The 43,108-nt window shown below is 69.4% G+C and carries 26 protein-coding genes and 2 tRNA genes; 10 read left to right on the top strand and 18 right to left on the bottom strand.

The annotated features are described in order from the left end of the window. Positions 1 to 48 precede the first annotated feature (48 nt). Both HG543_RS17165 and HG543_RS17160 read left to right on the top strand, forming a co-directional pair. Positions 49 to 1,089, top strand: coding sequence for a hypothetical protein (locus HG543_RS17165; RefSeq protein ID WP_169345862.1), 1,041 nt, complete (start codon positions 49 to 51; stop codon positions 1,087 to 1,089). Positions 1,090 to 1,200: 111 nt separating this feature from the next. Then, positions 1,201 to 2,238 carry a hypothetical protein gene (locus HG543_RS17160; protein ID WP_169345861.1) on the top strand — a complete coding sequence of 346 codons (1,038 nt, stop codon included), beginning with the start codon at positions 1,201 to 1,203 and terminating at the stop codon, positions 2,236 to 2,238. 65 nt (positions 2,239 to 2,303) lie between these two features. Here HG543_RS17160 and HG543_RS17155 read toward each other — a convergent pair whose 3' ends face one another. After that, positions 2,304 to 3,995, bottom strand: a complete 1,692-nt coding sequence (locus HG543_RS17155; RefSeq protein ID WP_169345860.1) for a long-chain fatty acid--CoA ligase — start codon at positions 3,993 to 3,995, stop codon at positions 2,304 to 2,306. A 206-nt stretch (positions 3,996 to 4,201) separates the two neighbouring features. Beyond that, positions 4,202 to 4,699: a hypothetical protein gene (locus HG543_RS17150; RefSeq protein WP_169345859.1), complete on the bottom strand. Its 498-nt coding sequence runs from the start codon at positions 4,697 to 4,699 to the stop codon at positions 4,202 to 4,204. 173 nt (positions 4,700 to 4,872) lie between these two features. Between HG543_RS17150 and HG543_RS17145 the strand changes: the two genes are divergently transcribed. Further along, a complete protein-coding gene (locus HG543_RS17145) occupies positions 4,873 to 5,094 on the top strand; it encodes a hypothetical protein (protein ID WP_169345858.1) in 222 nt (73 codons plus the stop codon). Positions 5,095 to 5,178: 84 nt separating this feature from the next. Here HG543_RS17145 and HG543_RS17140 read toward each other — a convergent pair whose 3' ends face one another. Then, a complete protein-coding gene (locus HG543_RS17140) occupies positions 5,179 to 5,808 on the bottom strand; it encodes a hypothetical protein (protein ID WP_169345857.1) in 630 nt (209 codons plus the stop codon). Positions 5,809 to 5,936: 128 nt separating this feature from the next. Here HG543_RS17140 and HG543_RS17135 point away from each other — a divergent pair, with 128 nt between their 5' ends. After that, positions 5,937 to 6,653, top strand: a complete 717-nt coding sequence (locus tag HG543_RS17135; protein ID WP_169345856.1) for an expansin EXLX1 family cellulose-binding protein — start codon at positions 5,937 to 5,939, stop codon at positions 6,651 to 6,653. 58 nt (positions 6,654 to 6,711) lie between these two features. Here HG543_RS17135 and HG543_RS17130 read toward each other — a convergent pair whose 3' ends face one another. From HG543_RS17130 to HG543_RS17120, 3 genes are all read right to left on the bottom strand, one after another. Further along, a complete protein-coding gene (locus HG543_RS17130; RefSeq protein ID WP_169345855.1) occupies positions 6,712 to 12,231 on the bottom strand; it encodes a DNA repair ATPase in 5,520 nt (1,839 codons plus the stop codon). A 145-nt stretch (positions 12,232 to 12,376) separates the two neighbouring features. Further along, positions 12,377 to 14,542 (bottom strand): hypothetical protein, encoded by a 2,166-nt coding sequence (locus tag HG543_RS17125; protein ID WP_169345854.1) that lies wholly within the window; start codon positions 14,540 to 14,542, stop codon positions 12,377 to 12,379. A 107-nt stretch (positions 14,543 to 14,649) separates the two neighbouring features. After that, positions 14,650 to 15,471, bottom strand: coding sequence for a hypothetical protein (locus HG543_RS17120; RefSeq protein WP_169345853.1), 822 nt, complete (start codon positions 15,469 to 15,471; stop codon positions 14,650 to 14,652). 181 nt (positions 15,472 to 15,652) lie between these two features. Here HG543_RS17120 and HG543_RS17115 point away from each other — a divergent pair, with 181 nt between their 5' ends. Further along, positions 15,653 to 16,756, top strand: coding sequence for a DNA topoisomerase IB (locus tag HG543_RS17115; RefSeq protein ID WP_169345852.1), 1,104 nt, complete (start codon positions 15,653 to 15,655; stop codon positions 16,754 to 16,756). A gap of 48 nt (positions 16,757 to 16,804) precedes the next feature. On the opposite strand, the gene HG543_RS17110 is transcribed toward HG543_RS17115, so the two are convergent. Next, a complete protein-coding gene (locus HG543_RS17110) occupies positions 16,805 to 17,782 on the bottom strand; it encodes a methyltransferase (RefSeq protein ID WP_169345865.1) in 978 nt (325 codons plus the stop codon). Between the two features lie 162 nt (positions 17,783 to 17,944). On the opposite strand from HG543_RS17110, the gene HG543_RS17105 reads away from it, so the two are divergent. The 3 genes from HG543_RS17105 (at position 17,945) to HG543_RS17095 (ending at position 21,575) form a co-directional block, all read left to right on the top strand. Continuing rightward, entirely contained in the window at positions 17,945 to 18,670 is a 726-nt protein-coding gene (locus HG543_RS17105) for a 2OG-Fe(II) oxygenase (RefSeq protein ID WP_169345851.1), read from the top strand. Between the two features lie 123 nt (positions 18,671 to 18,793). Beyond that, entirely contained in the window at positions 18,794 to 21,079 is a 2,286-nt protein-coding gene (locus HG543_RS17100; protein WP_169345850.1) for a zinc-dependent metalloprotease, read from the top strand. A 118-nt stretch (positions 21,080 to 21,197) separates the two neighbouring features. Further along, positions 21,198 to 21,575 carry a DUF1330 domain-containing protein gene (locus HG543_RS17095; RefSeq protein WP_169345849.1) on the top strand — a complete coding sequence of 126 codons (378 nt, stop codon included), beginning with the start codon at positions 21,198 to 21,200 and terminating at the stop codon, positions 21,573 to 21,575. 13 nt (positions 21,576 to 21,588) lie between these two features. Here the strand turns inward: HG543_RS17095 and HG543_RS17090 are convergent, their stop codons facing one another. Then, a complete protein-coding gene (locus tag HG543_RS17090; RefSeq protein WP_169345848.1) occupies positions 21,589 to 23,277 on the bottom strand; it encodes an amidase in 1,689 nt (562 codons plus the stop codon). Between the two features lie 106 nt (positions 23,278 to 23,383). Here HG543_RS17090 and HG543_RS17085 point away from each other — a divergent pair, with 106 nt between their 5' ends. Further along, complete coding sequence (locus HG543_RS17085) at positions 23,384 to 24,442, top strand: patatin-like phospholipase family protein (RefSeq protein ID WP_169345847.1); 1,059 nt, start codon at positions 23,384 to 23,386, stop codon at positions 24,440 to 24,442. Between the two features lie 60 nt (positions 24,443 to 24,502). Here HG543_RS17085 and HG543_RS17080 read toward each other — a convergent pair whose 3' ends face one another. The 10 genes from HG543_RS17080 to murJ all read right to left on the bottom strand — a co-directional run bounded on the left by HG543_RS17080 (position 24,503) and on the right by murJ (position 42,705). Continuing rightward, entirely contained in the window at positions 24,503 to 25,414 is a 912-nt protein-coding gene (locus HG543_RS17080) for a hypothetical protein (protein WP_169345846.1), read from the bottom strand. Further along, on the bottom strand, positions 25,411 to 29,970 hold the full coding sequence (locus tag HG543_RS17075) for a PKD domain-containing protein (protein ID WP_169345845.1): 4,560 nt from the start codon (positions 29,968 to 29,970) through the stop codon (positions 25,411 to 25,413). Before HG543_RS17075 ends, HG543_RS17080 begins: the two co-directional genes overlap by 4 nt. Next, a complete protein-coding gene (locus HG543_RS17070) occupies positions 29,874 to 30,497 on the bottom strand; it encodes a hypothetical protein (protein WP_169345844.1) in 624 nt (207 codons plus the stop codon). Before HG543_RS17070 ends, HG543_RS17075 begins: the two co-directional genes overlap by 97 nt. After that, complete coding sequence (locus tag HG543_RS17065; protein WP_169345843.1) at positions 30,494 to 31,654, bottom strand: peptidylprolyl isomerase; 1,161 nt, start codon at positions 31,652 to 31,654, stop codon at positions 30,494 to 30,496. Before HG543_RS17065 ends, HG543_RS17070 begins: the two co-directional genes overlap by 4 nt. 233 nt (positions 31,655 to 31,887) lie before the next feature. Then, positions 31,888 to 32,757: a M55 family metallopeptidase gene (locus HG543_RS17060; RefSeq protein ID WP_169345842.1), complete on the bottom strand. Its 870-nt coding sequence runs from the start codon at positions 32,755 to 32,757 to the stop codon at positions 31,888 to 31,890. A gap of 136 nt (positions 32,758 to 32,893) precedes the next feature. Then, the gene (locus HG543_RS17055) at positions 32,894 to 37,936 is read right to left on the bottom strand and encodes a myxosortase-dependent M36 family metallopeptidase (protein WP_343073381.1); all 5,043 of its coding nucleotides are present in this window, start codon (positions 37,934 to 37,936) and stop codon (positions 32,894 to 32,896) included. A 499-nt stretch (positions 37,937 to 38,435) separates the two neighbouring features. Next, a tRNA-Met gene (locus HG543_RS17050) sits at positions 38,436 to 38,509 on the bottom strand. Between the two features lie 76 nt (positions 38,510 to 38,585). Beyond that, positions 38,586 to 38,659: transfer RNA gene (locus HG543_RS17045), tRNA-Met, on the bottom strand. A gap of 104 nt (positions 38,660 to 38,763) precedes the next feature. After that, positions 38,764 to 40,734: a S1 RNA-binding domain-containing protein gene (locus HG543_RS17040; protein ID WP_169345841.1), complete on the bottom strand. Its 1,971-nt coding sequence runs from the start codon at positions 40,732 to 40,734 to the stop codon at positions 38,764 to 38,766. Between the two features lie 282 nt (positions 40,735 to 41,016). After that, positions 41,017 to 42,705 (bottom strand): murein biosynthesis integral membrane protein MurJ, encoded by a 1,689-nt coding sequence (gene murJ, locus HG543_RS17035; protein ID WP_171819038.1) that lies wholly within the window; start codon positions 42,703 to 42,705, stop codon positions 41,017 to 41,019. Positions 42,706 to 42,810: 105 nt separating this feature from the next. Here murJ and encB point away from each other — a divergent pair. Then, positions 42,811 to 43,108 (top strand): encapsulin nanocompartment ferritin-likeEncB family encapsulin nanocompartment ferritin-like cargo protein cargo protein (gene encB / locus HG543_RS17030; RefSeq protein ID WP_281404417.1); only part of this gene is annotated, 298 nt, incomplete at its 3' end.

Here is a 43,108-nt window from a genome sequence, read left to right as displayed (position 1 = left end):
CCCCCCCAGGGCTCCCGCCCCCTTCGGCTTCGGAATAGGCTTCCTGCCATGCTCACCCGATGGTTCTGGTTCATCACCCTGGCGGTCGCCTGCGCGTGGCCCTCCGCGGCCCAGGCGTGCAGCTGCAAACAGACTCCCGGAGACCTTGCCACCCAGCTGCGCACGGCCCAGGGAAGCGCCGTCGCCATCTACCGGGCACGTGTCACGGACGTGGATTGGGGAATTCCCACGGGCGAGGCCACCGTCGAGGTGCTGGAGGTCTTCAAGGGCCCGGTCAAGCCAGGAGAAGAGCTCGACCTGCCCGCGGGAGGCGGAGGTGACTGCACCGTCGCCTTCAAGGAAGGGACGGAGTACCTCATCTACGCGCACGGCAAGGACGCGACCTCGGTCGGGATGTGCTCCCGCACACGCTCCGTGGACACCGGGACGGACTCCGAGCTGGTCTGGCTCCGCACGGGGAAGCTGCCGCCCCTGCCGGTGGCGCTCCAACGGGAAGCCATCTCGTGTGAGTCCTGCGACATCCACGACGTGGGAGGACGGCTGGTCGTGCCCCCGGGCAAGGCACCGGGAAGCTTCATCGGGCAGAAGGACGCCGCGGACGCGATGGAGGCCGGCCGCCCCTTCTTCACGTACGCGCACGATGACCGGATGAAGCGCGACGTGATGGTGGGCATGACCTTCGACGGCAGGCCCTTCGAGCTGACCCTGACGTCCGCCCCCTCCCCCGCCTCCGCGTGCACGCAGCGGGTCCAGCTCCGTTGGTGCAAGCGCCTGGATGTCTCGATTCCCCTCCTGGGCGGGGCCCCGACCTTCGAGTGCATCGAACCGGGTGCGTCCTCCGTGCAATGCGACGCGTCCACGAGCCGGAAGTCCTCATACGGCCGCCTGGAAGATCTTCCCACGCAGCCGTGCAGATGGCGCACGTCCGAGCTGGCCTGGTGCGAGCTGGCGCCCGAGGGCCGGGCCCTGCCGGACGGCGCCCCCACGTCCCCCGTGTTGATGTGCCGCCCCAGGTCGGCGAACGGCAGCGGCGGGTTCCACGTCTGCCAGGTCGAGACGAAGCCCGGGCCCACGGACAAGGCCCCATAGTCCGCCACCCGCGCCCCCGCGAGGCGTGCTCCGGGCCCCCGCCGTTCGGAGCAATCCAATCGCGCCACCGAGGCTCACCCGCCCGTTCCGCACCGGAATAGGCTGCTCGCCATGCTCACTCGATGGCGCTGGTTCATCGCCGTGGCGGCCGCCTGCGCCCTGCCCTCCGCGGCCCAGGCGTGCAGTTGCGAAAGGCCTTCCGGCGACCTTCACACCCAGCTGCGCACGGCACGCGAGAACGCCGTCGCCATCTACCGGGCACGGGTCACTGCCGTGGACCCGGCCGCGTTCGATGGCAAGGCCGCCGTGGAGGTACTGGAGGTCTTCAAGGGCCCGGTCAAGCCAGGAGAGCGGCTCGACCTGCCCTCGGGAGGTCGCGGTGCTTGCACCATCGCCTTCAAGGCCGGGAAGGAGTACCTCATGTATGCCCAGGGCAAGGACGCGACCTCCGTCAGCCTGTGCTCACGCACCCACTCCGTGACCCCCGGGACGGAGTCCGAGCTGGCCTGGCTCCGCACGGGGAAGCTGCCGCCCCTGCCGGTGGCGCTCCAACGGGAAGCCGTCTCGTGCGAGCCCTGCGACATCGACCTGGTGGGGGGACGACTGATCGTGGCTCCGGACGAGTCACCGAGCAGCTGGCTCTGGCCGCCGCAAGCCGCGGAAGCGATGAAGGAGGGCCGCCCCTTCTTCACGCGCGCGCACGTGGACTCGGAGCACTCCCTCATCGTGGGCATGTCATTCGACGGCAAGCCGTTCGAGCTGACCCAGACGCACGAGTACGCCGCCCCTTCCGCGTGCACGCGGCGGATCCATCTGCGGTGGTGCAAGCGCCTGGACGTGACGACCCCAGCCGGGAGCCCGCACCCGGTCTTCAAGTGCATCGAGCCGGGTGAGTCCTCCTTGCAATGCGACGAGTCCAAGGGTCGGGAGTCCTCATGGAGGCCCCCGGAATCCATCCCCGCAGACGCTTGCCTCTGGCGCACGTCCGACACGGCCCTGTGCACGCTGGAGCCCAGGATGCGGCTCCTGCCGGCCGGTGCCCGCGCGTCCCCCGTGTTGAAGTGCCGGCCCCAGGACCTGGACAGGCGGGACCGGAACCACTTCTGCCAGGTCGAGACGAAGCCCGGACCCACGGACAAGGCTCCATAGTCCGCCACCCGCGCTCAAGCGAGGCGTGCTCCGACACCCTACCCTTCGGAGCACGCCCGTGGCGGCTACTGCTTCGCCAGCTCCCGGTCCTGCAGCGCCTTCCACATCACCTTGCCGGTGGCCGTCTTCGGCAGCGTCTCCACGAACTCCACCACCCGGGGGACCTTGTAGGCGGCCATGTTGTCCTGCGCCCACTGGATGATGTCCTCACCGGACGCTGCGGAGCCGGGCTTCTTCACGATGACGGCCTTGACCGTCTCGCCGCGGTACGCGTCCTTCGACGCGATGACGCAGCACTCCTGCACGGCCGGGTGCCGGTACATCATCGCCTCCACCTCGGCGGGCCAGACCTTGAAGCCGCTGGCGTTGATCATCCGCTTCAGCCGGTCCGTGAAGAAGAAGAACCCCTCCGCGTCCATGTAGCCCAGGTCTCCCGAGCGGAAGAAGCGCTTGCCGTCCAGCATGGCGAAGGCCTCCTCCGTCTTCCGCTCGTCGTTCCAGTAGCCCTTGAAGACCTGCGGCCCGTGGATCCAGATCTCCCCCACCTCACCCTGGGGCACCTCCTTGAAGGTGATGGGGTCGACGATGCGCGAGTCGACGTTGAGGTACGGGATGCCGAGACATTGTTGCTTCATGTGCTGGCGCGGGTTGATGTGCGTGGCCGCCATCGTCTCGGACAGGCCATAGCCTTCCATGTACTGCTGGCCGGTGAGGTCGAGCAGCTTCTGCGCGATGGCCGCCGGCATGGCCGCGCCGCCACCCGACACGAGCTTGATGCCGGAGAGGTCGTACTCCCCCAGGCGCGGGTTCGATAGGAAGTCGATCATCATGGTCGGAATCACCGTCCACGACGTCACCTTGTAGCGGGTGATGAGCTGGCCGGCCACGTCACGGTCCCACCGCGGCAGCATGACCACCGCGCCGCCGCTGAAGACCATGGCGTTCATCACCGACTGCATGCCCGTTACGTGGAAGACGGGCAGCACCGCGAGCGCGACGTGGTCGGGAACGACCACGCCCGTCCAGGTGGGCGAGGCCACCGCGTTGAACATCACCGAGCGGTGCGTGTGCACGCAGCCCTTGGGCTTGCCGGTGGTGCCGGACGTATAGGGCATGCACGCGAGGTCCTCCGGGCCGACCTGGTGCTCGCGCGGCGCGCGCTTCGCCGCGAGCGCCTCCTTCCAGGGCACCACCCCCGGCGCCGCGGGCACGGCGTAGGGAGCGCGCACGAAGTCGGGCACGTTCAGCTCGGTGGGCTCGATGAGGTAGTCGGAGTAGGCCGCCGCCACCACCTTCGTGAGGCAGGTCTCGCCAATCAGGGGGGCGACGCGGGAGAAGATCTCCTGCGAGACGAAGGCGACCTTCGCGCCGCTGTCCTCGACGTAGTGCCGCAGCTCCTCGGTCAGCAGCATGGGGTTGACCGGGACGACCATCGCGTCGGCGCGGAGGATGGCGTAGTAGGCGATGAGGAACTGCGGGCTGTTCTGCATGTCCAGCAGCACGCGGTCCCCGCGATGCACGCCGCACTCCTTCTGGAGATAGCCCGCGAGCGCGAGCACCTCCTCGTGCACCCGCGCGTAGCTCAGCACCGTGTCGTAGAAGACGACCGCGGGCCGATCCGGATAGCGCAGCGCCGACACCTGCAGATTCACGTAGAGGCTGGTGTCGGGAATGGAGAGGGAATACGGCAGGCCCTCCGGCCAATGGGCGTGGTGGGCCGTGTTCTTCGCCTGCGTCTCTGGAATTGGAGCCTTCATCGGACGGAGCGTCCTCCTCTGGAGGGGGGGCAGAGTCGCTGTGGGTCGATGAACGCCTTGTCTGGGATTGAGTGTCCGGTGCCCTTTCAGGGCGAGTCAAGGGTGGACCGCGAGCCCGACCCACCCTTCATTGCCTTGTCAAATGACTCACCGCAGCAAGGACCGCCGTCGTTCCGCAGTGCGAAAGAAGGGTCCCTGCGGGCGCCTCAGCGCAGGAACACGTCGACGTAGTCCGTCACGCCTTCACAGGGGTTGTCCATCTCCTTCATGCGCCAGTAGCGGCGCTTGCCGGTGATGCGGAAGGTGAAGCGGCCCTCGCGCAGACAGGCCTTGCCGTCGTTGATGTGGTTCACCTGCGTCACCACCCTGCCCACCAGGACGAAGGTCTTCTCGTCCACGGACTCGACCATTCCCTCCACGATGAGGTGGTCGCCATTGGGGGCGCGCTGCTCGCCCTGGAGCATCAGCACGCCGTCCTCCTCGGTGACCGTCGCCTTGCCCGGCTTCGTCTTGTCGAAGGTCAGCCACTGCAGCGTCAGGGGGTGCTCACCGAGGAGCTGCTGGCGGCCCTTGGGGCTCTTCACCTGCGTCTTCGTCGATGCGGCCGGGGACTCGTCTCCGGCCCAGGCCGGTGAGGCGAGGAACAGCGTGAGCAGCAGGGTCAGCACGGCCCGGGCGGAGCTGAAATCAGGAACAGGAGTCATGCTCCCGAGTCTACGCCGACCCGCCTGAGCATGAGACACGAATGGTGGAGTGGCCTCGAGCGGTAGCCCAAGAACAGAACCCCTCGATGAGCTTTCGGCTCTCCGTGGATGCCCGGGAAAACGCTATCCTGAAGCGCCTTTCGATTCGAAACGGCGCTTGTCAGGAGGCACGCATGCGGATGCGGTGGGTCATCGGAAGCACGTTGCTGCTTGCAGGATGGCTGACGGGTTGCGGCGGCGGGGAAGTCCCCGGGACTGAAGACACGCTCGGCGAAATCGAGCAGCAGGTCTGGTATTGCAACCTGGACATTCCCGAGCTGAGCCAGTGCCCGGAGGGCTATTACTGCTATCAGCCCAGCCATGAGTGTAGGCGCATGGCGCTCCCGGCGGACTGACGCTGGCTGAAGCGCGGGAGCGCGGGACACGGCGGCCCCCCGTCTCACGAGGGGCCGCCGGTTCAACACACTCCAGCCCGTCTCTCAGTACGCCACGACGGTGCGCGGCGTGGTGCTGGTGAAGAAGTTCGGGTAGGTGGCGATGTAGTTGCTGTTGCTGGTGCTGCCGGGGACGATGATCGTCTCACCGCTGATGGCGCCGTACTTCGTGCCCTGGACCTTCAGGGTGGTGCCATCCGCCTCGATGGTCAGGTTGCCCGAGTAGATGCTGCCCGAGCCGAACCGCCCCGCGGCGAGGCCCTCGTTGCGGACGAAGGTCATCGTCGCCGGGTCCACGTGCTGGAGGCCGAGCACGGAGCCCGAGCTCCCGCTGGGGGAGCTCTTGTAGGTGAAGCTGACCGCCACGCCCAGGTCATTGGCCGCCAGGGAGATGCTGGGGGTGTAGTTGTAGGACGTGCCCAGCAGCAGGCTCGCCTGGGGCCACGCGCAGGTGTCCGACGCCGCCCGGTTCAGCCGGATGTCATGGGTCGGCGGCAGCACCCCCGGCCGCTGGAAGGAGAAGATGTTGAAGGTGCAGCCCTGGGACGTGCCCTGGGTCAGCGCCGCCTCCTGCGTGGCCGTCTCGGCGCCCGGCTCCTGCTGGGGCTCCTGGCCTCCGCACGCGGCGAGGGTGGCGGCGGCGCAAAGATAGACAGCACGCTTGAGCATCTGCATACGCATACAGCTCCTGTTTGGGTTTGTGAAACGCGAGCAATGTAACAACCATGAGAGGGATTGCAGCAAGAATCTGTTCCCTTTCGTACGAATTCGCGGCGCCGTTCTGGGTGTATGATGGGGGTCGTATGCACCCACTTCGCTCGCAGTCCCGATTCCTCGTTCTCCCCGTGGCCGTCGCGTTCCTCGCCTGCGGCGGTTGTAGTGATGACGCGTCCGACGGTAAGCCGGACGCCAGCGGCGGCGGCACGCCGCTGGGCGCGGAGCAGCGGGGCATCGCCACCTATTACGACGCCAACGGCTCCGGAAACTGCAGCTACGAGCCGAACGGCGACCTGATGGTGGCCGCCATGAACACGCCCCAGTACAACGGCAGCGCCGCGTGCGGCATGTGCGTGGACGTCAAGGGCCCCAAGGGCAACGTCCGCGTGCGCATCGTGGACCGCTGCCCCGAGTGCGAGTCCGGCCACCTGGACCTGAGCCGCGAGGCCTTCGCGAAGATCGCCGAGATGAGGGACGGCCGCGTCAGCATCACCTGGACGCCCGTGTCCTGCGACGTCGCCGGCAACCTCCAGTACCACTTCAAGGACGGCAGCAACCCGTGGTGGACCGCCATCCAGGTCCGCAACAGCCGGCTGCCCATCCAGAAGCTGGAGTGGCGGCGCGGCACCGGCGGCTGGAACAACATCCGCCGCGAGGACTACAACTACTTCGTCAACGACCAGGGCATGGGCGAGGGCACCTTCCAGCTCCGCGTCACCGCGTCCGACGGGCAGACGGTGGAGGACACCGTCCAGCGCGTGCTCGACAACGCCTCCGCCAACGGCGCCACCCAGTTCCGCTGAAACCACGGTGCGGTGCGGGCCTCCGGGACGTCACCGGAGGCCCCGCCCACCCGGGGTGCTACCGCCGCAGCATGGAGCGCAGCAGCTCCAGGGCCTCCGTCACGTTCTGCCAGACCTGCAGTGACTTGACGCCCTCCCCTTCCCCCTGGATGGCGCGCCGCGAGGCCCGCTCCAGGGGAAGCAGCACGCCCTCCACCAGCTCTATCTGCCGGCTCAGCTCCGCCGGAGACGGCCCGGAGATGGCCGTGCGCTGCAGCGCCTCCGCCGGCACGCTGGCCGACACGTTCACCGGCCGCTCCGCCAGCGTGGCAATCGCCCGCGACAGCTGCTCCATGTAGGGCCCGAAGTCCGGCGCGGGCGCCGCCACGGGCGCGGCCACCTGCTGCGCGGCCTGAACCGCCACCCGCTCCGTCAGCGCCTTGAGCAGCTGCGCCAGGTGCTTGAGGTACGGCGTCAGGTCCGTGGCCGCCGAGGAGGCCGCGGGCTGAACGACGGGCGGCGGCGCGGCCTTCACCTCGCGGCCCACCTTGGCCACCTCCAGCACGGCCTCGCGCAGGGACTCCAGGTGGGGCACCACCTCCGCCGCCGGGTCCGTGCCCTTGTCGGCGCCGCTGGCCACCTGGGTCGCCGCCTGCACCACCGCGTCCCGCACCGCGCCGAGCTGCTCCTCGATGCCGCTGAGCTGGCCGGTGACGCGCGCCACGGGGTCGTCCTCCTTGCCCCCCATGCGCTTCACCCGCGCGAAGCCCTGCTTGATCTCCTCCCAGCGCTTCGCCTTCTCCGGCGTCAGCCGGCCGCGCATCTCCGCCAGCTTCAGCAGGTTCTGCTCCGCCGCCGTGGTGAGCGTCTGCGACTCGCCCTGGTAGTGGTCGTCGATGAGCCGCTCCAGCTCGTCGTCCGTCATCGCCGAGACGATCTTCTCGGACAGCTTGTTCATGTTGCGGTAGCTGCCCTGCAGCTTGAACGCCGGCTCCGAGCGGAACCGCTCGTCCTGCGCCGCCGAGGCGATGTACTGGAGGTTCACCTTCAGCAGCACCGACTGCGTCCGGAACATGCGCTGGAGCACCGCGATGATTTCCTGCAGCTCCGCCGCCGCATAGCCGTACTTCAGCTCGCCCGCGGGCACCTCCTCGCCCTGCGACATGCGGATGAGGCGGTGCGTGTCGCCCGGATCTCGCGTGGCCAGGGGCGCCGTCACCAGGTTGGAGGTCAGCGCGTTCTCGATGTAGCTGAGCGAGAACAGGTGCTCCTTCCCGTCGAGGATGTCACCCAGGTTATAGGTGTCCGCGCGGTTGGCGAGCATGTCCGGGATGCGGAAGCGCTCGCCCGTCTCGGTGTACGGGTTGCCCGCCATGACGACGCAGAACTTCTTGCCGCGCAAATCGTACGTGCGCGTGCGGCCGTTCCACACGCCCTCGATGCGGCGCTGGCCGTCGCACAGCGAGATGAACTTCTGGAGCAGCTCCGGGTCGGTGTGCTGGATGTCGTCGAGGTAGAGCATCACGTTGTTGCCCATCTCGAAGGACAGGTTGATGCGCTCCACCTCCTGGCGGGCCGTGGCGTTGGGGGCCTCGGCCGGGTCCAGCGACTTCACGGCGTGCCCCAGCGCGGGGCCGTTCACCTTGACGAAGGTGAGGCCCAGGCGGCTGGCCACGTACTCCATCAGCGTCGTCTTGCCGTAGCCCGGCGGCGACATGAGCAGCAGCATGCCCATGCGGTCCGTGCGCTTGCCCTCGCCCGCCGCGCCGAGCTGCTTGGCCAGGTTGGCGCCGATGAGCGGCAGGTACACCTCGTCGATGAGCCGGTTGCGCACGAACGAGCTGAGCACCTTGGGCGTCAGCTCCTCCAGCCGCAGCTTGCGGCGCTCGCGGTCCAGCAGGTCGCGCAGCAGCGCGCGGTAGGCCTGGTACTGCGGCACGCGCAGCTGCCGGAACTCGCCCGTGCGGGAGAGGAACTCGTCCAGGCGCAGCGCCAGCTTCCGGTCCTGGATACGCGGGTGGGAGCCCAGCAGGTTCGTCACCTCGGTGGCCGTCAGCGCACCGGCGGGCTCGCGGTCCAGCTTGCGCTCGGTGAGCAGCAGCGCCGCCGTCTCCAGCGCCACGTGCGCCCACGCGCCGGGGCCCTCCTCGCGCTTCGTCAGGTATGCGTCCACCCACGCGCGCGCAATCCCCAGCCGCGAGGCCAGGTCCTTCTCCAGCCCGCGCAGGTCGTCCTCGAAGGCCGAGCGCGTCCCCTGCCGGTCCAGCTGCCCGAAGAAGAGGTCCTTGAGCGCCAGGGCCTCGCCGCTGGTGGTGAAGCGCGGCCGCTCCGCGCCCAGCTCCTCCACGAGGTAGCGGCCCGCCTGCCGCGCTTCCGCGGGCGAGTGCGCCACCCCGTGCGAGGTGAGGAACGCGGCCACGCGCTCGCCCAGCTCGGTGCCCAGCTCGGCCATGCCGTCCACGGACGAGAAGGTGGCGCGCAGCCGGGTGAGGCTGCGCGCGCGGCGGTGGTACAGGGCCCGGCCGGCCTCGTCCGCGTCGAAGGCCCAGTACAGCGCCGCCCAGGCGCGGGGCACCGGGGCGAAGCGCAGCAGGCCCGCGCCCTGGTGCAGCCCCAGCAGCTTCTCCAGCAGGGCCGCCGCGTCCGCGTCGTGCACGCCGCGCTCGTAGCCCTCGTCGAAGCGGTCCGCCGCGTACCGACGCACCTGCTCCAGCAGCGTGCCGCCCACGACGGCCTCGTGCAGCGCCGTCAGCGACAGGCCGCCCTTGCCGTCCTCCGCGTCCGCGAGGATGCAGGCGGCCAGGTACTCGGAGCGGTACATGTCGCGCGACTCGGAGACGAGGTGCTGCTCCCAGAAGTCCCGGTACTTCAGCAGCTCCGGGTCCTGCACCTTCTGCGCGTAGTCCGTGCCGGTGAGCTGGAGGTACAGCTCGCCGTCGCGCGGCACCAGCGTCAGCTCCAGCGGCTGTGTGTTGACGTTGAAGCGGTACGCGCCCAGCTTGATGAGCGCGTCGCCGTCCGCGAACAGGTCCTGCCTGTCGCGCAGCGCGCGCAGCGCGTCCTGCTTCGCCGACTTCACGCGCGAGAGCACCTCGTCCGCGCGCACGCTGTCCTGCAGCTCCATCAGCTGGTCGGCGAGCTGCCGCAGCTTCTGGATCATCGCGTCGGACGCGAAGTAGCCGTTCAGCTCGTCGTCCGTCTTGAAGGACTTCGCCCGGCGCTGCACGCCCTGGAGGATGCGCTCCGCCGCGCTGAACAGGCCCTGCGCGCGGCGCTGGCGCTCGTCCACCAGCGACTGCTTGCGGGCGCCGAAGGCCTCCAGCAGCTCCTCGCGCTTCGTCGTTATCTGCCCGAGGAACTCGTCGAACTCGCCGAAGCGGCCCTCCAGCTCCTCCAGCAGCACCGTGAGGCGCGAGAGCGCCTCGTCACAGCGCTCCGGCGAGTCCGCCTGCGTCAGCGCGCTCTCGATGCTCTGCCCCAGCAGCTTGAACTGGGCGCCGAACTCCGCGCGCTTCTCGCGGCCGGACAGCTCCTTGCGCTTCGCCCCGAGGCTGGCGCGCACCCGGTTGAGGCGGCTGAACAGCTCGGAGATGCCCTCCAGGATGCGGGCGCGGGCCAGCGGGTCGCCCACCTGGAGTCCGCCCACCACCTCACCGAGGACCTCCAGGCCGTGGGCTGTCTTGTCGATGTCCTCGCCCAGCGGCGCCAGCTCCGCCGTGGTCTGAATGGGCTCCAGCTTCGCCAGCAGCTCGTCCAGGCGCGTGGCCAGCGGCTGGAGCGCCTCGCCCTTCTGGAGGAAGTCCACGCAGGCCGCGCTGGCCTTGTCGGACGCCTCCACCACCGCGGCCTCCAGGGCGTCCACCCGCCCCAGGTCCATGTAGCGGATGTCCTTGAGCGTAATCAGGTGGCCGCGCTGCTTGCGCAGGTCCGCCAGCGCCTGCATGAAGGCTTCCGCGCTGGTGAGCTGCTCGGGCTGCACGCGCAGCAGCAGCTCCTCCTGCGTCTTCACCGCGTCGGCCAGCGACTCGGTGGCGCGCTTCTGCAGCGTGAGGACCTTCTCGAACTCGTCGATGATGAGCTCGGAGGTGCGGCGCAGCAGCTCGATGGGCTCCTGCAGGCCCGTCTCCGCGTTGCCCAGCCAGTAGTACGCGTCCAGCGCGCGGGTGGCCGCGGCCACCAGGTCCTCGTAGGTGCGGCGCGTGGGCTTGTCAGACTTCGCGAGGCGCTGGAGCGTCAGCGCGTCGGAGATGCCGCGCACCAGCTCCGCGTTGCCCACCTTGCCCAGGTAGCCCGGGGCCGGAGGCGTGGCCGCCGCGTGCTCCGCGGAGACGAAGGGCGTCTGCCACACCTGCATGGGGTGCACGCGGGTGGGCTCGTTGGACGTGGAGCGGAAGATGACCAGCCGCCCGTCTCCAAAAAGGCTCATGCCATGCGCGACGAGGGGGTTCTGCACCTCCTTGCGCACCAGGTTGTACGGGAAGAGCACGTAGGAGCCCTCGTCCCGGCGGTGGAAGACGTACAGCACGTCCTCCCCGTTGGGCGAGCGGATGGCCCGCTTGAACTCCATGCCCTCGCTGGCGGCGGCGCCGTCGAAGACCTTGAAGTCCCCCGTCTGGAGGTAATAGCCGCCGGGGAAGACGATGCCCTGGTCCTCCGGCAGCCGCACGCAGGCCTGGCCGATGGCGTCGATGCGCACCACGTGCTGCGTGCGCGAGTTGAAGACGAGGTAGCGGTAGGTCTTCTCGCGGAAGGGCAGCACCCGCAGCAGGATGAGCGTGCCCACCTGGGCCCAGGCGAACTCCGCGTCGTCGAGCGACTGGTCCGGGTCGTCCACCGGCTCGCTGTAGATGCCCATGCCGGAGGAGGTGTTGTCCTCCACCTTGATGGTGAGGTCGCCCTTCACCGTCTCCACGAAGACCTGGTCCAGCACGTTGACGTGCGGGTGCTGGCCGGTGACGTAGTTGTCGCGCGTGGCCACCGTCCACTCGAAGTCGTGGGACGGCGGGAAGACGTGGTCTCGCTCGCCCTGGTTGTCCAGGTACGTGGCGTGGCCCTGCACGTCCACGCTGAAGCGGAAGACCTTGATGTCGCGCAGCGACTGGCCCGTCTGGAAGATGGCCAGCAGGCGCGAGTCCAGCCTGCGAATCTGCAGGAGCTTCGCGTCCTTGTAGTACTTGTACAGCTCACCGAAGTCCTTCACGAAGCGCGGATCCGCGAGGAACCCGCCGGCCTCGGTGTTGGGCACGGTGGAGAAGTCGAAGCCCTCCTCCGTCTTCACGAAGCGGTGCAGCGAGAAGACGTCGGACACCGACGTCTCCTTCTTCAGCCCGATGAAGACGTTGTAGCCGAAGAGGAGGTACTCCCCGACGGCGGAGATGTCGCGCGGGACGCAGTTGTGCTCGGTGCGCACCCGCTCGTTGCCGATGACGGTGAGCTCCGTGCCACCGAAGAGCGCCTTGCGGCGCGTGTTGAGGTCCGTCGCCTTCGCGCCCAGCGCGTCCGCCTGCGCGAGCAGCCGCGTCCGGATGACCTCGTAGCTGCCGCCTTCCAGCGCCGCCTCGCCCGCGGGCGCCGCGCCCTTGCCACCGTCAGTTGCCATGGATGTTCACCGGAAGAAGCGTAGACCCCCGCCCCGGCCCTTCTCGCGAAGGGCGGAGTCACCCCCTGGGGGACTGACGGGGCGAGGGTCGTCGTACCTGCCCGCCGCCACCGCCGTCTGGCGCGGTGGCGGCCACTTCAGCCCGCTAGCCCTGCTTCTCGACCGTGGGCCGGCTCTCGTCGCCCACCAGCGCCTTGAGGTTGGCGGCGGACGAGGCGACCGGGCTGGACGCCATCTTGTGCAGCAGCGCGGCCACGGCCAGGTTCTGCGCGTCGCCGCTCAGGCCCGGCTTGGAGAGGATCTCCTTCAGGTCCGCCGGCAGGTCCTTCTCGCCGTTGAGGTAGCCGCCCAGCGCCTTCTTGAGGACCTCGCCATGGTCCATGGCGCCGTCCACCGCGTTGCCGAACGACACCGCCTTGACGAAGCGCTCGAAGAACTGGCCGTCGCCGCCGACAATCTGGAACTTCGCGTTGGCGAAGGCCTTGGCCAGCACCTCGGCCTGGGCCGCCGCGATGTCCTTGCGCACGCGGATGGCCTCGAGCTCCACGTCGCGCTCCTTCTGGAGGCGCAGGCGGAACTCCTCGTGCTCGCGGCCGACGCCGTCCATGAGCTTCATGGAGGCGGCCTTCTCGGCGAGACCGCGGGCCTCTGCGAGCAGCTTCTCCTGGATGGCCGCGGCCTCGGCGAGCTGCTTCTCCTTGGTGGCGATGGCCTCGGCCTCGCCGCGCTTCTGGATGGCGATGGCCTCGGCCTCCTGGATGCGGGCGCGGGCCAGGCCCTTCTCCTGCTCACCGGCGGCCTCCGCCAGCAGCTTCTCGCGGACGACGTTGGCCTGGGCGTGGCCCTGCTTCTCGATGGCGCCAGCCTCGGCCTCCTTCACGCGCACCTGCGCCATGCCGAGCTTCTCGGTGGCCTGCGCGTCCGCCTCCTTCACGCGCACCTCGGCCAGGCCTTCCGCGGCGGACTCGGCCTGGATGCCCTCGGACAGGCGGACCTTCGCCTTGGCCGTCTTGTCGGCGGCCTCCAGCTCGGCCTCGGCCAGGGTGAGCTTCTCCTTGGCGGTGAACTTGGCCACCTCGTTGCTGGCCTCGGCCGCCTTGATGTCCTTGACGAGCTTCTCCTGCGCCTGGGCCTCGGCGGTGATGAGCAGCGCGTCCTTCTTGCGCGTGGCCTCGGCCTTCACGCGCAGGTCCTTGATGCGCTCCTCCTCCTCGGCCACCGTCTTCTCCACGGCGATGCGGGCGCGCACCACGTCGGCGATGGCCTTCTTCTCGGCCTCCAGCGCCTTCTCCTTGTTGATGCGCTGCAGCTCCGTCTCGCGCTCGCGGTTGATGGCCTCCAGGGCGCGGTCCTTCTCCACGCGCTCGGTCTCCACGCCCACCACGCGCTCGCGGTTCTTCTGGGCCACCTCGACCTGGCGGGACTTGTTCTGCTCGTTGATGAGGATCTCCTCCTCGGCCTTGATGCGCGCCAGCTGGGCCTTGGCGTACTCCTCCTGCTTCACGCGCTCGGCCTCGGCCGTCTCACGCGCCTGGATGGTCTCGATTTCGCGCTTCTGCTTGGCGGCGGCCTCCTCGCGCTGGCGCTCGAGGGCATAGATGGCCTCATCCGCCTCGACGTTGCGCTTGGTGACGGCCATGCGCTCGTCCTGGCGCAGCTCGTTGGTGAAGACGTTCTGCTTCGTCGTCAGCTCGGTGATCTTCCGGATGCCCTCGGCATCGAGGATGTTGTCCTTGTCGAGCATCTCGACCGGGGTCTGCTCCAGGAAGTCGATGGCGCAGTCCTCGAGCATGTAGCCGTTGAGGTCGCGGCCGATGACGCGGACGACCTCGTCCTTGATGTCCTCACGCCGGGTGTAGAGCTCGACGAAGTCGAAGCTCTTGCCCACCGTCTTGAGGGCCTCGGAGAACTTGGCCTCGAAGAGGTTCTCCAGGGTGGTCTGGTCGGAGGCGCGGGCGCAGCCGATGGACTGGGCCACCTTGAGCACGTCCTCGCGCGTCTTGTTCACGCGCACGAAGAAGGTGACCTTGATGTCCGCGCGGATGTTGTCCTTGCAGATGAGGCCTTCCTTGCCGCGGCGGTCGATTTCGACCGTCTTCAGGGCGATGTCCATCACCTCGGCGCGGTTGATGATGGGGAACACCACCGCGCCGGTGAAGGTGACGAGCGGCTCGGTCTTCAGCGTGTTGACGATGAGGACCTTGCCCTGGTCCACCTGCCGATAGAGCCGGACGATGGTGAGCAAGATACCGCCCAGAAGGACGATGCCGGCGGCACCGGCGGCGAGTGCAGTGATTGAATCCATGGCCATTCCTGAAGAGTGAAACAGCGGGCCTTGTATCAGGCGCCGGAGGGTCCCCCGCGAAAGCTCCCCCAGCGTCGAATGATGAGCCGCCCCCCTCGAGCGACCCAGTTACATCAGCCTTGGGACCTCACACGCGCGAGCGCCGCGGCCTTGACCGGATCCCGGAGCTGCTCCAGCTCCTCCGGCACCAGCCAGTCGACCGGCTCCACCTCGTAGACGTCGCGCGTGGAGTCATAGGAAAGAATGAGCGCGGGCTCGCCCCGCTTGAGCCCGTTGGACTTGGAGCAGACGACGTTCAGGATGACGCCCGCGCCGCCGTCCTCGAAGGTGGCGTGGCCGTTCTCGTCCGTCACGCTGCCGCTGGAGATGGTGCACACCCGGCCCATGAGCGAGTCGCGGCCCGGCGCCTTCTTCGCCACGAAGACGGGGCGCAGCGGCCGGACGGCGACGCCCGCGGACACGGTGCCCACCATGAAGCACAGAAGGCCCAGCACGGTGCTGATGAGCCACGAGGGCAGCATCTGCCCCAGCGCGGCGTGCACCGGCTGCGCACTCCACACCGACAGGAACCAGGAGATGAAGGAGACGAGGCTCACCGACACCGTGAGCGGGATGCCGGCGAAGCCCAGCGCGGACAGGATGCCACCGTCCACGTGCGCGTCGTGGTCATGCGCGCCCAGCGCCTTGCCGCCACCCTCCACCGCGCCGCCCAGGGCCTTGCCACCACCCTCGATGGCCCCGCCCAGCGCCTTGCCGCCGCCCTCGATGGCCCCGCCCAGCGCCTTGCCTCCGGCCTCGAAATCGAGGTTGCCGTCGAGCAGGTCGATGCCCACCGCGCCGACAATCACGAAGAGCCAGTAGGTCAGCACCACGCCCAGCGCGATGGTGAAGATGGCCGTCGGGAAGGCCAGGATGGCGGTGAGGAAGGAGTCCATGCGGCGTTGGTTGGCACTCTAAACGACTCGTATTCCCGCTGAAAACGCGGTCAGGCGCTTTTCCGCCTCTCTCCCGAGCAGGCGATCAGCCGACGCCTGCGTTGTCGACAGGCCCGATGCTGCGCACAACAGGGGGAGCCCCCTCGCATGGCGCGCCGGGGGTCCACCTTGACCCGGACCGATGATGATGCATGCCGAGCCAGCCACCCAGACGGAGCCCCGCCCGAGGGCACGGCGGGCGAATGGCGGGACGCAGCTGGAAAGGCTCCAGCAGACGGGCATCCGGCGGCGGGGCTCGGCGAAGCGGGGCTTCCGCTACGTGCGGGCGGACGGGCGGGCGGTGTCGAAGGCGGACCGCGAGCGCATCGACGCGATGAGGCTTCCGCCGGCCTGGACGGACGTGGCCATCTCCCCCAGCCCCAGCGCTCGGCTCCAGGCGGTGGGTCGGGACGCGGCGGGACGCTGGCAGTACCGCTACCACGAGACGCACACGCGCAAGCGCGGGGAGCAGAAGTTCCAGCGCATCGTCGACTTCGCGCGGGCGCTGCCACGCATGCGGCGGCGGGTGAACGCGGACCTGCGCAAGCCGGGGCTGGGCCGGGACAAGGTGCTGGCCGCCATGCTGCGCATCCTCGGCAGCTGCTTCATCCGCCCCGGCAGCCAGCAGTACGCGGAAGAGAATGGGAGCTTCGGCCTGGCCACCCTGCGGCGCCGCCACGTGCGCGTGGTGGGCGACACCCTCACCTTCGACTTCCCGGGCAAGAGCGGCAAGCAGCAGTACCGCGAGCTGAAGGACCGGCGGGTCGCCACCATTGTCCGTCAGCTCATGAAGGTTCCCGGGCGGGACGTCTTCAAGTTCGTGCTGGATGACGGCGCGGTGGTGGACGTGCGGCGCCGCCACCTCAACGAGTACATCCAGGAAGTCATGGGCCCGCAGTTCAGCGCGAAGGACTTCCGCACCTGGGCGGGCACGCTCATCTGCGCCTGCGCGCTGGCCCGGGCGCGCGAGCGCGTGAAGCACGAGCTGGGTGACGAGACGCCGAAGCCCACGGCCATCAAGAAGACGATGGTGGCCGCGGTGAAGGAGGCCGCCGAGCACCTGGGCAACACGCCCGCGGTGGCGAGGTCCTCGTACATCTACCCGTCCGTGCTCGCCATGTTCGAGCGCGGCAAGGTGGTGGAGCGCTACTTCCACTCCGTGGACGAGCTGGCCCGTGCCACGGGCGAGGGCCTCCACTGCTCCGAGAAGGCCCTGCTCAACATGCTGGACGAGACGAAGCACTGACCCGGGCGCGCCCGGGGGAACGCACACCCGGGTCGGTGCTCGTGCGCGTCAGGCCAGGACGACTTCGACGACGCTCGGCGGCATGGACGTGGGGTGGATGCGGGCCACCTTCAGCCCCGCCTTCGCCACCAGCGCCGAGTACTCCTCCTCGGTGCGCTCCTGCCCGCCCACGAGGACGAGCATGGCCATGTCATAGAGGTTGCCGAAGTGCATGGTGTTGTCGCCGGGCAGCACCGTCTCCACGATGAGCAGCCGCGAGTTCGGGTGCATGGCCTCGCGGATGTTGGAGAGGATGCGCAGGCTCTTCTCGTCATCCCAGTCGTGGAGGATCTGCGACAGGATGTAGATGTCCTGGCCCTTCGGAATCGAGGCGAAGAAGTCGCCGTCGACGACGTCACAGCGCTCCTTCAGGCCCATCGAGGCGAGCCGCGCGCGCGCCTCCGCCGCCACGTGGGCCATCTCGAAGATGGCGCCCTGGGCGAGCGGGTGGGACTTGAGGATATGGGAGATGAGCGTGCCGGTGCCGCCGCCCACGTCCATGATGCGCTTGGCCCAGGAGAAGTCATACGCGTTCACCACCGCCGGCGCGTTGAGCGTCTGGTACGCGGCCATGCTCCCGTTGAAGATGGCGGCGTCCTCGGGGTGCGCGGCCAGGTAGCCGAAGAACGTGTCGCCCATGAACTTCTCGACGGACGGCGCTCCCGTCTTGAGAGACGACTTGAGGTCGCCCCAGGCCTGCCACGACAGCATGTGGCCATGCGCCATCAGCGAGCCGTAGACCGAGCCGGGGTTGTCCTTGCGGAGCATGGCTCCCAGGTCGGTGAGCCCCCAGCGCTGCGAGCCCTCGTCCTTCACCATCACCCCGAGTCCGCTCAGCAGGCGTAGCATCCTGCGGAGCGAAGGCGCGTGCGTGTCGGTCGCCTTCGCCAGCTCCTCCACTGTCTTCGGCACGTCGCCGATGATGTCGGCGAGGCCGAGCTCGGCCATGGTTTGAAGGCACCGGGAAACCCAGAAGCCGTAAACCATCTGGGTCATGATGAGTGCTGCGGGAGGAGGCGCGTTGGAGGGTCGGTGTTGCTGGGTCATGAGGACCTTCTCAGGGGCTGAAGGAACGGCATCGCTGAAACCTAGAAGGTAGACTGTAAAACCGCCATGGGTCAGTTGGACCATTGACCGCTTTATCGACCGGTGCGTACGTACATAACACAGGGTGAAATCCTACCCACATGGGAGCTCCACGCGCTGAGTGAAGCCCTCCTGGGCTCGCGGTTCGTGGCGCGCAGCCCGCTGATGGGCACGTTCCGCGCCAGCCGGGGTTTCGCCTTCATCTTCACGCACGAGGGCCGCGCCACGCTGGAGGCCCGCTTCCCGTTCCTCTCCGGCTACCTGGAGCGGGTGCTGGACCCGGACAGCGCGCGTGGGCTGCTGCCCTGGCGGGAGCGCTGGTGGCGCCGCGGAAGGAAGCGTCCGGTCCCCAACGCCTTCTACCTGAACCTGTTGCTGCTGGACGCGGGCACGGGCGTGGGCCGCCACATCGACGCGACGCTGCAGGGCCCCAGCGGCGTGCCCGGCGCCACGCCCGAGTACGTGAGCGTCCTGTACCTGCGGGTGCCCGAGCGCGCGAAAGGCGGCGAATTGCGCCTGCTCCAATCGAACGTGCCCGTGGGCGAGGTCCGCCCCCGCGAAGGGTTGCTGGTCCACTTCCGCGGCGACCTCCAGCACGAGGTGCACCCCTTCACGGGAGGTGAGGAGGGCGCGCAGCGCGCGAGCCTCGTCTGCGAGCAGTACGTCTTCCCTCCCGACGCGCTCGCGCGAATCCCCACGTTCCGCATCCAGTCCAAGGCCGGCTTCGCCGCCTATCTGGACGCACAACGCGAGCGGCCCGACACTGGGTCCGCAGGTGGGGTGGAGTAGCAACCAAATTACTATAGTTCAGAAAAACAGTATGGGAAGCAACTTCCATCGTTCACCCGCGACGACTCAAGAGCGGCCTCCCCATTTCGGGAAGTCACCGCTCTTCATCGACACGGAGGAACCATGAGGTGGCAATCCCCGCTGCGGCGCTCGTTCATTGGCGCCGTCTCCACCGCGGTCGCCCTGAGTGTGGGCGGCTGCGGTCCCGCCGACGCTCCGGCGCCCCAGCCCCAGACGCAGGAGCCGCTGCAGGTCGAGCTGAATGACGCCTTCGTCGCGGTCCCCCGCACCGTCAGCGCCGAGCAGCAGGCACAGCTGAAGCAGAAGCTGGACGGCGTGGTGTCCAACACCGGCGAGAGCTTCTACCTGGCCATCCGCAAGAGCGAGCTGAACCAGCGCTGGTTCCTGTCCGCGTACCTGAAGCAGCTGTTCCCCGGCGCGGTGTTCTACGGCGCGGCCAGCTCGCTGGGCACGCGGGTGGTGTCCTTCAAGGAGCAGAACGGCAAGCTGTTCGTCTTCGACGTGGACGACCGGAAGACGACGAGCGACATCTTCGACCCGCAGGTGCTGGTGGAGGCGTGGCCCATCGTCAACGACTACGGCCCCTTCAACAACCTGCGCGGCTCGAACAGCTACATCCTGGTGGACCCGACGGCGGGCCTGAACCGCTTCGCGATGGTGGGCGAGGCGTTCGGCCAGGGCGGCGTGCGCTTCGAGGTGGAGCTGAACTTCGCGCAGCGCTTCCGCAAGATCTCCGACGGCATCACCTTCGAGCAGGTCTTCACGGGCTACGCGGACGTGCCGGACCCGGACGCGCCGGACTACCTGGAGAACAACCTGCTGCGCAACTCGGGCACGCTGGGCGTGGCCCTGCGCCGCTACCAGGAGGGCACGGGCTACACGCCCACGCCGCTGCCCCCGCGCGAGCACTTCTTCCGCAGCGAGCCGCGCCTCATCCCCAACACGGGGCTGGTGGAGCAGACGGCCGCGAAGTGGAACATCCGCCCGGGCATGAAGCCCATCAAGTGGCACATCACCGACACCGTGAACGCGGTGCAGGCCGACCCGCGCTTCAAGGACTACGACGTGGTGGGCGCGGTGAAGAAGGGCGTGGAGAACTGGAACGAGGCCTTCGGCTTCAAGGTCTTCGAGGCCACGGTGGGCGACACGGTGGGCTTCGCGGATGACGACAAGAACGTCATCATCTTCGACCCGGACGCCTCCGCGGGCTTCGCCTTCGCCGACTGGCGGACCAACCCCAACACGGGCGAGATTCGCGGCGCCAGCGTCTACGTCAACGCGCTGTGGCTGGAGTTCGCCGACGGCGAGTTCAGCGACGACGCGGCGGCGGCCATCAAGGCGAAGCTGAAGGACGCGCGCAAGCCCATGCGCATGGCGTGGAGCGGCTTCGAGAGCGAGCACCTGTGCGAGCTGGCCCTGCCCCCGCAGCGTGACGACGCCGACGCGCGCCACGCGAAGCTGGCCAAGGCCTCCTCCGCGGCGCCGACCGGGCCTCTGACGAAGAAGCAGAAGGTGGAGCAGTACCTGACGCACGTCATCGTGCACGAGGTCGGCCACACGCTGGGCCTGCGCCACAACTTCGCGGGCTCGCTGGTGTTCGACGGCGCGCCGGACTCGCCGCGCTCCAGCTCGGTGATGGAGTACGTGTATGACCCGGACGCCATCTACCTGGACAAGCCGGCCTCGTACGACGTGAAGGCGGTGCGCTACCTCTACGGGCTGTCCTCGCAGCTGCCCGACGAGCTGTTCTGCACGGACCCGGACACGGCCGTGGAGCCGTACTGCAACCGGTATGACCGGTACTCGGACCCGCTGGGCTTCTTCTACGGCCCCACGCACCAGCTCGTGCTGGAGCTGCTGCTGTACGAGGTGCTCCCCTTCCCCGCCCTGGAGTCGGCGTTCGACTACTACGCGAACGCGACGCTCCAGTGGGTGCGCGCGGGCGTGCCGGTGGACCAGGAGTGGGCGTATGACATCGCCATGGCCCAGGTGCGGCCGCCGCTGGTGGTGCCGCCCGACGCCGGCCCCGGTTATGGCGCGGTGGCGGATGACCTGGCCCGCCGAATCCTGTCGCGGCTGTACCTGGACCCGGACAGCCTGCGCGAGGCCTTCACCGCCACGCCGGGCGAGGACAGCGCCGTCAACCAGGCGGTGCTCGCGGACATCCACGGCATCCTGCTCAACGTGGACGGCATCCGGAGCTTCAAGTCCCGCCGCACCATGGTGGACATCCTGAAGTCCATGCAGAGCCTGTCCGCGTACCTCACGCTGCGCGACGCGAGGACCAGCCTCGCCGGCAGCCTGGGCTCGCTGAGCGGCGTGGAGCGCGCGCAGGCGGAGGACCTCCTCGCCCGCGTCGACGCGGCCCTGTCGCCGTACTACCAGTAGTCAGCTGAAGCACGGTGTCCGCGGGCGTCCCCTCGCGAACACCGGCTTCCCCGGGGCCGGAGTTCGGCCACAATGCCTCCCGCCCCCCTGCCGGGGCGCCCCATTCCAGGGAGGCACCGTGGCCGTCGACCCGAAGAGCTCCGACTTCCAGCAGTTCGTTCAGGAGGACCCGGGGGGACCCGTGGTGATGCTGAACCTGCTGCGCTTCAAGGAGGGGGGCCGGGCGTCCTACGAGGCGTACTCGAAGGCCGTCGTGCCCTTCCTCGAGAAGGTCGGCGGCCAGCTCATCTACGCGGGCGATGGCTCCACCGCGCTGGTGGCCGAGCCCGGGCAGGCCTGGGACGCCGTGCTGGTGGTGCGCTATCCGAGCCGCGCCGCGTTCCTCCAGATGGTGCAGGACCCGGAGTACCTGCGCGTCTCCAAGCTGCGCACGGCCGCGCTCCAGGAGGCCGTGCTCCAGGCCACCGTCCCCTGGGGCAGGCCTCCGAAGTCCTGAGCCGCGGCGGGCCTCAGGTCCGGCTCTTCAGCCCCAGGTCCGCCGTGGGAGCGAACGTCGGCGGGCGGCGGTGGCGGGATGCCTGCTCGTACGCGTAGGCCAGCTTGAGCAGGGTCGGCTCGCTCCAGGCCCGGCCGATGAAGGACATGCCCACCGGCAGCCCGTGCACGTAGCCCGCGGGCACGGTGAGGGTGGCGTACCCGGAGACGGCGGCCGGCGTGGAGCTGCTGCCCAGCCAGTGGTCGCCGTTGACCAGGTCGATGAGGCCCGGAGGCGCCTGCGTGGGGGCGACGAGCGCGTCCAGCTTGTGCTTCGCCATCACCGCGTCCAGGCCCTGCTCGCGCGACAGCTTGCGGCAGTCCTGCAGCGCCTTCTTGTACTTCTTGTCCGTCAGCGGCCCCTTCTCCCGGGCCATGTGGAACAGCTCCTGGCCGAAGTACGGCAGCTCCGTGGAGCGGTGCTCCTCGTTGTACTTGATGAGCTCGGCGAGCGTGCGCGGGTGGTTCCCCTCCCCCAGCCCCGCGAGGTACGCCTCCAGGTCCGCCTTGAACTCGTACAGCAGCACCTCGAACTCGGGCTCGTCGAGCTTCGCCGCCGTGGGGATGGGGGCGTCGATGATGGTGGCGCCGCGCGACTTCATCAGCTCGATGGCCTGCTCCACCAGCGCGTCCGTGGCGGCGTGGTAGCCGAAGAAGCGCTCACGCGGCACGCCGATGCGCGCGCCCTTGAGCCCTTCCGGGTCCAGGAACTTCGTGTAGTCCGCGTGCGCCTTGCCCTGGCTGGCGGCCGTCGCCGCGTCCGAGGGGTCGACACCCGCGAGCACGGACAGCAGCGCGGCGGCATCCGCCACGGTGCGCGTCATGGGGCCGGCGGTGTCCTGGCTGTGGGAGATGGGGATGATGCCGGAGCGGCTCACCAGGCCCACCGTCGGCTTGAGGCCGACGAGCGAGCTGGCCGCGGAGGGCGAGACGATGGAGCCGTCCGTCTCCGTGCCCACGGCCACCGCGCAGAAGTTGGCGGCGGCGGCGGCCCCGGAGCCCGAGCTGGAGCCCGACGGCGTCCTGTCGAGCGCGTACGGGTTGCGGCACTGGCCCCCGCGCCCGCTCCAGCCGCTGGCCGAGCGAGTGGAGCGGAAGTTGGCCCACTCGCTGAGGTTCGTCTTGCCGATGATGACCGCGCCCGCCGCGCGCAGGCGCTCGACGATGAAGGCGTCCCGCTTGGGCACCGCGCCCACCAGCGCCAGGGAGCCGGCGGTGGTCTGCATGCGGTCCGCGGTGGCGATGTTGTCCTTGATGAGCACGGGGACGCCGTGCAGCGGCCCGCGAGGCCCCTTCTCCTTGCGCTCGCGGTCCATGGCCGCGGCGATGTTGAGCGCCTCCGGGTTCACCTCGATGACGGACAGCAGCGGGAGGTCACCCTTGCGGTCCAGCTCCTGGATGCGCGCGAGGTAGCGCTCCGCGAGGCCGTGCGAGGTGAACTTGCCGGACTTCATCGCGGCCTGGAGCTCGGTGACGGTGGCCTCCTCCAGCTCGAACGGCCGGAGGGGAGCGGGCGCGACATTCACCTTGCCGGGCGCGGCGGCGCTTGGGGTCTGCGCGGGGGCGTCCAACGAGACGAGGGCCGTGGCCGCGGCCGTTCCGCCGATGAAGGCGCGACGGCTCAGGCCGGGAGAGGGGCTGCCGGGAGGGTTGGGCTTCTTCATGGGATGGCGCGCACTACAACGCGGGGCGTGGACTGTCGCAAGCCGAGCGCGCGGGGACAGACAGGCGCCACGAGGACGCACCACGCCTGCTAGCTTGCCCGGCGCGATGGCATCGAATCTCTCCCTCCTGGCCGGACCTGACGCGCTGCGGCTGCTGCGCGAGCGGGGTCTGCGTGGCGATGACGTGGACGTGGTTCCCGGGGCCTCCGGGGGCCCGAAGTGGCTGGTGCTGGCGGGGCTCGACCGGGCCCTCTTCGCCGGGCTCTTCCAGGGCCGGACGCGGCCGCTGCACCTGATTGGCTCTTCCATCGGGAGCTGGCGCATGGCGTGCGTGGCGCAGGCGGACCCGGTGGCGGCGCTGCGTCGCTTCGAGGCGGCCTACATCGACCAGCGCTACCCGGCGAAGCCGCCCCCATCCCTGGTGAGCGAGACGAGCGCGCGCATCCTGGACGCGCTCCTCGGGGAGAATGGCGAGGAGCAGATCCTCCACCATCCGTGGGCGCGGCTGCACGTCGTCACCGCGCTGTGCCGCGGGCCGGTGGGCGTGGAGCACCCGCACGTGCAGATGCTGGGGCTGGCGCTGTGCGCCGTGAGCAACCTGGTGAGCCGGCGGACGCTGGGGATTCACATGCAGCGCGTCGTCTTCCACACGGCCGGCGATACCAGCCCGTTCTCGGGGCTGAGGGATTTGCCCTCCGTGCACCTGCCGCTGACGAAGGAGAACCTGCGGCCGGCGCTGCTGGCCTCGGGCTCCATTCCGCTGGTGCTCAGCGGCGTGCGGATTCCGGGCGCGCGGCCCGGGGTGTACCGGGACGGAGGCGTGCTCGACTACCACCTGGACCTGGACTTCGGCCCGGGCGAAGGGCTGGTGCTGTACCCGCACTTCTACCCGTACGTGGTGCCCGGCTGGTTCGACAAGTCGCTGCCGTGGCGCAGGGCCCGGCCGGCGAACTTCCGCAGGGCCCTGCTGATTGCCCCCTCCGCGGAGCTGGTGGCGCGGCTGCCCGGCGGGAAGATTCCGGACCGCGTGGACTTCGAGCGGATGTCGGACTCGGAGCGCATCCGCGCGTGGAACCAGGTCGTCGCGGAGAGCGAGCGCATGGGCGATGAGCTGCTGGAGCTCATCGCCAAGGGGCGCATCGCGGAGCACGTGCGGCCGCTCTGAAGCGGGAGTGGGCCGCCGGGCGGTCAGCGCCTGGACGCGGTGGTCCAGGCGCTCGGTCTCCTATTCGCTCTCGGCCGGCGGAGGATCCTTCGGGTCACACGCGATTCCCGGGCACATCTTGTCCCTGGAGCAGGAACCGTCGCAGCACCGGTAGGGCGTGATGACCGGGCATGGCGCGTTGTTGCAGTAGATGCTCCCACCACACCCGTCAGGAACCATCGCGTCAGAGGTGTTGGGATAGTCCGCGCAGGTCTTGGGCGTGCAGCACATGTTCTCGCTGGTGCACACCTTGGGCTGTGGGCAGGAACCACAGGTAAGCGGCCCCAGGCGGGTGTTCAGCATGACACCGCACTCCTTGCCGAACTCCTGGCGGCACTGCTCGCTGCTGAGCGTCTGCGGCTGCACCGCGAACTCGAGCTCACGGACGGTCTGCACCTGGCGAGAGGGCGCGCTCGGGGACGGGCGTGAGAAGGACGACCAGTAGCCCGTGGCCAGCGCCTGCTGGCGCTCGCGCTCCATGCCCGCGGCATCGAGGCGTGTGGCGACCACGCCCTTCGGGCTGATCCACAACGTGACCTCCGTCCCCGTCGGAGTTGACGTCAACGAGGTGTCCGGCGAGGTCGCCGGTGGCAGCGGCGCAAGCACCTTCGCCTCCCCCATGTTCGCCAGGGGGTGGACGATGATTTTCGCGACGGTCGACCCGAGAACGAAGGACGGCGACGGGCCTGACGTCGGCGCGAACTCCATGGAGTTCAGGCCGACCACATGGACGAGCACTCCATCGTAGACGACCTGTTTCTGTCCGTTGGTGACGACCTCGAAGCCGGCGCTCACATGCACCTTCTCCACGCTGGCGACGGTGATGACGCTTTGCTTCCGGGTCGTCGTCTTCGTTGGAGTCGCGGCGGGCGCCTGGCTGTCCTTCGAGCTGCAGCCGGCGAGGAGAAGCGCAATCAAAAGCAATCTGGTCATTGGAATTCGACCTCCACATCATCGACCGCGAAGTCACCGGAGGGGGCCTCTCCCGGCTCGCCTAACCGCATCCGAACCCTGGCGATATTGCCGATATCCACCCCAGCCACGTCGAACGCACCGACAGGGAACCGGTACGTTTGGAACGCGGCGGACGTGGTGTCGATGGGCGACGCCAGGGGGTTCGTCCTGCCGTCGATGGGGCTCAGTTGGAAATTCTTGTACACGACGGCTGGGAACACCTCGGACACGGGCTCCGCCAGATGGGAGGAGACGGCCTGCCGGCGGCCCGAGGCGTCCTCCACCTCCAGTTGGAAGCTGCTGGTTGTCGAGCCACCCAACGCCGGGCGCTGCGCGACGCGCAGGTTGATGGAGTGGGCCCAGCGCAGGTTCCGCCCCGTGGGCGCCAGGTCCTGGTCGTAGCTGGCGACGCCACCCCACGAGAACACGACGCCCCGGGTGTCATTGAAGAAGCGCTCGGCGGGATCGAGCAGGAGGGGCTCGTTCACGCCGGTCACCGAGAACGCAACGGGCTGGCCGGAGCTGGACACCCCCAAGTCCGTGGAGCTGTTGAAGGACTCGTAGTCGTCGATGGTCTGCAACGTCGCCCCCACGCGGAGCTGTGACTGGGAATAGAGCCGCAGCGTCGCCGACACCCCGAGCGGGCGGAGATGCGATGGAGGCTCGAGGAAGTATTCGAGCGCCCCGCGATCCGCGCCATCGACAGCCGACAGGAAGGCCGTGAGATAGGCGGTCGCCACGGCCCGCTGATCGGCGGCGGAGACGAGCTGTGCCGCGGGATTGACCGGAACCGGCACGCTCATCTTGCCAGCCGTGAACAGGTTGCACGGTCCGGTGCGGCCCACGCAGCTGAGCTGCTCGGAGGCATCGCTGTATCCCCAGCTCGTGTTGAAGGCGTTGTGGTTGCCGCCAATGAGCCGCAGTGCAAAGCGATTCGCCTTGGAGCGGTCGTAGTGTCGGAACGGAGCCACGTCCGCACGGGCTCCGTGCACGTCACCGTCCGCGCTCCCGTAGAGCAGCAGGAAGGGCACGGTGGTTTCCTCGTACTTGAAGGAATCGAGCGCCGAGGTCACGGGAGCAATGCTGACAATCCCCTTTATGCCCGCGGAGCGGAGTCCCGGAATCGTCGTTGCACCGGAAGGAACGATTCCCGCCGCGGTTGCAATCCCCTCCAAGTGCTTGAGCTGGGCCAGCATCACGTGCACCGCCTCGCCTCCGCGGGAGTGGCCGACGAGGTAGATGCGGTTCGTGTCAATCCGGCCGCTCAGGCTCCCGGTCCCCAGCGTCCCTGCGCGGGACACCAGGTGCTCGATGTTCTTCAGCGTCACCCACGAGCGCACGAGGATGCCGGGGTCGGCAACGTCCGGGTAGGGAGTCCCGGCGCCGGACATCTCGTCCAGGTCGACGCTCAGTGTCACGTAACCACGAGACGCAAGGTGGTCCTGGAGATAGGCGTACCCACGGTAGTTCTCGTCGGAGGTCACCGACGCGCTGACACGCTTGAGGGGCAACGGCCCCAGGTGCAGGGGGGTATGATTGCCATGCACGAAGACGACCAGGGGGCGGCTGACGCTCATGTCGCCCGGGTGCGCGACGCGGCCGCGGAGCCGGAAGCCATGCCCACCGGGGGCGTTGAGGCCGTCCCAGCCGTGCGGAACGGTGACAGTCGAGGGACCGGGCGCGGTGCCGTACTCGAAGGTCTGCACCGCGAACGGGCCGCCCGTGGCGTAGGAGCCCTTGACGATGACCGCGGGGCCGCCCCGCGGGCTGACGAGCACGTCACCCGGGTCGAGCCTATCGTCGGGGACAAACGCTCCAGAGCCACGCGAGAAGCTGCCGAAATCGTACACGAGGTCGTACTCCCCGGGCGCCAGGGTGGAGGACAGCGGGGTGATGTCCACCCCTCCAGCACCCGTTCCGAGGCCAACCATGCGCACCCCGCCGCCGACATCGACAAGAGCGGGGTTGGCCGCCCACTGGGCATGCGTGCGGTGTGCCACCACGTAGACGCGTGCCATCGCGCCGCGCCGCTCGGTGTGCGTGCGCGAGTCGAACACGGCATTCACCGGGGTGCCCGTGTTGAAGGTCAACGCCGGGCGGAAGTACGGGGGAGCCGCCGGAGCGTCCACACCGGCCGTGGCCGCCGGACGGGCCACTTGGTAACGCACGGTGTCCTCGGCCAGCGTCCTGCCGCCCACGACATACGCGAGCTTCACGAGGGCATCGCCCGTGGGCCCGTTGCCGTACGCCAGCAGGCGCACGCCGTTGCCGGCGGTGGTGCCATCCACGCTCCAGCTGCGGGGACGCGATACCGGCGTGGCGGTGGTCGTGTCCTCGAACAGCTCGATGGACGCGGCGGTCCCCCGCGGGTCCACGGTGGGGTCAGCCACGGAGAGCGACACCGTCCCTCCGGCCTCGGCCGGGCTGAGCCGCAGCCGCACCGGCACCATGCGCAGCCGTGCCGACGCGAAGTTGCCCGACGTCACGGCCACCGAGGTCGGAGCCCCCTCGACGTGCACCCAGCCTGGGGTGCCCGGCTGCGAGGGCGCGGCGATGACGGGGTCCAGCACCATGGAGTAGACGTAGAAGCGGTAGGCGGGGGTCGAGGCAATCGTCACCCCGTTGCGGACGCAGTCCACGTTGAGCGAGTAGGCGCCAGCCGCGGCGGCGCCCGTCCCATTGCTGTGCCTGCCGTTCCAGGTCACCACCTGGCGCGTGGCGCTGGTCCCAGGCACCGTCCCGCTGTTGACAATGGTTCCCGAGGCCGACGTCACCCGCCAGCGAACCTCGTCCACGGCCCTGAACGTGCCGCTCACGTCCACATGGAAGGTGGCCTGGGCGCCGGGCGTGTGCGCCACCGCCTCACGCCGCAGGTGGGTGTCACTCGAGGACGCCACGGTCGCGGACGCGGACTCCACGTTGATGACACGCGGCCACGCCCGAGACGCAACCAGGCTGCCGTTCCGGTCGAAGAGGCTCAGCACAAGGTCATAGCTGCCGGAGCCACGGACGCCGCCGTTCGAGCGCCCGTTCCACGAGGTGAGGAGCACCTGGCCGCGCCCGCTCTGCTGCACGAACGCGACGTCCTGCAGATAGAAGACGCTCGTGGTGCCAGCCGGGAGGATGCCCATCCGCACGAAGCCCCCCTCGGCCACGGCCGGGAGGTCGTACAGCGTCGAGTCGACGTGGAACCCGATGAGGGCCCCTTGCGACTGGTCCGCGTAGATGGTGGCGGGGAACAGCGGAGACGGCCCGTCGAGGCAGACGAGGTCGACGCAGTTGCCCACGGTCACCTGGATGTCGGTCGACGCGGTCTGCGGCGTCGGGTCGTCGTCGACGACCGTCAGGCGGATGGTCCAGACGCCCTGGCACGCCGGAGGAATCACCGTGCCCGCCGGGAACAAGGGAACGAGGCTCCCCTGCGGAAGCTGCGGGGCCGGGCAGCCGAGGGTCGGCGGAATGGCCGTCCAGCGGTACTCAGCGATTCCGGCGCCCGCGGGCGCCGGGTCCCACTTGGTGCCATTGTCGATGTCACGGCTCTGCGAGCCGTTCAGCCAGATGTCCTGCACGACGACGCGCTGGTACACGTCCACCACGGTGCCGGTCGGGACGGCCGAGGCGCGGGCCTGGGGGAAGGTGTAGCCCAGCAGTACGGACACGGAGACGCTCTGCCGCGCCTCGTTGCCCTCGGCATCGCGCACCCGCAGCTCGAAGGTCCAGCGGCCGTCCTGGGGCAGGTGGCTGATGAAGGCGAGCTCCGCGTTGAAGTCCAGCGCTCCCGGGAAGATGGTGCTCACCCGAGTCAGGGGCCAGTTGTTGTCCTCGCTCGCCGCCCACCACTCGTAGGTGAGACCGCCGGAGAGGGACAGGGGCTGGCCGGCCGTCACGTGGCACCCCATCGGGACATCCGGGCACGGCGTGTCGGGGTCGGTCGACGGGGTACCGTCAATGCGCAGCACCCCATCGCCCTGGCGCCAGGTGGCGGGCGGCGGAGTGATGGATGCGACGGCCTTTCCGTCCACGAGCACCGTGCGCTGACGCGTCACGCTCTCGCCCTCGTCGTCGGTCGCCGTCAGCCGGAACACCCAGGTGCCGGGCTGCGCGGTGGCGGGCGCGACGTCGAGCGTTGCCGTCTGGGACAGGGTGGCCGGCATCGAGAGCCCGGCCGACGCAGGAGCCTGGATGGCCTCCCAGTGGAACTGGAGCGCGCCACCATCGTCGTCTTGCGTAACGGACGTCGACAGCTTGATGGGCTCGCCCGCCTGGATCTGCGTCGGCCCCGTCAGCTCGATGCGGGGCTTCGCGTTGGGGACGGTGAAGCCGACCGTGAAGGTCTTCATCTCTCCTTCGTCGTCGTCCACCTCGAGCCGGAACTCCCAGGTGCCGATGTCACGCGAGCTCGAGAAGGCGATGGAGGGCGTCGCCGAGAACGCGTTCGTCAGCTGAGCGGTCGAGTTCGGAGGCCGCTTCGACACGCTCCAGCGGTGCGTGACGGTGCCGGAGTCGGGGTCCGAAGCATTGGCGCGCAGCCCCACCACCGAGTTCCACGCCGGCGAGGACGGGGTGAAGGAGGGGTCGCGACGGGGGCGCTGTTCACCGTGAAGATGGTCGTCGTCGCATGACGCACCGTCGACCGGGGCGCGGTGTTGAGGCATGTCACGCCACAGATCTGGTTGGGGTCGGCCCAGCAGTACTGGGAGGCCACGAAGGTAACCTCGCACTCGACGTTGCGGCGCCCCAGGTCGAGCAGCGAGTAGGTCACGACATCCAGATAGGTCTCGGCGTAACCGTCGCTGTCGGCGTCGCCGAAGTTGCAACCCGAAAGGCCCTGGAGGAACGAGCTGCTGCCCGTCACGGTACGAGGGTCGTTGCTGGCGGGCGAAATGACCGGTGCCGGGCTCGCGGGGGTGAAGCTGCTCACCCAGCAGTTGCGCCCCACCGGGATGTGGTGCTGCAGACTCGATTCCCAGTAGAAGGTGTCCCGGCTCTTGACCAGCACGGTCTCCGCGGAGGCCATGCTTCCCGCCAGGAGGAGCGACAGCACCAGGAGAGGGCGCATCATGGCCGCACCTCACCGAGGATGGACGCCCAGTTGCCACACTGACGCGGAAGCGCGTCGAAGCGCGTCAGGAGCGACACGGAAGGCGTGGGGGCCAGCGGGCCCGCGACGACGGCGGACGGGCGAACCGCGCCGGCCGGCTGCGGCGCGACGGACGCAAGGCCCTCGTCGGAAGCGGCCGGGACGGACGCCTCGTGGCGAGCCGCCGCGTCGTTGAGGACGTCTGCCTCCTTGCGCAGTGTGTCCATGAAGCCGCGCGCCTGCTGGCGGCGGGCGATGTGCCGCAACTCGTCCGCGAGCGCACCGCGCACGGACTCGAAGGACGGGCGTGCGGGCGGATGCCGCTTGACGAGCTTTGCCACCACATAGCCTTCCGCCGTGCGGACCACCGGCGTCACCCCACCCTCCTCGAGCCCGGCAATCGCTTCACGAAGCTCGGGCGCGAGGTCCATCTCCGACACCCGGCGCCGCCGCGCCTTGCTTCCTTGCGCCCCGACACGCCCCCGCAGCTCCGCGGCCTGCGCCTGCTTCCTGGCGAGCTCTTCCGGGGCGTCCGTCACCGCCACCGCGACCGTCTCCTCCTCGATGGAGAACTCCACGACGGCGAAGGCCCCCACTGTCCTCTCGTAGTGCTCCCGCAGCACCGCCTCCGGCAGCTCGGGCGCATTGGCCAGGCCGGCGGCGCGCTCGAAAAGGAGCGCGATGCGCAGCTGCGTCCGCAGCTCCTCGAGGGTGGAGAACCGCGAATCGACGAGGGCGCGCAGGTTGGCGGACCCGCCGACGTGGCGTGAGCAGGCGTCGAGGGCCGAATCCACCTCACGCTCCGTCACGCGGATGTCCGCCCCACGCGCGGCGGCCTCGATGAGCGCCTCGTCGACGAGCTGAGAGGCGACGGCGGCCTGGAGAGCCTTGTCCGCCGCAGACCCGGACTCCACCCGGCGGCCCTGAAGCGAGTTCCTCCGCGCGTTCACCAGCCGCTCGAAGCGGCTCCTGGAAACCTCGTGGCCGTCCACGACGGCGACGGGACCCGGCTCATCCCACAGCTCCGACGGGGCCGCCGCGATTGCGGTCGAGGCCAGGAGGGCCGCGGGTCCAAGCGCCCGCCATTGCAATAGACTCTTCTTGTTGAGCAGCCACAGATCCCGCGGCCAGCCCAGCAATGCTTTCCAAGGAAACACTATCATCTCGATGTTGAGAGAATGTCCGGAACCTAACAATCAATGCCGGGAGGGAGCAATCACTAACGACTCCCCATGTGAAGTCACTTGCATGACTTCACCGGCTGTCCGGGTCAACCCATCCGCAAGGTTTTGCTTCCGTCCCCCGGGCCGACAATCGCAAGAGCAATGATTGCCCTCCCATCGCGGCGGCGCCGTGGGCCGAGCGGCGTGCCTCAGACCACCGCGGTCCCGGCGAGCTTCGTCATCGCCAGGATGGCGCGGAGCATCTCCGTGGCGCTGGCCGCCGTGTAGCGCACGCGGCGCGCGTCCAGGCGCTCCACGCCGGGGATGAGTTCCGCCACGTCCGCGTAGGCCGTGGTGAGCATGGACACCGTCACCGCCAGCGGGAGCGGCAGCGTGTAGGGCCGCGCGGCCTTCAGTCCGCGCAGGGCGTCCCGGGCCCCGTCGTGGATGCGCTGCCGCGCCACCTCGGGGTGGAGCGAGTGGGCGCTGAACCGAGGGATGGAGCGCTTGACCTCCACCGTGGTGACGCCGGGCAGCCGCTCGCGCGCGAGCGCCGTCACCGCCTGGTCCCCGGTGACGAGCACCACCGGCACGCCGTACTCCCCCGCCACCAGCGCGTTGAGCGTGGCCTCGTCCGCCCACAATCCCGCGTCTTCCCCGCGCGCCCCGCCCGGATGCACGCGCACCTCGCCCACGACGGCGCCGTAGTACGTGTGGTCCAGCACGCTGGCCTGCGTCCCCGAGCCGCCGTGGTAGCCGACGAACATCGCCGCGTCCGGCCGACCCACGTCGAGCCCCTGCACCATGGACAGCGGCTTGAGCGCGCCGGAGATGATTTCCGCGCGCGAGTCCAGCTCGTCCAGCAGCAGGTTGCGCATGTCCGCGTGGCTGTCGTTCACCACCACCCGCGTGGCCCCGCCGTCGAACGCGCCCCGGATGGCCGCGTTCGCCTCCTGGGTCATCCACCGGCGGGCCTGCGCGTAGTCGTTCCCGGTGCGGCGCGTCTGGTCCACGTGCACCACGCCCGCGCACCCTTCCATGTCCACGGAGATGAAGACGTTCATCGCGGGGTGGAGCATCCCCTCCCCGCCTCGCGTTGGGAAGCCGCCCGGAAAATGCGACGGCCGGCTCCCCCGCTTCGGGGAGCCGGCCGCCAGGGACTTCGTCAGGGCTTCCTCCTCCCGTGAGGAAGGAGGAGACCCGTCACGTCACGACTCAGACCAGCTTGCGACGACGGCGCAGCAGGCTGAGGAGCGCCAGGCCGAGCATACCGGCCGGAGCGCCAGCGCCCGTGGACGAGCAGCCGCCACCGTGGTCCGGCTTGGCCGAGGTCTGCACGTCGACGCTGTGCGTGGCACCCTCGGAGTCCGTCACCGTGAGACGGAAGCTGAAGGTCGCGGCGTCGTCGATCTCCGGCACGTCCACGCTGAGCACCGCCTGGTTCGGATTGGCGATGGACACGGACGGGCCACCCGTCTGCTGCCACTTGTAGGTGATGGCGTCGCCGTCCGGATCGCTCGACTCGGAGCCGTCGAGGATGATGGCCGTCTGGTTGCCCGTGGTGAAGATGCGGGCCTTGGCCACGGGGGCCTTGTTCGCCGCATTGACGACCACGCTCACCGTGTCGCTGGTGGTGGACTTGCCGTCGCTCACCGTCAGGGCGAAGATCAGCGTCTCACCGCCGGCGGTGGCCGGAGCGGTGAAGGTGGCCGTGGCGGCGTTGGCGCCGGACAGCGCCACCGGCGTGCCGGACACCTGCACCCAGTGGTAGGTCAGCGTGTCGCCGTCCTCGTCGCTCGCGGAGCCGCTGAGGGTCGCGGTCGCGCCCTCGGCAACGGTGCCGTCCAGGCCGGCGTTCACCGTGGGCGCACGGTTCACGTCGCGCACGTTCACCACCACGTCCGCGGTGGTCGAGGCCTGGCCGTCGCTCACGCTCACCCGGAAGCGCAGCTCGGCGTCCGCGGACACGTTGCCCGTGGAGAAGGTGGCGGTGGCGGTGTCAGCACCCTCCAGCGTCACCGGCTCGCCGTCGAGCTGCGTCCACGCGTAGGTGAGGTTGTCACCGTCGGCGTCCGAGGCGGTGGCCTGGAGCGTCGCGGTGCTGCGCTCGTCCACGGAGACGGACGAGGCCGTCACCATCGGAGCGCGGTTCGCGTTGTCGATGCGCACGTTCACCGTGTCGTTGCCGCTGGTCTGGCCGTCGCTCACCGCCAGGCGGAAGGTGAGCATCTCACCGGTCGCCGTCTCCGGCGCGGTGAAGGTGGCCGTGGCGGTGTTGTAGCCGCTCAGCGCCACCGGCGTGCCGGCCGTCTGCGTCCAGAGGTAGGTCAGCGCGTTGTTGTCCGCGTCGCTGGCGGAGCCGGTCAGCGTGACGGTGCTGCGCTCCACGGCGATGAGGTCCACGCCCGCGTTCACGGTAGGCGCGCGGTTGACCTGGCGGATGACCACGTTGACGGTGTCAGTGGAGGTCACCGTCCCGTCGCTGACCGTCAGGCGGAGCACCAGGGTGCTGTTGGCCGTCACCTCGGGAGCGGTGAAGGACGGGGTGAGCGTGTTGGCGCCGGTCAGGGTCACCGCCGGGCCGGACACGCGCGCCCAGGCGTAGGTCAGCGTCTGGCCGTCCACGTCGAAGGCGGTACCGGTAAGCGACACCTGCGCGCGCTCATCGACCGTCACGTCCGCACCGGCGTTGACGACGGGCGCGGTGTTGCCGCACGTGCCGTTGTCATCGCAGATCCGCGTGAAGGGCTTGTTGGTGATACCGGAGAAGGACAGGTCGTCCAGCACCCAGCCCGTGGCGGCGGCGCCGTTGTCGCTGACGATACGGAAACGGATCTGCACCGTCTTGCCCGCGTAGGCAGTGCCCAGGTTCAGCGTGGAGGTGATGAACGCCGGAAAGCCCGGGGTGGCGCCCACGATGGCGCGGTGGCCGGCCAGCGGGTTCAGGTTGCCTTCGTACTCGAAGAGCTCGCCGTTGTAGAGCGAGTCGCCGATGTCCGTCCACGTCTGGCCACCGTCCTCGGAGATCTCGATGACGGCGCCGTCGTAGTAGCCGTCGGGGTCGAACTCGAAGGAGTAGGCGTGACGGAAGACGAGCGAGAGCGGCTCGGTGCTGCTCACCTCCAGCGGCGGGGTGACGAGGCGGATGTCGCCCGCGGCGCCCAGGTTCGGACCGAAGAAGGCGCGGTTGAGGTCCTCGAGCTCGATGACCTCGAAGGTGCCGACGACCAGCGTCTCGTCGGCGTCGTTCTCCCAGGGCAGGTTGTCGTCGGACGCCTCGACGGTCTCCGTGGCGGTGGCCAGCGGCACCTCGTCGTAGTTGGCCTTGAAGGACAGCGTCGTCGACTTGTCGCCCGGGACGACCTGTCCGTCGTCACGGATGGCGACGACCAGATCGACGCGCTGGGCGAAGCCGGCGCCGCGCAGCGACACCGGGATGCTCACCTCCGCCGTGCCGCCGGCAGGGATGGCCGGGAAGTTGACGGTGCCGCGGTTGCCCACCGTCACGCCCGGGGTGGTGGACACCACGGTGGCGCTGGTGGCATCCGCCGGGGAGGAGCCCTTGTTGAAGACGGAGACGAGGATGGTGCCCGTCTCGCCGTTGTCCAGGATGCCGTCGGCGTCGCCAGCGGCCGGGTCGGCGTCGGCGTACTTCGCCTCGACGAGCTCCACATCGACACCCAGCTCGTAGCTCTCCACCACGCCCGCGTGGTTGGTGGAGTAGCGGTCCGGGGCCACCGCGCCCACGCCCATGCCGCGGCGGGCGAAGGCCGCCCAGAGGCGCTGGAAGTCGGCCGGGTCGTTGGCCAGTGCGGACGCGAGGACGGCGTCACGCGCCTCCGTGTAGGTCGGCGCCACGGGCGTCATCTTGTACCCATTGACGACGTAGCTCTTCATCCGGTCCTGCGCCTCCTGGAACGGATGCGCGCGGAGCAGCGAGACGTAGCACTCCCACAGCATGGAGGCCCAGATCTCACCGGAGTTGTGGACCTGCGAGTTGACGCCGCCCGGGATGATCGGGGTGGTGTCCGTCGGCAGGGCCACGCCGTCCATGATGTGGCGGAAGCGCAGCGCGTTCTTGGTGGGGTCCACCGAGTAGGCGCCACGGCGGATGCCGTAGAACGACGAGTCCACCGAGATGCCGCGCGTGGCGTACTCGGCCATGGCGTAGACGCCGCTCCAGTTCGCGTTGGACGGGACGTTGATGTCCTCCGCGCGAACCGTCATGAGGAGGGCGGTGAAGTCACCCCAGCCCTCGCCCATCGCGCGGCCCTGGTTGTTGACCAGGCCCGCCGCGTTACCGATGAGGCGGTTGCTGATGTAGTGACCCCACTCGTGGGCCACGATCTGGTTGTCCACCGTGCCGTCGAGGCCGATGGTCGGCCCGCGGAACAGGGTCGCCGTGACGCCCTCGGCGAGCGCGCCGCGCAGCCGGGCGCCGTCCTCCTGGGTCAGGCGCAGCGAGGGGAGCGTGATGTTGGTGGCCGTGCCGCCGATGTCGGTGACGGGGCCCGCCGCGTTGTCGGCGATGATGACGCCGATGGCGCCCGCCGTCTGCGCGTTCTCGAGCTTCACCGTGAAGTTGCAGCCGCCGCGGTCGACCAGGGCGAGCTTCCCGGCGACCTCCGCCGCGTTGGTGAACGCGGTGCAGGCGTCGGTGGTCGTCGGGCCCGCGGTGTTGGCCTCGTCGAGGGCCGCGACCACGGAGCCGGAGACGTCGAACGTCTGCGGGCCGAAGCCCGAGGCGACACCCACCTGGTAGTTACCCGCGATGGAAGCGGGCGCGGTAACCGTCAGGCGCGCGTTGCGCACGCCGGAGAACAGGTACATGCGCATGCGCGGAGCCGCACCGTCCGAGGGCGTGCGCATGTTGGCGTTGTTCGTGCCGTCGAAGTCCTGGGCCTGCGCGTTGATGGCGTCGCCTTCCAGGCCGCCACGGCCGTAGTTGCTCACCTGCGCGTTGCCGGAGGCCTCGTCGAAGCCCGAGTCGTAGAACCAGTCGTGGAGCCAGTTGTTCATGAAGAACAGGCTCGTCGTCGCCGCGGAGATCTGGGTCTCGTTGGCGTTCGGCTGGATGTCGAACAGCATCGTGCGGTCGAACACGCCGGGGGCGGTGACGGTGGGGCGGATGTCGCCCTGGTTGTAGCCGTCCGGAGGCGTGATGTTGGCGAACGCGTCGACGTTGTTACCGCGGGTCACCTCGGCGCCGTCCGGGAGCCAGGGGTCGAGCTGGCTGAAGGGGGCGCTCTCCAGGGTGACGAGGGCGGGCGCGACGAACGGCGGGCGGTAGCCGTCCGGGTTGCCCGTGGGGTGCGGCGTGACGCTGTTGCCCCCGGGACCCTCGTGCGGGGTGTACGGCGGCGTGCTGTCGGCGAAGACGCGGTAGCTGAACTCCGCGTCCTCCGTCAGGTTCTTGCGCATCAGCAGGCTGCCGTCCGTCGCGGAGACGACGTACGAGAAGTAGTCCGAGTCCTTGCTGTCGGCGGCGCCGGTGTTGATCTCCAGGTAGTACGCGGGAACCAGGGCGCCAGGCAGCGGGAAGAGGACCTGCTTCACGCGGGCCGGGATGACCAGGCCCTGCTCCAGCGGGCGGGCGTAGGTGGCCAGCGTGAAGTGCGAGTACGGCCCCGCGTCGTGGGCCGTCTTCGTCTTCGCCAGGAGGCTGGGGTCCAGGGTGTTGCCCGTCAGGTCCTTGTAGGCCACCGCGATGGCCTGCGTGGCGGGGAGCTGGAAGCGCAGGCGCGCCTCGGGCTTCGTCGTGGAGACGTGGTTGGACAGCACACCGGAGACGGCGACCAGCTCGTTGTCCCGGTTGAGGAGGAGGTTGACGCCCTGGCGGAAGACCTCGATGCCGCCGGCCTGCTGCTCCAGCTTCACCACCTTGACGCCCTGGCGGTTGCGGCTGACGGAGGCCACCTTCGCGCCCGCCGCCTCGAAGGAGGTCAGACCGAAGAGGGCCGCATGGTCCTTCACCTGCGCCAGAGCGGCCTGCTCCGGCGCCATGCTCGCGAACTGCGAGCGCAGCTTCGTCTGCTCAGCGGTCTTGTTCACCCAGATGAACGTGGGCGAGCCCGTGAGTGCATCGCGGTGGGAGACGCGCGCGCCCTTGACGGGATTGACGGACTTGAAGCCAGCGGAAGCTCGACCCGAGGGCTTTGCGTCCTGCAGTGCATCGTAGTTAGGCAGAGACCGTGCAGCGGCGCCGGTTCCCGACAACACCAGCGCCAGGCCGGACAGCGTGGCAACCAACCTTCTCACGTGGGGGAACTCCCTGTTTGCAACAACGGGGGTGGGGAGCCACTCATGACCCGGGAGGTATCCCGGCACCCACGCCGGAATGCCCGGTCACGATTGGGTGGCCCCCAGGTGACGAACTGTCACCTGTCGGAGAGATTAGTGCCCTTACTGATGTAGGTTGAAAGGCGACACGGGACGATTTTTCCGAGGCACCGAAGAATTCCGTGATTACGGCCAGTTAGCGCCGCAATCCGAGGAATAATCTCGTGGTTCCGAAGCCAAGAATGGCCGGGCTTGGCGCGCTAAGCGGCTCTTTCTTGTTATTTCCCAAGAGATTGGGACTCGCGGACCATGGACGTTTCGTGGCCGTTTCCGGCGGGACGGGGTCTCCCAGCGGGCACGAGTACGGCCTCCAGGGACGTGTCAACCGCGAGGCGCCGCCGGGCGCGGAGCGTTTCCCGACGAGGGGCTGAAAAGCAATCGGCCCGGCCATCCAGAAGGATGACCGGGCCGATCCGAGTTGCGGGGGCAGGATTTGAACCTGCGACCTTCGGGTTATGAGCCCGACGAGCTACCAGGCTGCTCCACCCCGCGTCATGTTGTGTCTGTCTTCAACTACCGCGTCCTGGCCTGCATTCCAACCAGGATTTTGCGTGCTGCGTGCGACGAGTTGCGGGGGCAGGATTTGAACCTGCGACCTTCGGGTTATGAGCCCGACGAGCTACCAGGCTGCTCCACCCCGCGTCAGAGCCGCGTCAGAGGCGGGGGCTTAGTACCGCCCCCCGCCTGGAGCGTCAACACCTTTCTCCGTGCGGATCCTCCAGGGATTCGCACGGAGAAGCGACGCACTACTTGCGCATCTTGCTGAGCAGGTCGGCGAAGGTGCCGAAGCCCTTCTTGCCCGCGCCCTGCGGCTGCTGCGACTTCTGCCAGGCCTCCACCTCGGCGCGCTCCTCCGCGCGCTGGGCGGCGGTGACGGACAGGCGGATCTTCCCGGACGGGTCGATGTCCAGGACGGCCACCTTCACCTCCTGGCCGAGCGAGTAATGCTTGCGCAGGTCGGTGCCACGCTCGGTGCCCGTCTCGCTGGCGGGGAGCAGGCCCTTGCCGCCCGGGAAGACGAGGAAGACGCCGTAGGGCTCGATGCGGTCCACCTTGCCCATGACGACCTGGCCCACCTTGGGACGGGGCGCGGCGGGCTCGCGGGCCTTGGCCGGCTCGGCGGCGGCGGCCGCGGGACGCTCCTCGGGAGGACGCTGCGCCTCCTCCTCGGAGATACGGCGCAGGCCGATGCGCTTCTCGTTGGCGTCGATCTTCTCGACGGCCACCCAGATGACCTCACCCTCCTTCACCGCGTCGCGCGGGTGCGCGATGCGGCGGTCGCTCAGCGCGGAGATGTGGACGAGGCCGTCCACACCCGGGCGCAGCTCCACGAAGGCGCCGAAGGGCTGCAGGCGGACGACCTTGCCCTGGAGGCGGTCGCCTTCCTTGATCTCGGAGATGGCCTTCTTGAAGGGGTCCTCCATGCGCGAGCGCATGGAGAGGGTGATGCGCTCCTTCTGCTTGCTCTTGTCGGGCGAGTTGGGCTGCGCGGGCTCCATGCGCAGGATTTCCACCTCGACCTCGTCACCGGCGTTGACCACCTCGCTGGGGTGGCCGACGCGCGTGTACGAGAGCTCGGAGACGGGAATCATGCCCTCGACGCCGCCGAGGTCGACGAAGACGCCGAAGTCGCGCACGCCGGAGACCTTGCCCTTGACGACCTTGCCCTCGCCCAGGTTCTTGCGCGTCTCCGCGGCCAGCCGGCGCTGCTCCTCCTCGAGGAGCGCGCGGCGGGACAGCACCACGTTGCGGTCGCGAACCTCGGTGACGCGGAACTGGAGCTTCTCGCCGATGAACTGGTCCGGCTTCTCCACGAAGCGCAGGTCCAGCTGGCTGATGGGGCAGAAGGCGCGGATGTCGCCGATGGCGACCTCGACGCCGCCCTTGTTCACGCTGAGGACCATGCCCTCCACGGGCATGCCGGAGGCGCGGGCCTCGGCCAGCATGGCCATGGACGCGCTGCCCTTGGCGAGCGCGCGGCTGAGCAGGATGCCCTTGGCGCCCACCTCGATGACGTGGGCGTCGATGCTGTCGCCCACGCCGAAGCGGAGGATGCCCTCGTCGTCCTTGAGCTCGCGCAGCTCGATCATCGCCTCGCTCTTGGCGGAGCCCTCCAGCGAGACGAACGCGGTGTCCGCGCCGAGCTGGAAGATGGTGCCGCGGACCTTCTCGCCCACGCGCACGCCGCGGCGGCCCGGGGTGCCGCCCTCCTTGGCCTGCGCCTCGAACATCTCGGCGAAGGACTGGGACTCCGGGACCTCCTCGTAGAGCGCGCTGGTGGGCGCGGGCGCGGGCGTCACCGGGCGGGGCGCGGGCGCCGGCGTCGCGGCCGAGGCCTCGGCGGCGGCGCTGGTCTCCTCGGCCGTCGCCGTCGCGTCGGCGGGCTTGTCACCCACCGGGCCGCGCGTCTCGATGGCACCCGAGGCGCGCTTCACGACGACCATGGGGCCGGAGGGACGGCGGTCGCCGCCACCGCGGCGCTCCCCTCCCCGCTCGCCCCCACGCTCACCGCCGCCCCGAGGCGGACGGTCGCCGCGCGGCGCACCTCCCTCGGGACGCGGCTGCGCCTCGCGGCGCTCACCGCCGCCGCGCTCGCCGCCACGCTCTCCCCCGCGGCCTCCACCGCGCCCACCCCGGTCCCCGTCGCGGCCAGCGCCCCCAGAGGGGATGCCGAGCATCACGTCGCCGAAGGTGGCCTTCGGCTTCTTGGGACCCATCCCGCCCGGACCGCCAGAATTGGAACCGTTCTTCTCGTCGCTCACTGCGGAGACCTTCCTGAGACGTATTCGGCCCTGACTTCCCGAGAAGCCGGGCCCCGGTGAAAAAGGCGGCGCACTCTACACGTGCGCCATGTCGGGAGGAAGCCAGATGACGCGCGCGCCGTGTGGGCCGTTGCCTCGTCCATAAACGGAGGCAACGCGTCACAACATCCCCACCTGATATTTGCCATCCCAACCAGCTGTCGCCCGGCCCGCCAGGAGCCGAGTATTCACGGGGGGTTAGCGCACCAGCCGGAGCTTCCGGCCGACCTTCTTGAACACCGCGCCGGCCTCGGGAATGCCCAGGGCGGCGGCCAGCCCGAAGTAGACGGCACCGAACGGAATGGCCACCGCCAGGAAGCCCAGGACCGGGTGCAGGCGGGGCGGCGCGAGCACTTCTCCCCCCCACTCCGCCGCCACGCCGGGCATGGCGCCCAGCAGGGAGACGAGGCCCCAGCGGACGGCCAGCGCCACGAGCCCGGCCGCCGCGGCGGCGCCCCACAGCCGGGGCAGGAGGCCCGCCGGCATTCCCACGGGGCCCACCTGCTTCATCAGCTTGCGCTTGAGCAGGCCGGCTTCCAGCCAGGCGACGAGGCCGCTCGCCAGGGTGAGCCCCACCGCGCCCAGGTGCTCGGGGAGCCCCAGCCACCCCGGCAGGCGCAGGCCCAGGAGCCACGCCCCGAGGGTGCCCGCGGCCACGCGCACCACCGCGAAGCGCAGGGGCGTCTTCGGATCTTTCAGCGCGTAGAAGGCGGAGGCATAGAGGCGGCCCACGGTGGAGGCCACGAGGCCCACCGCCGCGCCCATGAGGAGGTACCAGAGGTAGCGCGAGTCGGCGGCGTCGAAGCGGCCCGTCTGCAGCAGCGCCGCGGCCACCATGTCCCCCAGGAAGAGGAAGGCCGCGGCGGAGGGCACCACCCAGAAGGCGATGCGCCGCGAGCCATTGCCGATGCGCTCGCGCAGCTTCGCGGCCACGTCCTGACTCTCTCCCGTGGCGCGGGCCATCTCGGGCAGCTCGGCCGCGGACACCGCCATGCCGAAGAGGCTCACGGGGATGAGATAGATGGTCTGCGCGTATACCAATGAGGACAGCGCGCGGTTGGAGATGAGCGACGCGAAGGCCGTGTCCACCCAGGCGCTGAACTGCACCACGCCGCGTCCGAGCACCACCGGCCCGAAGTTCCTCAGCACCTGGCGCACGGGCTCGCCCACCAGCGACAGCGTGGGACGGAAGCTCCCCAGGAGCTTCAGCACCGTGGGCACCTGCACCGCGAACTGGAGGAAGCTGCCCAGCACCACGCCGTAGGCGAGCAGCTCCACCAGCCGCTCCTCGCCGTAGCGGCCGCCCACGGCCACCAGCGTGAGGATGATGACGATGTTCCACACCACCGGGGCCAGGTACGACAGGAGGAAGCGCCGGTGGCTGTTGAGGATGCCCAGGCACCACGCGCTCAGCACCAGGAGGCCCGTGCCCGGGAAGAGGATGCGCACCACGGTGATGGCCAGCTCGCGAGCATGGCCCTCGAACCCCGGGGCGATGGCATCCACGAAGAACGGGGTGAAGAGCATGCCCGCCGCCACCAGCACCGTGCTGGCCAGCGACAGGAGGCCGAACACCGCGCCCGCCACCCGGTCCGCCTCCTTCGTGTCCCCGCGGCCCAGCAGCTGCGCGTACACGGGGATGAACGAACCGGAGAGGACGCCCTCGCCGAAGAGGTTCTGCAGGAAGTTGGGGATGCGCAGCGCCGCCTTGAAGACGGCCGCCGCCTCCGCGTTGCCCAGGTAGTGCGCGAAGACGCGCTCGCGCACCAGTCCCATCAGCCGCGAGGCGAGGATTCCGGTGGCCACGAGCAGCGCGCCCTTCCCTCCCGAGCGCGGGGGCCGGGGCGGAGCGGGAGGTTGGGAAGCTTCGGGCGTGGAGGTGGTCACGAGGGCGCGAGACTCTACGCGGGCCGTTGAGTGGCATGAAGCGCGAAACCCACCTGGCCTGTTTCACTTGACGGTCCGCCGCCGGGTTGCCAGGGTCCGATCGCAATGGCCGGAACACCCGACAGCGACCTGGACGACGTGGCGCGCATCCGCCGAGTCCTGGCGCGCGAGCTCGAGACCATCAACGAATACGAGGCATTCGCCCGGGCCTCCTCCTCACCCGAGGTCCGAGCGTTCTTCCTCCACCTGGCCGCCGAGGAGAAGGAGCACGTCTCCGAGGCCGTCCACATGCTTCGCATGCTGGACACCGGCCAGGACACGCACTTCACCAAGCCCTTCGTCCCCGGTCACTTCGAGTCGGTCGCTGGCGCCGAAGCGCCCGCCGCCCCGGCGCATGTGGCCG

Source organism: Pyxidicoccus fallax (genome assembly GCF_012933655.1).
Classification (GTDB): Bacteria; Myxococcota; Myxococcia; order Myxococcales; family Myxococcaceae; genus Myxococcus; species Myxococcus fallax.
The sequence above is the reverse complement of the archived record's forward strand: the minus strand, read 5'-3'. Positions and strand labels throughout refer to the sequence as shown.

Bases quoted from the DNA above. Each gene is read 5' to 3' on its own strand.
- HG543_RS17115 (WP_169345852.1), top strand. From the start codon at position 15,653: ATGATGATGCATGCCGAGCCAGCCACCCAGACGGAGCCCCGCCCGAGG.
- HG543_RS17090 (WP_169345848.1), bottom strand. From the start codon at position 23,277: ATGAAGAAGCCCAACCCTCCCGGCAGCCCCTCTCCCGGCCTGAGCCGT.
- HG543_RS17125 (WP_169345854.1), bottom strand. From the start codon at position 14,542: ATGGCCATGGATTCAATCACTGCACTCGCCGCCGGTGCCGCCGGCATC.
- HG543_RS17100 (WP_169345850.1), top strand. From the start codon at position 18,794: ATGAGGTGGCAATCCCCGCTGCGGCGCTCGTTCATTGGCGCCGTCTCC.
- HG543_RS17085 (WP_169345847.1), top strand. From the start codon at position 23,384: ATGGCATCGAATCTCTCCCTCCTGGCCGGACCTGACGCGCTGCGGCTG.
- HG543_RS17150 (WP_169345859.1), bottom strand. From the start codon at position 4,699: ATGACTCCTGTTCCTGATTTCAGCTCCGCCCGGGCCGTGCTGACCCTG.
- HG543_RS17165 (WP_169345862.1), top strand. From the start codon at position 49: ATGCTCACCCGATGGTTCTGGTTCATCACCCTGGCGGTCGCCTGCGCG.
- HG543_RS17060 (WP_169345842.1), bottom strand. From the start codon at position 32,757: ATGCTCCACCCCGCGATGAACGTCTTCATCTCCGTGGACATGGAAGGG.
- HG543_RS17145 (WP_169345858.1), top strand. From the start codon at position 4,873: ATGCGGATGCGGTGGGTCATCGGAAGCACGTTGCTGCTTGCAGGATGG.
- HG543_RS17110 (WP_169345865.1), bottom strand. From the start codon at position 17,782: ATGGTTTACGGCTTCTGGGTTTCCCGGTGCCTTCAAACCATGGCCGAG.
- HG543_RS17070 (WP_169345844.1), bottom strand. From the start codon at position 30,497: ATGATGCGCCCTCTCCTGGTGCTGTCGCTCCTCCTGGCGGGAAGCATG.
- HG543_RS17040 (WP_169345841.1), bottom strand. From the start codon at position 40,734: ATGGGTCCCAAGAAGCCGAAGGCCACCTTCGGCGACGTGATGCTCGGC.
- HG543_RS17160 (WP_169345861.1), top strand. From the start codon at position 1,201: ATGCTCACTCGATGGCGCTGGTTCATCGCCGTGGCGGCCGCCTGCGCC.
- HG543_RS17140 (WP_169345857.1), bottom strand. From the start codon at position 5,808: ATGCAGATGCTCAAGCGTGCTGTCTATCTTTGCGCCGCCGCCACCCTC.
- HG543_RS17130 (WP_169345855.1), bottom strand. From the start codon at position 12,231: ATGGCAACTGACGGTGGCAAGGGCGCGGCGCCCGCGGGCGAGGCGGCG.
- HG543_RS17080 (WP_169345846.1), bottom strand. From the start codon at position 25,414: ATGACCAGATTGCTTTTGATTGCGCTTCTCCTCGCCGGCTGCAGCTCG.
- HG543_RS17135 (WP_169345856.1), top strand. From the start codon at position 5,937: ATGCACCCACTTCGCTCGCAGTCCCGATTCCTCGTTCTCCCCGTGGCC.
- HG543_RS17155 (WP_169345860.1), bottom strand. From the start codon at position 3,995: ATGAAGGCTCCAATTCCAGAGACGCAGGCGAAGAACACGGCCCACCAC.
- HG543_RS17120 (WP_169345853.1), bottom strand. From the start codon at position 15,471: ATGGACTCCTTCCTCACCGCCATCCTGGCCTTCCCGACGGCCATCTTC.